Source organism: Halorientalis sp. (assembly GCF_028275115.1).
Lineage (GTDB): Archaea > Halobacteriota > Halobacteria > Halobacteriales > Haloarculaceae > Halorientalis.
Map to the genome: position 1 here is coordinate 1 of NZ_JAQCNH010000041.1, position 56,479 is coordinate 56,479.

Below are 56,479 nucleotides of genomic sequence, written 5' to 3' on the forward strand. Positions count from 1 at the left end.
CCTGGCGGCGGACACCTACACGCACGGTATCTCCACCACCAACGATACCGAAACGGCACAGATCACGCTGAACCCGGAGACGGTGCAGAACGGCACGGTCGCCGGGACCGTGACGAACGCGAGCGGCGACGCGCTGCCTGGGACGACAGTTTTGGCCGGCGGTGAGACGACGACTACGGCGGCCGACGGCAGCTACTCGCTGTCACTCGAGCCTGGCAGCTACCAGGTGACGGCCAACGCCGACGGCTTCCAGTCCGTGAGCAAGTCGGCGACGGTGACGGAAAGCAACACTACGACGGTGGACTTCTCGCTGACCGCCGAGAACGACGATGGCGGTGACGGTATCGTTGACCTCGACGGTCCGACAGAGTTCACGGGTTACGTACTCGGTGATGAGAGTTACCTGCACACCGGGACTGAGGACAACGACCGGCCGCTCACGTACTCACGCTGCCGTGACGGGCAGCCCGACCCGGCCGAACAGGACCCGGGCTTCCTGCCGACAAATGACTGTATCACCGTCCGGGGGACGGCCTACCCCTCGAACAACTCCTGGGTCGGTGACCTGAACATCACGCCCGTGACAGGAATTATCAACGACACCCAGGAAGAGAACTTCGAGAACATCTACTTCAATGCCGACTTCTCGACGGTCGACGGGGCCCAGGGAACGTTTGACACCCAGACCGGTGAAACGTCGTTGGAGACCACCGTTGCGATCGACGTCTCCATCTGGCCAGTCGGTCCCACCATCTTCGGCTTCAATTCGCCAGCACAGAACCCCTACTCTAGCCGGACCAACCTGCTGACCGAGGACACCTGCGAGATTCCGAACACGCAGATCGTGGCGTCCACCGAAAAGAGCTACACGACCGCCTCACCGTTCCCTAGTACCGACACTGTCTCCGGTGAGCGACTGAACCGGAGTCTCTCCGGGAAGGTCGTGACGGACGACTTCTCGGTCGAAAGTGCCACGAGCTGCGGGAGCTACTTCGGCGTAAACCTGACCGAACAGGTCAACATCGAACAGGGCATTCCCGCACCCAGTGGTGAGAACGAACTGGCTTACGACATCGAACTCAATCTGCAGAACGGCAGCTAACGGCATCGGTCTCCAGCCGACGATATTTTTTGACCACTGGCCCGTCACTGACCGCAGACTACCAGACACGGCCCTGCCTCTTCTCTGACCTCGCGGGCGAGCACGGACGAGCATACACTCACCCACCGAAATGTTCGTTGTAACGATTCGAATCGATCTACGATCATCTTTCGTGCATTACGCCGCTGTCTGGCGATCGTCGTGATTGTTTCGACTGTCCGGATACTGTAAGCTGGTGACGGTTATATAAACAACCGGCTATGTCCGGGGAAACACTGAGGGAATATACAGTACGTGTGTTTCAATGACGTGGTAACAGGGGATGAGATGGCGTGAGCTCTCCCGCTACGCCGCTCGCACTCTCGTGGGGAGAAACTGTGGGCGGCCTTCCCGTGGTGTTGGGACCTGGCGTGTATCTTCGTGTCAGGGACGTATAGGGGGAAATGTGACGAACTGTCGTATGCCACGCGTGCTGCGCGCACGAACGAGAGTGAGAAATCAATGTACGATAAAAGCATACTCGCAAAGAGTACGGGTGCATCGCTTGGGGTGGTCGCAATTGTCGGCCTGCTTTTCCTCAGCACTGGCACCGCATTCGCGACGCCGGTCGCAGGTATCGGTGGATTCACAATCGAAGCCAACGAAATTACTGGTGACAACCTGATCCTGTACCCCGGTACTTCAGAGGCAGAGAACTCAACTGGCATCAATCCGGACGCCCAGAACGAACCGGGCGCGCCGGACTACCGTGACCAGTATCCGGTCGGTATCGTCGAACTGACGAACACCGAAATTAGGGGGCTGGAGCTAACGAAGGTGTTCGAGCTCGGGGAGTACTCGAAGGTGACCGATGCCTCGCCCGCAATCATCCCCGGGAACGCTCGGATCAAGATTCTCTCAAGCGGCCCGCCTGTGACGACCAATTCCATCCTCATCAAGACCCCGCAGATCGCCGCGACCAACGCGACGTTCTCGGGACTCCAGATCAAGGAGAACCAGGTCGAGGACCCAGGTGACATTACCAGCTGGCTCGAACTCCGCACCCAGGAAAACGCCAACAGCCCGATTCCGGACGACGGCGCACCGGTCCAGTACGACACCAACTACAACTACACCGGTGGCTCTAGTCCCGGTCTGCTCCTGGAGCGGCCGTTCATCCGTGCGACCTACCTCGCCACGGACTCGATTACGATTCCGAACCTCCGCCTCGAGGTCCAGTACGACCCCGACGGAGACGAGAACTACGAGTTCGCCAGCTAACGACAGCCAACTAATCAACTACTCTTTTATGATACAGCAGTCCCGAAATTTTAGTGCGATACCACGAAAGAGATAGAAACAATGTCTGTTCGAACAAAACTCTGGCACACAGTCCCAGGTCCGATCCGTCGCCGTATCGGCGACCGCCTTACTCGGTTCAAGCAGTGGCGGCAGGGCCGGCCGTTCATGGGCGCGCTTCTGCTGATGATTGGTGGCCTAATCATCGGCTGGGTCCCGATTCAGTTCGCGACCGAACTCGCGATTATCGGTGGCTCGTTCACAGTCATCGGGCTCGTCTTCGCGGTTATGGTATTCCTGGCCGGTGCCTTCGTGATGGCTCGGCCGGAGATGTCGACGATATTCGGCGTCATTGGGATCGCACTCTCGATTCTCTCGCTCATCGGTGCACTGGGCGGGATGTTCGTCGGGATGCTCGTCGGAATCGCCGGTGGCAACCTCTGTATTGCCTGGCGCCACCCCGACCCGGACCACGGGTCCACTGCCAGCACCGGTACCGGCACCTCGGACGCGGGTGCCAGCGAGGACGTCCAGTTCAGTTGGCAGGGCGACCAGTAAACGTGTCCGGCCCGCCAGTGCTGTTGCTCTGACAGTCCTGCCGGCGGCGATATTCATTGCCGGCGGTATATCAATGCCCGTCAATATCCGGGGTAAGGTTCAGATTGGACTCTCGTATTGGACATATCAACGCGCGTTTGAGCGGGCGAGGGGGTTGGGGACTGCCCGTGGGACGGCACACAACGAGCGACTGTTCACTATGTACAATCGGAAACGCATCGCGCGGGGGGCTGGGACCGCCATCGCGACATGGGCACTGATCGGACTACTGGTAATGTCGACCGGCGTCGCGTACGCGCTGCCGCTGGCCGGTGTGGGCGGATTCAATGTCACTGCGTCTGAAATCACTGCGGACGACTTGGTGTTGTACCCCGGTGTCGGGAACACCGACTCGGAGGACAACTTCCCACAGACGGTGGTTCAGCTATCGAACACGGACATCCAGCAGTTCGCACTGACCAAGGACCTCGACCTGGGGTCGGTTCCGATGTTTCCGCTCCCGGGAACATTGCGGATAAAGTTCCTGTCGCCGGGTGGGACCGACGGCGGGAACGTGCTGGTGAAATCCACCGCCCTCGGTGCTGACCAGGCGACGTTCAACGGCTTCCTAACCAACGATACGAACGCGTCCGACGCACGCGGTCGCTGGAGCATCAGGTCGGACGGCCCAGTCACGCTCCAGGGGACCGACCGTAGTGGAGTCCGAATCCGGGCACACTACCTGGCGACCGACCGTATCTCTATCACGAATCTCCGATTCTTCGCCTGTTACGATGCCGACGACGACGGCACGTTCGAGTGGGGGCCGTGCAGCGCCGACACGAGTTCCGGCGGCGGGAGCGGCAACGCGGCCCCGACAGCCGACGCTGACGCCAACTCGACGACGGTCGGTGTCGGTGACACAGTCTCGTTCAACGGGTCCGGGTCGAACGACTCGGACGGGTCGATCGTGGCCTACGAGTGGTCGTTCGGTGACGGGACGTCCGCTACGGGGCAGCAGGCCGAGCACGTCTACGACGAACCGGGTGCCTACACCGCACGGCTGACAGTGACCGACGACGACGGCGCGACGACGATCGAACCGGTGACGGTCGTCGTCGAGAGCAACGAACCGCCGATGCCCAGTCCGACCGCCTCCTCGACCACGGTCGAGTCGGGACAGCCTATCACCTTCGACGGATCGGGATCGAGCGACCTGGACGGGTCGATCACGCTCTACCAGTGGGACTTCGGCGACGGGACGACCGCGGCGGGCCAGCAGGTCACACACACCTACACCGAGTCTGGCAGCTACGCCGCGACGCTGACGGTGACCGACGACGACGGCGCGACGGCCTCGAGTTCAGTGAGCATCACCGTCCAGAACAGCTCTACTCCCGACTCGCTGGTCGCCAACGCGTCTGGGAGTCCCAGCCAGGTGACGGTCGGCGAGTCCGTCACGCTCGACGGCTCGGGGTCCTCCGGCACTAACAGCACGATCACGTCCTACGAGTGGGACTTCACCAGTGATGGGACGGTCGACGCGACCGGTCAGCAGGTCACCACCGCGTACAGTAGCGGTGGCGAAAAGACGGCGACGCTGACGGTGACCGACGACGACGGCGACACGGCAACTGACACCGTCACCACGGCTGTCACGGTCGACACCAACGACGCGCCGACGGCGAACGTGTCAGCGAACCCTACGACCGTAGACGTCAACGAGGTAGTCGCGTTCGACGGGGCCGGGTCGAACGACTCGGACGGATCGATCGTGGACTACGAGTGGGACTTCGATAGCGACGGAACGGCCGAAGTCACCGGTCAGCCACGGGCTACGTACGCGTACAGTTCCCCCGGCAGCTACGTGGCGACGCTGACGGTGACCGACGACGACGGGGCGACCGCCAGCACGGACATCACGGTCACGGTCGGCGCCAACGACGCGCCGACGGCGAGCGCGTCGGCGAACGCTACGACCGTGGAAGTTGGTGAGCCGGTTTCGCTCGACGGGTCGGGGTCGGGCGACCCGGACGGATCGGTCGTGGCCTACGAGTGGGACGTCGACGGCGACGGGACGGACGACGCGACCGGTCAGCAGGTCGACACCAGCTTCGCCTCGGCTGGTGAGAAGACGGTGACGCTGACGGTGACCGACAACGATGGTGCGACCGCTACAACGACTGTCACGGTCACGGTCGACACCAACGACGCGCCGACGGCGAGCGCGTCGGCGAACGCTACGACCGTGGAAGTTGGTGAGCCGGTTTCGCTCGACGGGTCGACGTCGGGCGACTCGGACGGGTCCATCACGACTTACGAGTGGGACGTCGACGGTGACGGGACGGTCGACGCGACCGGCCAGCGGGTCGACACCAACTTCGCCTCGGCTGGTGAGAAGACGGTGACGCTGACGGTGACCGACGACGACGGGGCGACCGCTAGCACGAACGTCTCGCTCACAGTCGACACCAACGACGCGCCGACGGCGAGCGCGTCGGCCAGTCCCGACCCGGTCGACCCCGACGAGACCGTCAGCCTCGACGGGTCGGCGTCGAGCGACCCGGACGGGTCCATCACGACTTACGAGTGGGACGTCGACGGTGACGGGACGGTCGACGCAACCGGCCAGCAGGTCGACACCAGTTTCTCCTCGTCCGGCGACAAGATGGTGACGCTGACGGTGACCGACGACGACGGGGCGACCGCCAGCACGGACGTCACGGTGACCGTCAACGAGTGCTTCTTCGGGTTCTGCTTCTGAGTTCGCCGCCACACATCGTCGAAAGACAAAAGCGGATTCGGAGTGCAGTTGCGCTCGCATGGTAACGTCGTCGGGAGACGGGTCGTCGGTTCGGGACTGGCTGACTGACCCACGGGGTGAGTTCCGTCGCTGGCGACAGCCGCGACCGATGCTCGGGAGTGCACTGTTGCTCGTCGGGAGCGGGGTCATCGGCTGGGTTCCGATCCAGTTCGCCGCCGAGTTGCTGTTCGTCGGTGGCGCGTTCACGGTCGTCGGGCTGTTTTTCGCCTCACTCGTCGCGTTCTGTGGACTCGCCACCCTCACCAGGCCCGAATTCGCATCGGTCTTTGGCGTGTTCGGCATCGCCTTCGCCACGCTGTCGCTCGTCGGGGCGCTCGGTGGCTTCCTGGTCGGCATGGCAATCGCAACCGCCGGCGGCGTCCTCTGTTACGCCTGGGAACCGCCGACGGAGGCCGGTATCGAGGTGAAGACGGTGGCCGAGGCGTCGGAGTTCATTTGGGGTGGCACCTCGGAGTTCATCTGGGGCGGCACCTCGGGGTTCATCTGGGGGAAAACCTCCGAGTTCATCTGGCAGACCGACGACGAGAGCGACGGCGACAACGACGACGAGAAAGCGAACGGTCTCGGCCTCGGGTTCGACATCGGTGAGGCGGACGACGCGTCGGTTGCCGACGCCGCCGACGCAGACGACGACATTGAGACCGGCGACCTCGACGACCGGTTCAAGTTTTAGGAAACTGTTTTCACGCCGTCACTGCCAGAGCGCCTATGGGCGACGGTCGTACCAGTGATCGGTTCGCGACGGCGCGCGAGCGGCTGGTCGCGTTCGACGGCTGGCGTCGGCAGCGGCCCTTTTCCGGCGGGACGCTGTTGATCGTCGCCGGATTCCTGACGGCGTTCTTGCCCGCGGTCTACGACGAGTTCCTCCTCTTTGTCGCCGGTTCGTTCACCGGTTCGGCGATCCTGTTCGGTGGGTCGCTCGTCGTCTGTGGCCTGCTCGTGCTTGCCGTCCCGTCGCTGTCGTCGGTGCTCGGTGGGCTCGGGATTCTTCTGGCGACGCTGTCGCTGTTCGGTGCGCTCGGGGGGTTCGTTATCGGGTCCGTGCTAGGCGGCATCGGTGGCATTCTCGCGTTCGCTTGGACGGCTCCCGACGGGGGTGAATCCGAGGACGAGCCGTGAGCCGGCTCAGTCCGCTGCCTGTGGCTCGTCGATAGCGTACTCCCGAGTCACGTCGACGAGGGCTTTCCGGTACTCGCTCTCACCGGGGTCGTCTGCGAGCGAGCGGAACCGTTTTCTGAAGCGCTCGAAGTGGATACTCGGGGCGTCCTCTGCGGCCGCGTGCGCGAGGTCGTACAGCCGGTGGTCGGACGAGACGAGGTCGTGGCGCTCGACCAGTGCCAGGGCGAACGCGGCGTTGACGGCCGTGATCTCCGGGTCGGCTGCCGGGGTTAATCGGGTCCAACTCGTCGGGTCTGTCGGCCGGTCGGCTACTGCTGTCGCCAGACGCGACTCGAGAAAGGCCACGAGCTTATCCGCTGGCGCGACCGACAGCGTGAGGTCGTCCGCGTAGATGTCTTTCATGTGGTTGGCGATCTGGTAGCAGTGGGTGAGCTTCCGGCGCTCGACGCTGCGCCCGGAGAGGGCGAGGTAGAGCGCTTCCTTGGTCGACTGTGTGTGTGACGGGTGGCCCTGCTCGTTGCGGTGCATGTGGGCGAACTCGTGGAGTGCGAGCTCGCGGGCCATGGCGCTGCTGGCCGCCTGCCGGGAGATCGAGAGGTCGTGGCCCTCGGCGTCGTGGCTCGTCCAAGTGCGTTCGTCGGGGTCTTCACGAACGTAGACACAGACCGGACGGTCGAGGTCGTACTCGGTCTCGAAGAGGTCACGTGCGCTGAGAAACGGCTCTGTCAGCCCAGTACCCTGCACGCGAACGTCCATATAATCGAAAAGTACGGGGGCGACGCGTATCACCTTTGCGGGCGGTCGGGTGCCCGCCGGTGGTTTTCCGGCTGTGCCGCCTTCCCCCCGCGGGACGCCGCCGGTTTCGAGTGGAAGGGTTGCTCCGCGGGCAGTTTCCGGGACGTTCGGCCACCGGGGCAAACCACTTCACTTTTGACTCTGCTTCCGATACGATTGGGTATAATGGGCCGACGCAAGAAGATCGTACAGGAGTGCGAACGGCTGATGGACGAGCCGGAGAACATCCGGAACATCGCCATCGCCGCGCACGTCGACCACGGCAAGACGACACTGACGGACAATCTGCTGGCCGGTGCGGGGATGATCTCCGACGAGACGGCCGGCGAACAACTCGCGATGGACACTGAAGAGGACGAACAGGAACGCGGGATCACTATCGACGCGGCGAACGTCTCGATGACCCACGAGTACGGTGACACCAACCACCTGATCAACCTCATCGACACCCCCGGCCACGTCGACTTCGGTGGTGACGTGACCCGTGCGATGCGTGCCGTTGACGGCGCGTTGGTCGTCGTGGACGCCGTCGAAGGCGCGATGCCCCAGACCGAGACGGTCCTGCGGCAGGCACTCCGCGAGGGTGTCAAGCCCGCACTGTTCATCAACAAGGTCGACCGCCTCATCTCCGAACTCGAAGAGGGTCCTCAGGAGATGCAGGAGCGACTGACCGCGGTCATCCGCGACGTGAACGAACTCATCCGCGGCATGACCGAGGAGATGGAAGACATCGACGACTGGACCGTCTCCGTCGAAGACGGGACGGTCGGCTTCGGGTCCGCGCTCTACAAGTGGGGCGTCTCCACGCCGTCGATGGAGCGCACCGGCATGGATTTCGGCGATGTCATCGACCTCGAACAGGCCGACAAACGCCAGGAACTCCACGAGCGGACACCCCTGGCCGACGTCGTCCTCGACATGGTCTGTGAGCACTTCCCTAACCCCATCGACGCACAGCCGATGCGCATCCCGCGCGTCTGGCGTGGTGACTCCGAGTCAGAACTCGCCGACACGATGCGCCTCGTCGACGAAGACGGCGAGGTCGTCCTGATGGTCACCGACATCGGTGTCGACCCACACGCCGGCGAAATCGCCGCCGGCCGCGTCTTCTCGGGCACCATCGAGAAGGGCCAAGAGCTGTACGTCTCCGGTACCGCCGGCAGGAACCGCATCCAGAGCGTCGGTATCTACATGGGCGGTGAGCGCGAAGAGGTCGACCGTGTCCCCGCCGGGAATATCGCCGCCGTCACCGGCCTCAAAGACGCCATCGCCGGCTCGACGGTTTCGAGCATCGAGATGACGCCGTTCGAATCCATCGAACACATCTCCGAGCCGGTCATCACGAAGTCCGTCGAAGCCCAGCGCATGGACGACCTGCCCAAGCTCATCGAGACGCTCCAGCAGGTGTCCAAGGAGGACCCGACGATCCAGATCGAAATCAACGAGGACACCGGCGAGCACCTGATCTCCGGGCAGGGCGAACTCCACTTAGAGGTCATCACACAGCGCATCGAGCGCAACCAGGGTATCCCCGTCAACACCGGCGAACCGATCGTCGTCTTCCGTGAGGCACCGCAGGACCCCTCGCGTGAAGTCGAGGGCATCTCGCCGAACCGCCACAATCGGTTCTACATCTCCATTGAACCGCTCCCGGACGACGTCGTCGAGACGATCAAGATGGGCGACGCGTCGATGGATATGCCGGAACTCGAACGGCGCGAGGCGATGATGGAAGCCGGTCTCGACAAGGACACCGCGCAGGAAGTCGAGACCATGCACGGCACCAACATCCTCATCGACGACACGAAGGGGATTCAGCACCTCAACGAGACGATGGAACTCGTCGTAGAGGGGCTCGAAGAGGCCCTTGACGACGGGCCACTGGCCGCCGAACCCGTCGAGGGTGCGCTGATTCGCCTGCACGACGCGCGACTCCACGAAGACGCCATCCACCGCGGCCCAGCACAGGTAATCCCGGCCGTCCGGGAGGCCGTCCACAACGCCTTGGTCGACGCCGAAATCCGCCTGCTGGAGCCGATTCAAGAGGTCCGGATCGACGTGCCCAACGATCACATGGGCGCTGCCTCCGGCGAAATCCAGGGTCGTCGTGGCCGCGTCGACGACATGTATCAGGAAGGCGATCTGATGGTCGTCGAGGGCGTCGCGCCCGTCGAGGAGATGATCGGCTTCTCCAGCGACATCCGCTCCGCCACCGAGGGCCGTGCCTCTTGGAACACCGAGAACGCCGGCTTCCAAGTCATGGCCGACAACCTCCAGCCCGACCAGATCACAGAGATTCGCGAACGGAAAGGCATGAAGACGGAGTTGCCGGAAGCGCTCGACTACTTCTAGGCCCCCACTCTTTACTGCGGGGGGTTCGCGCCGCAAACCCCCCCGTCTGCTCACGGGCGGCGAAGCCGCCCGTTCGCATGGTACGAGGGAGCTTTGCTCCCTCACTATTGCAAAAACTTGGGGAAAATCTGCCGGACGCGCGCTTTGCGCGTCCGGTGAACCGCGCTCGCTGCGCTCGCGCGGATGCTGGATGCTCTCCTCTCTACCGCACTGCACCGCACAGCCCCGCGGCCGCACCCGCACCGCTCCGCAGTGTAGTTGACCAACTTTACCCCGTAGCGGCCCCTATACCGTGGTATGTCGCTGCTCCACCAGATTCTGGACATCCTCATTGGGGGACTGATCGCCGGTCTCTCACACTTCATGCTGAGTTTCGCCATCGCGGACCCGAACCTCCCGGTGACAATCGGCGTCATCCTCGCGAGCATGTACTACTTTTCCCGGAACCCGTGGGGCGGAAGTCGCGAGCAGGGACGTCAGTGGAACGAACGAATCGACGCGATGTATGATCGGGTGTTGCCGTGAACGTCCGCCGAGCGCGGAGCGCGAGGCGGTTCACTGCCGACGAGCGCCGATGGCGTCAGTCGGCAGGTGTTTTCTACATCATTCGATCATTTCGACACCAGTGATCTCGAAGCGTGCGCCGCCATGCCGACTCTCGGTCACGTCGATCGTCCAGCCGTGTGCCTGGGCGATCTCCCTGACGATTGCCAACCCGAACCCGCTCCCGTCGCGGGTCGTCGAATAGCCACTCTCGAAGACCACGTCGCGCTCGTCGGTGGGAACGCCCGGCCCGTCGTCGGCGACGTAGAATCCCACCGGCTCGTCGAGTGCACCGACCGTGATGATCACATCCCTGCTACCGTGTTCGACGGCGTTCCGAAGCAGGTTTTCGAGGAGTTGTCGACACCGTTCCCGGTCGGCCTGGATCGTGGCTTCCGTCTCGGTGACGAGCGTCGCCTCCGCCGTCTCGACGGCCTGCCAGCACGTCTCCGCGAGCGCCGGGAGCGCGACGGCCGCCATCTCGCCGACGGATTCCCCGTCTTGCGCGAGTGCGAGCAGATTCTCGATCAGCCGCTCCATCCGGTCAAGCGCACGTGCAGCGTGGTCGAGATGCTCGCTGTCACACTCGCGCTCGGCCAGTTCGACCCGGGTTTCGGCCACCTCCAGAGGGTTCCGAAGGTCGTGGGAGACGACGTTGGTGAACTCCTCCAGACGCTCGTTCTGGCGTTCGAGACGCTCCTTCTTCCGGGCGGACTCCGTGATGTTTTGCGAGACGGCGATGATCCGGTCGATTTCGCCGTCCTCGGTTCGCACGGGGGCTAGCTGTATCCGGTAGCGTTGGCCCTGATACGTCTGTTCGAGCGTGTAGGCGTCGCCCTCGAAGGCTCTCTCGTACTGCTGACAGAGCTCGTCGGCAATTTCGTCCGGAAACACGTCGTGAGGTTTCATTCCCTCGATCTGGTCCGAGCAGAGGCCGACGTCCTGTAGCTCCTTCCCCCGGGCGCGAACGTATTCGAGATCCGCGTTGATAAGATAGACCGCGCCGTCGGGGAAGTGCTCGGCTACCGTCTCGTACTGGCGTTTCAGTTCCTGCAGGTCCTGTTCTCGCTCTTTGGACTCGGTGACGTCCCGAGACGTGGCGAGGACCAGATCCTCGTCTTCCCGGGTCCGGACGGGAGTCAGACGGAGGCTGAGCACGTCCACCGATTCGGGGAGCAGTGGCTCGATCTCGACGCGAATCTCGTCGGACCGGGTATCGAGAATACGGTCGATACCGTCTTTGATCCGGTCAGTCTCGTCCGGTGAGAGCAAATCCGTCGTTTCAAAATACGAGATGTGACGGCCGATCCAGTTCGATTCGGACGTTTTGTCGATATCTGACACTCTGAATTTGACGTACTGGAGAGTATGATCGCCGTCGAAGACGTAGACACCCTCGCCCATGTTCCGGATGATGGTCTCCTGCCAGTCAGCTTCCTGCTGTGCGAGATGTCCGTCGACCGACGTCACGATACGGTTCGCGAGCAGTTCGTACTGTTCTGTGCCGCCTTTCTTCTGCAGGTAGTCGGTAACGCCCGCGGAGATGGCCTCGCTGGCTACCTCCTCACTCCCTTTGCCCGTGTAGAGAATGAACGGAAAGTCGGGGTACTCCTCCCGAACGGCTTCGAGAAATTCGATACCGTTCCGGCCTGGCATGTTGTAGTCGGACACGATGCAGTTGAACTCGTCGGCGGCGAGTCGCTCCAACCCCTCGCTTGCGCTCGTTGCGGGTTCGACTTCGAGTCGGTCGTCTTCCTTCTCCATGAAGACGCCGACCGCCGCTGCTAACTCCGGGTCATCGTCGACGTGGAGGACACGGATCGGATCCTCGTTCGTTCGCACATTGCCACCTCATCTCAGACAAGGGCATTAGCGTAATAAATTAGGGGGGCACACGGACGGCACGGGACTGCTCGCGAACGGGCAGCGCTCGAACCGCTACGCGCCGGCGACGAGGCGGACACGGGTACTCGCCACGAGTGCACCGAACACCGAGGGGTTCGACCCCACGTCTCTGCGGGTGTGTGCGTACGAACTGCGCGCTCTCGACAGTAAAAAGGTGGTTCTTATGTCGATCCGTGTGTCAGATGGTGGTATGACCAGTGACGGGACCGGAGACCGGTCGCGGCGGTATCTACCAGACGACGGACGTTGCGGAGCGGGGGTGACCGGAACATGAACGACGGCCACGCCGACGAGGTCCACGCCTACACGATCCGGCTGGAACTCGTCGACGAACCGGGCGAGTTGCTGCGGGCGCTTGGCCCCATCGCAAACAACGGCGGGAACCTGCTCTCGATCTTCCACGAACGGGGGAACCTGACACCGCGGGGGCACATCCCGGTCGAGGTCGACCTGGAGGCGACGCCCGAGCGGTTCGACGACATCGTCGAGGCCCTGCGGGAGGCCGGGGTCAACGTGATCCAGGCCGGTGCCGAACAGTACAGCGAGGAACTCACGGTGATACTCGTCGGCCAGCTCGTCCAGACGGATCTGTCCGATACGCTGTCGGCGATCCAGGACGGGACCGACGCCTCCGTGACCGACGTGTCGCTCTCCGCGCCCGACGGGACCGAGAACGGCGCGAGCGCCCGGCTCCGGCTGGCGACACAGAGTGGCGAGACCGACAGCGTCCTCTCGGCGGTTCGGTCGGTTGCGAGCGAGAAGGACCTCCGTGTCATCGAGCCGCTCACGGGGGGTGATGCGGCGTGAGACTCGCGGTCGTCGGCGCTGGCGACGTGGGTCGCTCGGTCGCGGACCTCGCGAGCGGGTACGGACACACCGTCACCGCTCTGGCGGACTCCAGGAGTGCGGCCGTCGATGCCGGTGGGATCGACGTGGCCGCCGCGCTGGAGCGCAAGCGCGAGGACGGTCAGGTCGGGACCGCCGCTCCCGAGGACGCGCTCGACGGCGAGTACGACGCCCTCGTTGAGGCGACGCCGACGACGCTGGGTGACGCACAGCCAGGCTTTGGTCACGTCCGGACGGCACTGGAACGGGACCGTCACGCCGTACTGGCCAACAAAGGCCCGGTCGCCGTGCGATACGACGAGGTCAGTGACTTGGAGGCAGAGAGTGCGGGCGCGGTCCGGTTCGAGGCGGCCGTTGGCGGGGCCATACCCGTGCTCTCGACGGTCGAGGACGTCGGGCCGGACAACATCGTCGCCGCGCGTGGCGTTCTCAACGGGACGGCGAATTTCGTGCTGACCCGGATGGCCGCCGAGGGGCTGGACTACGAACACGTCCTCGCGGAGGCCCAAGACATGGGTGTCGCAGAGGCCGACCCCTCCTTCGACGTGGAGGGGACCGACGCGGCGCTGAAGTGTGTGATCCTCGCCAACGTCCTCGCACAGGGTGAGCGCACCTACCGGCTGGAAGACGCCGCGGTCGACGGCATCACGGACGTGCCCGGGAGCGCGCTGGAACTGGCCCACGAGGACGGCCGAACGGTCCGCCTCATCGGCGAGGTCAGCAGCGAGGGCGTGTGCGTGGGCCCGCGCCTCGTCTCCCAGCACGGTGACCTCGCGGTCGGTGGAACGACCAATATCGTGCAACTGGAGACCGACCACGCGGGCCGACTCAACCTCAGTGGCCGGGGCGCTGGTGGGCCCGAGACCGCGACAGCCGTCCTCTCCGACGTGGGGCGACTGCCGGAGCTGTGAGCGGCCGACGGCCAGCCCACTCCAACGCGATTTCCATCCCTGTCGTGTGACGGTCTCCCAAAACGCAAGACGGCGGGGGGACGACGAACGCCACCTATCGAAATCGTTTTAACTGCTTCCACCGAATGTGTCCGATATAGCGCCTTTGCGCGTGAGATAATCAATGAGCGACGAACGTCACCAGAATCTGGCCATTATCGGCCACGTGGACCACGGAAAGAGTACGCTGGTCGGGCGCCTCCTCTACGAGACGGGGAGCGTACCCGAACACGTCATCGAACAGCACAAAGAAGAAGCAGAAGAGAAAGGCAAGGGCGGCTTCGAGTTCGCCTACGTCATGGACAACCTCGCCGAGGAGCGTGAACGCGGCGTCACCATCGACATCGCCCATCAAGAGTTCAGCACCGACGAGTACGAGTTCACCATCGTCGACTGTCCGGGTCACCGCGACTTCGTGAAGAACATGATCACGGGCGCGAGCCAGGCCGACAACGCCGTGCTCGTCTGTGCGGCGGACGACGGCGTCCAGCCACAGACACGCGAGCACGTCTTCCTGGCCCGCACGCTGGGCATCGACGAGCTCATCATCGGCATCAACAAGATGGACCTCGTCGACTACGAAGAAGGCCGATACCGAGAGACCGTCGACGAAGTCACGGAACTGCTCAAGCAGGTCCAGTTCAACCCTGACGACGCCAAGTTCATTCCGATCTCGGCGTTCGAGGGCGACAACGTCGCTGACGACTCCGACGAGACGCCATGGTACGACGGGCCGAACCTGCTCGAAGCACTCAACGACCTGCCCGAGCCCCAGCCGCCGACGGACGCCGACCTCCGCCTCCCGATTCAGGACGTCTACACGATTTCCGGGATCGGTACCGTGCCGGTCGGCCGCGTCGAGACGGGGACGCTGAACACCGGTAACAATGTCAGCTTCCAGCCCTCCGACGTGAGCGGCGAGGTCAAGACCATCGAGATGCACCACGAGGAAGTGCCCAGAGCCGAACCCGGCGACAACGTCGGGTTCAACGTCCGCGGCATCGGTAAAGACGACATCCGTCGTGGCGACGTCTGTGGTCCCGCCGACGACCCGCCGAGCGTCGCCGAGACGTTCCAGGCGCAGATCGTCGTGATGCAGCACCCGAGCGTGATCACCGCGGGTTACACCCCGGTCTTCCACGCCCACACGGCACAGGTCGCCTGTACCGTCGAGTCTATCGACAGGAAGATCGACCCCTCGACCGGCGAGACGGCCGAGGAAGAGCCGGACTTCATCCAGTCGGGCGACGCTGCAGTCGTCACGGTGCGCCCGCAGAAGCCACTCAGCATCGAGCCGTCCTCCGAAATCGAGGAACTCGGCTCCTTCGCTATCCGTGACATGGGCCAGACCATCGCAGCTGGCAAAGTCCTGAGCGTCCAGGAGCCCTAACGCATGCAGCAGGCTCGCGTCAGGCTCGCAGGTACGAGTCCCGAGGACCTAGACGACATCTGCGACGACGTCCGCGAAATCGCGTCGAAGACGGGCGTCAAACTCAGCGGCCCGGTGCCGCTCCCGACCAAGACCCTAGAAGTTCCCGCTCGGAAGTCCCCCGACGGTGAGGGGACCGCCACGTGGGAACACTGGGAGATGCGCGTCCACAAGCGGCTGATCGACATCGACGCCGACGAACGCGCACTGCGGCAACTGATGCGGATTCAGGTGCCCAACGACGTCTCAATCGAGATCGTCCTCGAGGACTGAACCGGCCCGCCCGGGTTCGTTCCGGTGGACCGGCCACCGTCTCACGCGCGACACACTCGCGCCTTCGAGGACCGGAACAGAAGCTATAACAGCGTCGCTATGCAATCATCAGATGCGGGCTCGTAGATCAGCGGTAGATCGCTTCCTTCGCAAGGAAGAGGCCCTGGGTTCAAATCCCAGCGAGTCCATCCCACTTTTTTACTCTCGGGTCGCGACGGGGTTGCGGCCACTCACACCAGTAACCGTAGATTTCTGGTTTGCTCACGAGAGTCTTGCTCTCGTGGGCCTCGCAAACTGTGGTGAGAAATTAGCGCCGCGCTCACTCCGCCCGCGCGGAGTGAATCGCGGCGCTTCGTGCCGCGGATGCCCGCGAACTCACAAGTCGATTCGGTCCCTGCGAGTCCAAGCCGGTCCAACATTTGACGAACTGTCCGTCTCGGCCCGGAAAGTAATATCTAGTACCACCGACGCTTCAGCAGTCTCCCTCATGTCACTATCTCGAATCACTGTTCGAGTGTATTCTGATCGGGGCTAAGCGGCGTTGAGCGCTCTCCACCCATACGCCCCTGCCGGTCACGATGCTGCCGTGACGGGCGCTCCGGTCGCCGACCGTCGGCCCGGTACGCTCGCACGGGTTGTGTCAGTGTACGACCCAACTCAGACGACCGAACGCATCGACGACGAGTCGACTGCCGGGCCCAACGATTTCGGCGTCGAGATCACGGCCCAGGACGGCGTTGGCCCATGCGTAACTAGACCCTGCACTCCCTCCACGGTGGCAAGCGGTCGCCGATGTTCGCGGAGTTCTGCGGGAAACAGCCCAGCGGAAACAACGACAGAGGAATCCCCGCCACGGGCTCTTGGACCGGACGGAGGGCCCACGACGTGGCGTGGACCGCGACCGACCCGTCCTGTGCGCACGTCCTGCGACTCGCGGCCTGCGGGTAATAACCGGGCGACATCGCGTTCACGGGGACGTTTCACGGACGAGTCTGACGTTCTTCCCGGCGCTGGTTCCTGCAGTGGGACTGAGAGTTCGTGATGTCCCGACTGTGACCACGCCGAGGCCTCACCCTCCGGCACCGACACTCTCTCGCCGAGGGAACCGACGGTTGCGGAATCGGGGGCGCCCCGGTCAGGACGTCCCGGAGAGTCCAGCCTCGGGCCGGGCGAACCTGGTGAGGCCGACGGCACGAACGCGCTACGGACGCTCGAAGGCAGGGCAGCGCACCGACACCGGCCGACGTTCGCGGTGGCTACGACTTACTCGCGTGACCGGTATGTGATTTGCAAACACTGGAGTTAATCTCCCAGGGATTCACAGTTGTAACCATGTCGTCCGACACTGACCAGGGGGAACAGACCGTCGACGGGACCAATCCATCGGAGGGAACGGCAGACGCGCCGCTCGCGCCGTATCCACCGAATCTCGACCCGCCGTGGTTGCATTTTAGGGGGCTGATGACGGATCTGATCGGGTTCGGCGAGCGAGCACTCGCGACGCGTGACGTCTGTCGCATGCGGATACTGGGCCGTGGCGACCAGTTCGTCGTGGGCCACCCCGACCACCTCAAACGTGCCCTGGTCACGGAGCGGGAGAAGTTCCGCAAATCGCAGGACTTCCGAATCGCCTTCGGGGAGGGGCTGTTGACGGTCGAAGGTGCGGAGTGGCAACGACAGCGCGAGGCGATGCAGCCGCTTTTCACTCGGGACAGCGTGCTGGGGTACGCGGACGGCATCGTCGAACAGGTCCAACGCCGGGTCGACCGCTGGACGGACGGACAACGGCTGGACCTCCAGCGGGAGTTCACCGACCTGGCGCTGGACGTCCTCTTCGCGACGGTGCTGGGCCGGGAACTCGACCTGGACGGTGACCGACGGTTGCGCGAGAGCGCCGAACACCTTCACGACTGGTTCCAGCCCACGTCGTATCTCCTGCCGGAGTGGATGCCGACACCTGCACGCCGCCGGTTCAAGTCGGCAAAGCGGACGCTCGAAGCCGAGGCCGAGCGCCTGCTCGACGAGCGAGCCGGCGACGCGCCGGCCGACCCCACGGACGCCGAGGACCTGCTGTCCCTGCTCGTGGGGCTGCGCGAGGCGGGGGCCGTGGACTCGGGTATGCTGACCGACGAGCGGCTGCGCGACCAGATGGTGACCATCGTCTTCGCCGGACACGACACGACGACGACGACGCTGACGTTCAGTTGCTGGGCGCTAGCGAACCACCCCGAGGTCCGCGAGCGGTTCCACGCAGAAATCGACGCCTTGGACGGCCCGCCGACAGTCGACGACCTGGACACTCTCCCGGTTACCGAGCGCATCGTCACCGAGACGTTGCGACTGTACCCGCCGGTGTACACCCTGCCCCGCCTGACGACCGAATCGGTCGTCTTCGACGGCTACCGGGTCCCGGAGGACGAACTGCTCGGGCTGGCGATCCGGCACGTCCACCGCGACCCACGGTTCTACGACGACCCCGAACAGTTCCGACCGTCGCGATGGGACGGCGACCTCCGCTCCGACCTCCACGACTTCGCGTACGCCCCGTTCGGTGGTGGACCGCGCATCTGTATCGGGCGACAGTTCGCGCTGCTAGAGGCGAAACTGACGCTGGCGACGCTCGGTCGGCAGTACGAGCTGGGGTGGTTAGGTGAGAACGACGCCAACGGGGAACCCCCGGTTTCACCGGAGATGACGCTGCGGATGGAACCGGGCCAGGAGTTCCTGGTGACCGAGCGCTGACCGGCGTCGGCTACTGCCGCTCGAAGCGGTGCATCACAATCTCGGAGTCGTCCTCCCACTCGAAGTTGTCGTGGGCGCGTTCGAGGATCTGTTTGTAGTGGTCGAGGTCGCGGGCGCCCTCCGCCTGGGCGTCCTCGTCGGTCATGTCGCCGAGCGTTCGCTCGTCGACGGCGACGATCTCGAAGGTCGTCTCGTCGATCCGGAAGGCGTCTCCCTCGTCGGCGTACTGCTGGCCGCGGTGGATCTGCGTCACTTCGCCGTCGAGGGCCTGTTCCTGCATCCGGTCGCTGGGCAACAGCGTGTCGGGTTCGAGTTCGGGCACACCTACTGTTAGGGCTCGCGCCTCAAAACGGTTCAGCTCGCGGCACCACGCACAGATCAGTCCACCAGCCCGTAGCCGCGCCGGAACAGCTCGACGTTGAGGGCGACGACGGCCAGAGTTAATACCGAGAGGACGACCAGCGACTCGTTGGGCGGCAGCTCGGCCGCCCCGAAGAAGCCGAACCGCACGCCGTTGACCATGTACACCATCGGATTCAACAGCGAGACGGTGTAAGCCAGCCCGTCCAGCGCGTCAAGCGAGTAGAAGACGCCGCCGAAAAAGACCAGCGGGCGGAGGATGAACTGGTTCAGGACGGTGAGATAGTCGAAGTCCCGTGCCCACAGTCCGCCGACGACGCCGAAACTCGCAAACAACAGGCAGATAACGAGCATGAACGCACCCAGATAGAGCGGGCGTGAAACCGGGACACTGGTAAACAGCAGGCCGATCAGCCCGATGATGACCCCGACGATGAGTCCGCGGAGCGCCGACGAGAGGATGTACGCCAGCACCATCGAAGAGTAGGGCAGCGGCGAGGTCAACACTTCGTGAATGTACTCGTTCCAGCGGCCGTGGAAGATCGAGAACGAGGAGTTCTCGAAGGCGTTCGAGATGGCACCCAGCACGATGAGGCCGGGGAGAATGAACGCGATGTACTCGATCTCTCGGCCGCCCAGCGCGAACGAGTCGATCCGGCCTCCGAGGATGACGCCGAACACCGAGAAGTAGAGCACGTTCGTGATCGCCGGCGGGAGGAACGTGTTCCGGGGGCGGCGGAGGAACCGCAACACCTCACGGTGGAACAGCGTCCGGAAGCCAGTCGGGAACAGGCGGCCGAGGCCGGCGGTCGACTCGCCTGCAGTCACCCCGCCATCGCTCGCCACGCTGCTGTCGTCGCCGCTCATGCTTCGACCGCGCTCTCGGTGCGCGTCACGTCGACGAACACCTCTTCGAGCGACGCACGCTCGATGTCGACCTCGGTGACGGTGTAGCCGGCCGCCTCGAGTTGGCGGAGCAGGTCGGGGACGACCGAACTCCCGCGGGCGGCGGTGACGACCAACTCGCCGTCGTCGACTCGCGCGTCGTGGATGTCGGGCAGGTCTAAGTCGGGCGCGGTCGCTGGCGTCGAGCGCGTCGAGACACTGATCCGGTCGGTGCCCCGGTCCATCAGTTCGTCGGGACTCGCCTCCTCGACTTTCCGGCCTTCGTCCACGATGGCCACCCGGTCACAGAGGCGTTCGGCCTCCTCGATGTAGTGGGTGGTCAACAGGATGGTGGTCCCGGTGTCGTTCATGCGGTTGATGACGCCCCAGAGGTCCCGGCGCAACTGCACGTCGACGCCGGCGGTCGGCTCGTCGAGGATCAGCAGGTCGGGGTCGGACACCAGCGCCCGTGCGAGCATGAACCGCCGCTTCATACCGCCGGAGAGCCAGTCGAAGCGCGTGTCGCGTTTCTCGTAGATGCCGACAGTCTTGAGCGCCTCCTCGGCCCGGCGAGTGGCCTCGCCAGAGGCGATGCCGTGATAGCCGGCCTTGTGCTCCAGTACCTCCTGGATTGGAAAGAAGCGGTCCACGTTGTACTCCTGTGGGGCGAGGCCGATGGCGTCGCGAGCCTGCTGGTACTCGTCGCCCACGTCGTGGCCGAACACGGCCGCCTCGCCGTCGGTCCGGTGGGCCAACCCGACGAGGATGTTGATGAACGTAGTCTTGCCCGCGCCGTTCGGTCCGAGCAGGCCAAAAAACTCTCCGGCCTCGACCGAGATGTCGAGACCGTCCAGCGCCCGCACGTCGTCGTACTCTTTCACGAGATTACGGGCTCGGATGGCGAGTGTCATTATCCAGTGTCAGCAGTCCTGTTCGGGTAAGCCCCACGTTTTCGGCCTGGTTTGAGCTCCGCGCGTTCGCCCGGAAACCGCAGGCAACTGGCCGGACAGGCGGTTCCCGCGGTCGGAACATTGATATGAATTGGCTGATATCGACAGACCAAGGAACCGAACCGAGTCAGCACCGGCCACACCGCCAAGCCGTCGCGTTGCTGGCAACCAGGGGGGAACAGCACCACACCGCTACGGCGCACAGTGTGCGCTCGCGGACGCGACGACGGAGTGTCTCCGTCGACGACCAGGACATGGTCGGGGGGGCTCGTTCGGTCCGGACGGATCGAACAATGTACGATACCAAACGGCTAGCCAGCGGCGTTGGCGTGTTGCTCACGTTGTGGGCGCTCGTCGGCCTGTTGATACTGAGCACCGGGGTGGGCGTTTCAGTGCCGCTGAGCAGCTCTGGGGGATTCAACGTATCGGCCGACTACCTGACAGCGTCCGAGGCGACCGTCGTGCCGGCGGAGACGGAGATCGTCACGCCATCGGTGCTGTTCGAGGTGGAGCGAAGCTACATCCGCAATCTGAACCTGCAGAAGACGCTCAACGTCAGCGACGTCCCGGGACTCACGGGACGGTTACAGGTACAGGTCCGGAGCGAAGAAGCGACGGCACGTGGTGTCGCGTTCAAAACCGACCGAATTACCGCCCAGACTGCGACTTGGCGGGGGTTCGTCCTCGACGAGCGAACGGGACCGGAAATCTTCGACCGGTTCAAGGCCTACGCCGGGCCGGAACCGAACCAGGCGCCCAACACGAACGACCCACTCCAGATCGAGGGCAGCGATCCGGGTGCGGTCAGACCGAGTGACGGCGACCAGGCGTTCGAGTTGCGCGGGGCGAAGATTACGACCTCGACGCTCTCTGCGGACCAACTCCAGCTCTCGGACCTCTCCCTGAGAGTGCGGTACGACTTCGACAGTGATGGTGAGTTCGAATATGGCGCGTGAAGAGACGACCGACGGCGACCTGTCGTCCGACCACGTCGCCGGACTCCAGGCCCGGTTCGACCGGTGGACCGCGACCAGACCGGCGCTCGGTGCGACGCTGCTGACAGTTGGCAGCGCCGTCCTCGCCTGGCGTGTCCTCGCACAGCTGTCGTCGGTGCCGCTGGCTCGCATCACGCCAGTCGGGTTCGCCGGCACGGTCGCGCCGTTCGTCGCCGTCGTCCTCGGACTGTCCGTCCTCGCCAGACCGGAGACGGCCCGGACTGCCGGTGGCGTCGGCTTCGGCCTGGTCGGGTTCACGTTCGCCGGCCTCCTGCTCTCGGGCGTCCCGTTCGCCCACCCAGAACTGGTCTTCACCGGGTTCGTGATCGGCGGGGTCGGTGCGGTGGTCTGTCTCGCCCGGGACCACCAGCGCACCGTTCGTATCGAGCGTGGACCGATGTTCCGTGCCGGTCGCGCCGCGCTGGTCTGCGGGCTCGTCGTTGCACTCGTCTTTACCGCCGCCCCGGCTGTCTCCGGCGAACCGTTCCCTGCACAGTCGGACACGATAGACGGATTCGTCGTCAGCCAGTCGTCGCTCAACGCCGGCACGTACAGCTACCAGACCGACTGCGACACCGACCCCGGCTTCGCAATCGGCGGCGAAGACTGTCTCGATATCACCGTCGACAGCACGAGCCAGGAGAACATCAACCGGGCCGCCCGACAGCAGCTCGACAGTACGAAGGTCGCGGACGTGGAACTCGACGAGTTCCTCATCTACGAGAACCTCTTTACGGACCTGCGTGGCGGCCGGAACGTTTTCTTCGAGCTGTCTGCCTCGCAGGCCGTCGCCTCGAGTGAGACGGACGACGGCCGCGCTATCGACGTGTACGTTTCGGAGTTCCGGTCGGAGAAACTGACCGCCCGGCTGGACCTGATCAAGTTCCCCGGCACGCCCGGGATTCCGGCCGACAACATCGCTTACTGGACGTGTACGCCGCAGAACGACAGCGGCTTCGGGACGATCAACGACATCCGGCTCGGGCTGGACACCAACCCGCGGCTGACCAGCGGCCGCGACGTGTCGCTGCTGGCCCACCAGCTCGGTAGCTCGGAGACGGTGCTGACGGAGTTCAAGCTCAAGATCGGCGCCGAACTGGGGAACAACAGCGGTGTTCGCGAACCGATCCCGGCCGACGGCGGGCCGGCGGAGGCACAGACTGCGCCCGACAACTGCCTGTGACGCCCGATAGCTCGGAATTCGATGGCTCCGACGGCGTTTTGACCGCTACGGACGACGATGCGGACGTGGAGACGATCACGTTCGCCGAGTGGCGCCGCGCCCGGCCGTTCGGCGGCGCACTCCTGCTCGTGGTCGGCGGGTTGCTCGTCGCCTGGCCGTCGGTTCAGGTCGTCCTGAGTACACGACCGTTCGACGGATATCCGATCTCCACTCTCGGGACCGTCGTCGGCGCGGGCATCGTCTTCGTCGGTGTGGCGGTACTGTTGCGGCCCGAACGGGCACGGGTACTCGGGATAGCGGGGCTCGTGCTCGCGTCGGTGTCTTTCCTCGTCGCGTTCGGTGGCTACCTCGTCGGGATGGTCGTCGCGAGCGCCGGCGGCGTCCTCTGTTTCGCCTGGCGACCGACAGCGGAGTACGAACGGCTGGTTCTGGACGAAGAGAGCGGAGAAGACGAACAGTAGTCAGCGGCCGAGTTTCTCGCGGCTGATCTTGACGCCCCGGGGCGTGATGATGATCTGGTCCTCGTCTTTCTGGACGATGTCGCCACCGACGCCGCGGGCGACCTGCTGGAGTTCGTCGGTTATCTGCTCCATCGTGCGGTCCTGGGTCGTATGCCGCGTGATGTCGGCGATGACGATGTCTCCAGCGTACACCGCGTCCTTGATGTCGATGACGTCCTGTTTCTCGCTGATCTTCGCGATGTGCATCTGCGTGTCAGCCTGTGCCTCCGGCGCCTGGACGCCGTCGAGTTCGACGTAATCGTCGGTGCGACGCGTCGACCCCGACTCACCCAGGAGTTTGTTCATGAAACCCATACCCGCCAAACCGACTGGCAAAAGCATAGGTTTTTCGTCAGACACACGTACGCAGACTAGTATTTCCGGAACGCAGGCTGTCAGGCGCAGGAAATGGCCGACCGGTGTCCGTCGCCCGTCAGACCGAAAACTCGTACAGGTCGTCGCCGACGTAGTGGATACTGTCGACCACTTTGCCTTCGTCGCCGACCATATCGCCGCCGTCGGTGCGGGCTCGGCCCACTGCGAGGACTTTCCCGTGACTCTCCTCGGCGATGGCGACCAACTCACCGGCTTCGATGTCCGAGTCTGCCGCGACGATCCCCGGACGCATCACGTCGGCGCCGTCGCTGACGAACGAGATGGCCCCGGCGTCGACCGTGACGACGCTGTGCTCGGGCGGGTACTCGTTGGCACCGCGGACGGTCAGAAACGGCTCCTGCTGTCCGTGTTCGGCTTCGATGTAGACGACTGCGGGCTCACCATCGACCAGCACGAGGTCGTAATCAGTCCCCTCGAGTTCGACCTTCTCGTGGGTGTCGGCGTCCATGCTGACGCCGAGTTTCGCCTCTAGTGCCGACTCCAAGTCGTCTACCGCGTCGGCACGGAGGTGATGCCGTGATTTCACCTGCATATCCGGCACGTCGCCCGCTCGGCGCATAAATCGCCCGCTCCTCGTTCCCCCGTTATCATGAGTGATATTGAGTAGCAAAGCCTTTTATTTGTCTTCGGGATAGATAAAATCGGATGGCACACTGGTCGCAACCGAGCGATGTCGGACGAGTGTCGAGCCTCGAATCGGACAGCCCACCGGCCAGCCCTCGTGCTACCGAGGTGAGCCACAGATGAGTGTCGTCGAGAACGCCGCTGCGGCGGACGATGTCCAGTTCGATCAACTACCGGAGTTCGATTTGGAGTGTATGTACGACGATTGGGACGAGCCAACGGAAGTGACGATCTTTTCGACCGCGGACGGAGACAGTCTCTACACGGCCTGGCTCACAGCCAATCGGGACTACGCCGTCTCACTCGCCGACGTACGGTGAACGGTTCGCGGTTGCTTCTCCGACTCGAAAAGTGATAAGTACTCACCAGCCAAACGGAGGCGCATGTGGGGTTCCCGGCGGAACCGGAACGACGCGCAGGTCACCTGCATCGCCTGTGGTGACTCGGTCGCCCGGAGCGACGCACGCGAGTACGACAAACACGGCGACCGCTGGAGCCGTGAGGACAAGGAGTTCGAGTTCTTCTGCAAACACTGTTACCGGGACCTCTGTCACCAGCCACGCAAAGGGCTGGAGTCGCTGCTCGTCGAGAGCCACGCGGGTGACTGCAACCGCGAGGAGTTTATCGCGAGTTTCTACGAACTGCTGGCAGACCACGGTGACTCCCCCGAAGGACGGGAGTCGTAGCGTCGGGCGCCGACACCACTAACTATCGGGTCCACTTACCGAACTGCATGAGCGACCAAGCAGAGGCCGGGACTGCGGCTGGTCAGGGCCCCGTCGACATCGACGAGGAACTCGCCCGCCACCTCGCCAACAAGCGCGAGGACCTATTCGAGAAGTTCGATATCCGGGACGACTTCCCGCCGGCCGTCCGCCAGGAGGCCGAGGACCTGACCGACGACGTACAGAGCGAGGTCGAGGCGGAACTCGACGACCGCCAGGACCTCCGCGAGATGACAACCTGGACGACCGACCCCGTCGACGCCCAGGACTTCGACGACGCCATCTCCATCGACGTGCGCGACGACGAGATCGTCCTCTGGGTCCACATCGCCGACGTGACCCACTACGTCAACCCCGACACAGAAATGTGGTCGGAGGCGCTCAAACGAGCGAACACCGTCTACCTCCCGGCCTACACCATCCACATGCTCCCGCCGGTGCTGGCCGAGACCGTCTGTTCACTGGTAGCACACGAGGACCGCCTGGCCCACACCGTCGAGATGCACCTCGACCCCGACACGCTGTCCTACGAGACCATCGACATCTACAAGTCCGTCATCCGCAGTGACGCTCGGCTCACGTACGCCCAGGCCGAGTCCCTGCTGGACGACCCCGAGAGCGCCGACGACCTGCTCGAGGACCCCGAAGTCGACCTAGCGGCCAAGTGTGAGCAGGTCTGGAACCTCGCCGACCAGCTCCACGAACAGCGCAAAGAGGACGGCTCGCTCGTCCTCAACCCGCGCCGGGACCGGGCCCACACCATCATCGAGGAGTGTATGCTCAAGGCAAACAAGGCCGTCACGCACACTCTCCAGTGGGACCGGGGCCTGGAAGCGATGTTCCGCGTCCACCCCCAGCCCACGCCCGACCAGTGGAACGAGGCCCTCCAGGAGATTCAGGAACTAAACGGGGTCTCCGTGTCGGCCAGCCACGAGGACCCGCGGAAAGCCGTCAACGAAACCCTGGAAGCGGCCCCCGAACGCCAGCTCAACCAGATTCAGCGGGCCGTAATGAAAGTCATGCCCCGCGCGAAGTACATGAGCGACCCCTTCGGCGGCCACCACGCCCTGAATTTCGAGATCTACGGCCACTTCACCAGCCCGATCCGCCGACTCTCGGACCTGGTGAACCACTGGATCGTCTACACCGACGAGGTGGTGGCGGACCTCGGAGACCTCTGTTCGCACGCCTCCGACAAGCAGAAAGACGCGGAACAGTGCGAACGCGAGTACCGCCAGTTCCTCGAAGAGGTCGGGCTCGACCCCGCCGCGGTCAACAACCGTGGACTGGAAGTCGTCGACGAGGACGCCTGACCGAACCGCCCGGCCGCTAGTGCGACCACGACTGCGAGCGACAGAACAGGCTGACGGCGGCCCGGCTCGACGCCCGTCACGTCGACCGCGAACCCCGACGGCCCCTTCCGAGCCACACCGAGCGAGAACGAACGGACCGTCCGCCGGTCCTGAAAGATAAATTGTACATAATCTGATGCGAGCAGTCACACGCCGGTGCCATCAAGAACGTGAACCGCGAACTGGCCGACCGGGCGGAGATCGGTGCCGACGACCACGTCCTGGACTGTGGCTGTGGCGTCGGTGGGAGCAGCGTCTGGCTGGCAGCCGAGCGGGACCCAACGGTCACGGGCGTCGACCTCGTCCCGTTACAGCTCCAGGAGGCACGTGAGTTGGCCGCCGAGCGCGGCGTCGCCGACCGCGCCGCGTTCGCACGGGGGGACTTCACCGACCTGCCGCTGCCAGCCGACTCGGTCGACGTGGTCTGGGGGCATCGAGGCGGTTCACTGGGCCAGTCGGCTTCTCCGGTCGTTGGGCCGCGTCGCGAGCGCGGACGGCCTGCGTAACGAAACCCAGGCGGACAACCGGCGCGCTACCAGCACGAGACGCTCGCCGACGGGTTGTGACAGTACGGCATCGTCTCGGCAAAGCGATAGAACCGCTCAGACGTTGTCGGGAGCTTCTGCGTCGTCCTCGACGGAGCGTTTCATCGAGTCACGCCGGCTCTTCGCGTCCCGTCCGGTACACTCCTCCAAGAAGTCGTTTTTTGCGTCGACAGCGTCGGCTGCGGCGTCGGCTTTCCCTTCCGCGATGACGTCCTCGGCGGGCCGTTCCACGAAGTCGACGCCTAGCTTGTCTTTTTTCCCGTCGTACGCCACGGTTCCGGCGGTGATACGGTCGAAAACCGGGTTCTCCGGGTCGCCGACGACGTACAGGTCGCTCCCCTTGTACTCCTTGATCTCCGACACCTCACCGAAAAAGTCCTCAATCTTCGCCTTCATGTCCGGTACTCGTTCTTCGAGGTGTTCGCCCCGGCGCATCTTGTACTCCCGCATGGAGAGACGTTTGGATAGGGTTCGGTTTACTCTTTTCGCGTCGCGTCTTCGGTCCGATGTTCGAGGGTCCCCCGACGACAGGATGGACAGAAGTCGCCAGCCCGCAGCGACGACTCCTCGACCAACGTCGTGAACTCACACTCCGTACAGTAGAACTCACCCTCCGGAACGGTGACCGCCGCGGTCCCCGCCTGCTCCGCGTCGCCGTCGATCCGCTGTGTCAGGCTGTCGCCCGGTTCCCACTCCGAACTGTCGCCCTCGTCCTCCTCGGGCCAGTCGACTTCCGGCGCCGTTCCGGACTTCTCCTCGTAGCTGTACTCGTCGGGCCACTCGTCGCCATCGAGTTTCCCTGCTGGCACCGTCTCGCTCCCGTCGGCCGTCTCCGTGGCGGCCCGTTCGATCGCCTCCGGGTCGGGCTCGGACCGATCTTCGGGCGTGGTCTCGTCCGCCGGCCACGCCCCGGGCTCGCGCTCCGGTTCCCCGTCGTCGAGGATGACTGCGCCGTCGTCCTCGGCCGTCTCCGGGTCGTCGACGCTCGTCTCGCCCACGGTAGCGACGTCCGGTGCCGGTTCCGAGCCGTCGGACCCCTCGTCGGCCGCCGTCTCGGGGCCGTCGCTGCTGGCGTCGAGCAGTTCCACGTCGTCCTCGGCCGCGCTCACGTTCGGACTGGATGCCGGCCCACTACCGGTGTCTGCACCGGCCGTCTCCGCGGTGTCCGGTTCCGGCGCCGACTCGGACACAGCGTCGTCCGATGCCGCCAGCGAGGTCACCTCCTTGTTCTCGGAGATGACCCGGCGCTCGCCACACCGGCCGCAGGCTTCGACCTCCTTCACCGTGATGACGACCTCGCTACCCTGTTCCTCGCGCTCCTCCTCCACTTCCGTCCCACTGAACTTGTGCCCGAGTAACGAACACTTGATACTCATTGACAGGATACTGGTCGCCCGCCGATATTAAGCCTACTGCCTGGGAGTCTGACGCCTGTCACGCTAGCGAATCTCGGTCTCGCCGACTTGGTCGGTGGGTGGTGCCCCGCTCGCGCGTCTGTGCCGGGTCTCGAAGTCTTAAGACCCACCCGGACAAACGGTGCTATATGCGAGCCAAGCGGGAGTACCGCGACCGTGACGAAACCCAGGTCGCAGTACTCGACGCCCTCGCGGACCGCCGCGACGACGGGATGACGGTGTTCGAAATCCGGTCTCGGGTGGACGCGGACATCGACGAACTGGAGACGGCCCTCTCGGACCTCAAGACCGACGGCCTGATCGAGGCCACCGAAGACGACCAACGCACTGTCATCCTCCCGGAGGACCACGCCATCGGGCAGTACGACCCCGACGAGGAATCCTCCGTGCTTGACCGGATCCGCTCCTGGTTCGGGCGCTGACGAACCCGGCAATTTAACGCCACCGGGTGTCCATTATCTCACAATGACTGTTCTCGAGGCCGTTCACGAGGACCATGGTGCGCTGTTCAAGGCTCACGGGGGTCGTCGCGTCGTCGATCATTACGGTCGCCCCGAGCGCACTCACACTGCCGTCCGCCGCGTGGTCGGATTCTGTGAGTTCGGGCACGGCGTCGTCACCGTCACTGGCGACGACCGCGTCGAATTCGTCGACAACGCCGTCTCCAACCGCATTCCCACGACCGACGGGCAGGGTGCCTACGCCCTCCTGCTGGACCCCCAGGGTAAAATCACGACCGACATGTACGTGTTCAACGCCAGCGAGCGCCTACTCGTGTTCACGCCACCGGCTCGCGCCGCTCCTATCGCCGAGGACTGGGCCGGGAAGACCTTCATCCAAGACGTCGAGATCGATGTCGCGACCGACGAGTTCGCCACCTTCGGCGTCCACGGCCCCAAAGCCACCGAGAAGATCGCGAGCGTTCTCACCGGCGCGGCCTCACCTGGTGCCCACCTCTCGTTCGTCCGTGGGTCGATGGGCGACTACGGCGTCACCGTCATCCGCGACGACGGCCTCGCAGGCGAGGAGGGATACACCGTTGTCTGCACAACCGACGCCGCCCGCGACGTGTTTGATACCCTGGAGAACCGCGGCACGAATGCCGCCCCATTTGGCTACCGCACCTGGGAGTCGCTCACGCTGGAGGCCGGGACGCCGCTTTTCGAGACCGAACTTGACGGCGAGGTCCCCAACGTCGTCGGCGTCCGCAACGCTCTGGACTTCGAGAAAGGCTGTTACGTCGGCCAGGAAGTCGTCTCCCGCGTCGAGAACCGCGGCCGACCGAGCCGTCGGCTCGTCGGTCTGACCGTCGACGCCGTCCCCGCGGCCGGTGCGGCGGTTTTCTCCGGCGATAGCGCGGTTGGCGAAGTCACCCGCGCCGTCGACAGCCCAACCCGCCAGGAACCCATCGCCCTTGCGCTGGTCGACTACGACACGAGCGGCGACCTCACCGTCCGAATCGATGGAGAGGAGCGGGACGCCTCGGCGGTCGAGTTGCCGTTCGTAGAGGGGTCCGACGAATCCGCCCGTCGTCCGGCATACCCCGACGCCGAACCCTGACCGCTCCTACCCGAACAGCTTTCTGAGCTGCTCGGTCGAAAAGAGCGTGGTCGGCCGGTCCATGTGGACGGCAATCTCGCCCGAGAGTGCCCGTATTCCCGCACGCTGGACCGGCTCTGGCATCGAGTAGCCGGTCCGAACGAGCTTCCCGAGGCGGATCTCCGTGCGTAAGTCCGCCCGCCAGGCGTCCTCGTAGTCCCCGAGCGTTCCCGGGTCGGTGGGGTCGACCTCCCGGGCGGCGTGGTCGGCGGCCGTCATCCCGTAGAGAATACCGCCGCCGGTGAACGGCTTGGTCTGTGCGGCCGCATCGCCCAGTAAGAAACTCCGACGGCCCGTCACCCTGGGTGGCGGACCGATGGGGATGAGTCCGGAACACCGCCGGTCTGTGTCGACGTCGTACGCGTCGGTGAACTCCTCGAAGCGCGCTCGCACGTCGTCGCCAGGTGGCACGGCCAGCCCGTACTCAACCCCGGCCTCGCCGCGGGGGATCTGCCAGGCGAAAAAGTCGGGGACCGTGAGGTGGACGTCGACGAAATCGTCGTGGTCGGGCTCGTCCGTGAATCCGAGGACACCGTGGAGCAACTCCTCGGGTTCGGGGAGGGCCAGTTCCGAGCGCACGCGGGACTTCGGGCCGTCCGCGCCCGCCACCATGCGCGCCTCGTAGCTGTCGGTTCCGTCCGGTCCGCGTGCCCGAATCCGCACGGCGTTTCGGCCCTCGGTCACGTTGACGACCGTGTGCTCTTCCCGGAGGTCGGCGCCGGCCTCCCGCGCGGCAGCGGCTAGCGTCCGGTCCAGCCCGACCCGGTCGATGACGTTCGAGATGACTTCGTCCTTGTAGAAGGGGTGAGCCTCGCTGTCGGGGCCGCCCGTGTGAAAGCGTGCGCCGTACACCTCGTTCTGGAGGAGGTCCTCCCGGGCACCCGGCGGGGTGTACGCCCAGACGTCCGTGCTGACGTGGCCGGAACAGGCCAGCGGCTCGCCGACCCGTCCCTGCTCGAAGACGAGCACGTCGGCGCCGTCCGCAGCAGCCTGGCGCGCGAACCGCGAACCGGCTGGCCCGGCCCCCACTACCACGAAATCGTACATATCTACGCTCTGTCCCCGGACGCTCATATACCTTCTCGGTCGTCTCCGAACGTTTATATTCCGAAACGGAGCCACCCGTCTCCGTGCGCTGACTCTCGCCGTGGCACGGACTGCCGTCGTGCGACCGACCGTGTCACGACCCGCAGCGGTCGCCTGTTTGCCACCTACCGTCGGTAGCTGCCGTACCGACGTTGCCGAACGCAAAGCGGGTCCCGCATTCGTACTCGCGGTCCAGCTCGACGGTCCAGCCGTGAGATTCAGCCATCGTCCGGACGATGGAGAGCCCGAGGCCGGTGCCGTCGCCGCTGGTGGTGTAGCCGTGCTCGAAGACGTCGTCTACGTGTTCTCTGGGGACACCGGGACCGTCGTCTGCGACGTAGAACCCGTCGGGCGTCGACCCTGCCTCCACAGTCACGTCGACAGAGCCGTGTTCGACAGCGTTGCGGAAGCAGTTCTCGAAGATGGTCAGGAGCTTGCTCCGGTCGGCGCGGAACTGACGGTCGTCGGCGACGGTCAGCGTGGCGTCGCTGGTGTCGACGTTCGCCTGTGCGTCGCGGGTCGCGGTCTTGAGGCTGACGGTCTCGGTCGTCTCGACGGTCTTGCCCTCGCGGGCGATGGTAAGGATGTCGTCGATAATGTCCTGCATCCGGTCGGTGGCGGACTCGACGCTCCCGATTTCGTCTTTCAGTTGCTCCCGCACTGCGGCGTCGACATCGAGGTCGTCGATGCGGGCCTCGACCAGTTCGAGGCGGCCCGTCGTCACGTTGATGCGGTTCCGAAGGTCGTGGGAAATCGTGGAGGCCACCTGATCGAGACGCTTGTTCTGCTTCTCGAGTTGCCAGCGGGACCGTTCGGGTTCGGTAATGTCTCGCAGGAGGACCGAGCACCAGCCGGTCCGCTCGTCGCTGCTCTTCGAGACGGCGGACACCGTAACCGAGTAATAGCGGTCCTGCCCGTCGTAGGTCAGCGAGAGTTGCTGGGTCGTGCCCTCGCCGTCGGGTGGGATGACAACGGCCCCGGACAGCGTCGGACAGACCCGCTGGAACGCCGCCGGCACCTCGCTGGCGATTCCAGGCCAGACGTGCGTGGTCGCCTCGTTGAAATCGACGACGCGCTGCCGGTCGTCGACGACGAGGACCGGGTCTCTGAGATTCTCGATGACAGTGTTGCGTGCCACCGGTTTCACATCGAGTGAACCGCCTCGGGGTCAAGTGGATCGAGACGCGAAGCGTCTCGTCATCACGGAAATCAAAGATTTCCGTTCGACGCCGAGGTACTCGCCCTACTCCGCCTGTAGAACGGCAACAGCCCGAACACCGCGTGACTGAACCGAACCGGGAACACGGACGTGTACTGACTCAGCGAATCAAGCGTCATGATCGACAGCGCGCCGACGACGAACGCCCCGACAGTCAGGATCGCACTGAGCGCTGCGACTATCCACCCGAACCGCCTGAACAGCCGATCGACGGGGAGTAAAAAAGAACACAGACAGTGCCCAGAGCAGTCCGGTCCCGAGCATAAACAGGAACCACTGCGCCCCGTCGCGGTCCCACTGCCGCGTGTACGCCCAGTAACCGACGACGGCCTGGGTCACCGCCGTCACTACCAGCAAACCGAGCTAAACCCACCACAGTCCAACCCAGGTCTCGGACATTGCCGGCTCTTAGGAACTGGGACGCTTCAAACGTGCCTCCGATTTTCAGACCCGAGAGACGGCCGCTCGCGTGTTCGGAGACGCGCCGTTCAGCCGCGTTCTGCTCGCGGGTCGGTCCTCCCCGCTCGCGTGTTCGGAGACGCGCCGTTCAGCCGCGTCTCCTAGTCGTCCCCAGTCCCAGTCGCTTCCGCGTCGCCGTCCGCGGCCACCGGCTCCCGGTCGCTGCGGGGCCCCTCCAGTTCCACCGCGGGCAACAGGTCGCGCAGGTACCGCCCGGTGTGGGACGCTTCGGTGCGGGCGACCTGTTCGGGTGTGCCGGTCGCGACGACTTCTCCACCCTTCTCGCCGCCCTCGGGCCCGAGATCGACGATGTGGTCGGCGTTTTTTACGAGGTCGAGTTCGTGTTCGATTACGACCACCGTGTTGCCGTCGTCGGTCAACCTGTGGAGCACGTCTATCAACCGCCGCTCGTCCTCGGGATGGAGCCCGGTCGTGGGCTCGTCCAGCAGGTACAGCGTCTCGCCGCTGTCTTTTTTGCCCAGTTCCTCCGCGAGTTTCACCCGCTGGGCCTCCCCGCCCGACAGCGTCGTCGAGGGCTGGCCCAGTCGCATGTAGCCGAGGCCCACGTCCTTCAGGAGCTTCAGCCGCCGACGAATCTGGCGGTGACTCTCGAAGAACTCGAACGCCTCTGCGACGCTCATCGAAAGGACGTCCGCGATAGTCTCGCCCTTGTAGGTCACGTCGAGCGTCTCGTCGTTGTAGCGCGCGCCGCCACACTCCTCGCAGGGCACCTGCACGTCCGAGAGAAAGTTCATGTCGATTTTGACGGTCCCCTGACCGCCACACTCCTCACACCGGCCGCCCTTGACGTTGAATGAGAACCGCCCCTTCTCGTAGCCGCGCTGTTTGGCCAGTTTGGTGTCGGCGAACAGGTTCCGGATGTGATCGAAGACGTTGGTGTACGTGGCCGGGTTCGAGCGCGGAGTGCGGCCGATCGGCGACTGGTCAATCAGCCGGACGGTCTCGACTCTGTCCAGTCCCTCGATGTCGTCGTGGTCACCTGGGTCGACCGACGTGTTGTCGTTCATTCGCCGGGCCAACCCCTTGTAGAGGACGTCGTGCATCAGTGTGGACTTGCCTGACCCGGAGACGCCCGTGATCGCGGTGAACGAACCGAGTGGCAGGTCCACGTCCACGTCGTCGAGGTTGTGCTGGCGCGCGCCGCGAATCGTAACGTGGCCGTCGGGGTCGCGTCGGTCCGCGGGCACGTCGATGAATCGGTCGCCCGCGAGGTAGTCGCCAGTGATCGATTCCTCGGCGGCTTTGAGTTCGTCGATGGAACCGTTGACAACGACCTCGCCGCCCCGCTTGCCCGGGCCAGGCCCCATGTCGACGATCTGGTCGGCCCGCCGCATCGTCTCTGTGTCGTGTTCGACGACGAGCAGTGTGTTGCCCAGGTCCCGCAGTTCTTCGAGCGTGTTCAGCAGGCGGTCGTTGTCCCGCTGGTGGAGGCCGATAGACGGCTCGTCCAGCACGTACAGCACACCGACGAGGCCGGACCCAATCTGGGTCGCCAGTCGGATTCGCTGGCTCTCCCCGCCCGACAGCGTCGAGGCCTCCCGGTCCAGGGTCAGATACTCCAGTCCGACCTCACACATGAATCCGAGGCGGGCGCGGATCTCCTTGAGAATCTCCGCAGCGATCTTCGTGTCCCGTTCGTCCAACCCGTCCTCCATCCCCTCGAAATGCTCGAGGGCGTCACCGATGGACATACGATTGACCTCGGTGATGGACGTTCCGCCGGCGGGTCCCTCCGACGACGCGCCGCCCGTCTCGCTCGCAGAACTGCCGTCCACGAGGACGGCCCGCGATTCGGCCTTGAGCCGGGTTCCATCGCAGGCCGGACAGGTGGTGACGGCCATGTACTCCTCGATGTGTTCACGAGCGCGGTCGCTGTCTGTCTCGACGTGGCGACGTTCCAGATTGTTGATAACACCCTCGAACCGCTCGGTCTTCTCTCGAGTCCCGTTTTTCGTCGTCCACTCGAAGTGCACGAGTCTATCGGTCCCGTAGAGGAACTGTCGCCGGATTTCCGGCTCCAGCTCCTCGAAGGGCGTATCGAGGTCGATGCCGAAGTGTTCGGCAACGTTGTCGAGCTGTCGAGAGTAGTAGGTCCGGTTGTAGCTCCAGGGCTCGAAGACGTGCTTGAGCGGCTTCGACGGGTCTTGGATCACCAGGTCCTCGCTGACCTCCTTGGTCGACCCGATTCCCTCACACTCCGGGCAGGCTCCGTGGGGTGAGTTGAACGAGAACGAACGGGTCTCGATTTCGGAGATGTCGATGCCGCAGTGGGTACACGCGAGGTCCTCGGAGAACTCGACGACGAGGCGGTCGGTGGCGCCCTCGTCGTCCGCGTCTGCGAGGTCCCCCGTCGAGCGAGCGCTCGCACCGCCGAGCTCGGCGTCCGCTGGCGGGTCCGGCAGGATCACCTTGAGAACACCCGCACCCTCGTCGAGAGCGGTTTCGACCGAGTCGGTGATCCGTGACCGGGCCTCGTCGCTAATCTTCACACGGTCGACCACCACGTCGACGGTGTGGTCGTAGTTTTCGTCCAGACCGGGTCTGTCCATCGTCAGGTCGTAGGACTCGCCGTCGACCTCGACCCGGGCGTACCCCTCGGCGACGAGGTCGTCGAACAGGTCCTCGAAAGCGCCTTTCTGGTCGCGAACGACGGGCGCGGCGATCTTCGCGCGGTTGCCCGCCGGGAGTTCCAGAATCCGGGAGACCATGTTCTGGGCACTCTGCTCGCCGACTTCCCGGCCACACTCGGGGCAGTGTGGCGTGCCGACGCGGGCGTAGAGGAGACGCAGATAATCGTGGAGTTCGGTGACGGTCCCTACTGTCGACCGCGGGTTGTTGGCGGCGTTTTTCTGGTCGATGCTGATCGCAGGCGAGAGCCCCTCGACGTTTTCGACCTGTGGCTTGTCCATCTGGCCCAGGAAGTTGCGGGCGTACGCGCTGAGTGACTCGATATATCGCCGCTGCCCCTCGGCGTAAATAGTCTCGAACGCGAGTGAGGACTTTCCTGACCCCGACAGTCCCGTCACGACCGTCAACTCCTCTCGCGGGACCGTCACGTCGACGTCCTTGAGGTTGTGTTCCTCGGCCCCGCGGACCTCGATGTGCTCTCTGGTCATCTGTACCAACCCTGGGTCTGATTCAGTGAAACCCTGTCGGTTCCCACCAGTGACTCCCGGGCCACCCAATACGACGGCTCGTTACCTAAAATTTAGGCGCTAATGCCTCGTCCTCAAGGAGCAACGCAGGGAGCGAAGCGACCGAGTAGCGCAGTAGGGCGGGGATACAGCGTCCCCAGAAATCGGTGATTTCTGGTGTGCGAACGAATCGCGGAGCGATTCGTCCACGCCGTCATCGTCTCACATACACTCCGCAACGACCGGCCCACAGGCCAACCGGCACGTTTGTCAGTCCTGACAAAGTATATACATCGTACATGGAACAGTTCACAATCAACGGCCACGAAGTTGTGGACGGCGACGTGAAAGCCACCGGCAACGGCGCTCACGTCTACGTCCCGAAACGCTGGCGTGATGCGGACGTGAAAGTCGTCCGTACTTCTGACCCCGACGACGAATAAATGAACTACAATTACAGGTATCGGCTAAATCCGTCTGACAACCTCCGCGAGCGATTAGCGTGGACTGTCGATACCTGTAGGCAGGCCTACAACCATTTCCTCCACCGCCTCAACCGCCACGACGACACTTTATCGTACTCCGAGCAGAAGCGCCTGCCGGACCTGAAAGACTGGTGGACTGACCTGCGAGACGTTCACTCGAAGGTGTTGCAGAAAGTCGTCCAGCGGTTGTACGACAACCTCTCGACACTCAAAGGCCGGAAGCAGAACGGCTACAGCGTCGGGGAGTTGAAGTGGAAAGCACCGGGAGAGTACCAATCGTTCACCTACAGTCAGTCCGGTTTCAAACTCAAAAACACGAGTGGTCGGACTCGACTCTGGCTCTCGAAGATTGGTGACATTCCCATCACGTTCCACCGCGACCTGCCCGACGACGCCACCATCAAGACCGTCACGGTCAAACGCGAACCCACTGGCAACTGGTACGCCATCCTCGGCGTCGAAACGCCCAACGACCCACCCGAGAAGCCCGACGAAGTGACTGACGCAGTTGGTATCGACGTTGGTATCCTGAAATACGTCCACGATAGCGACGGGACCGCTGTCGAGTCGCCGGACTTCTCCGACGAACGCGAGCGGTTGGAACGCGCTCAACGTAATCTCTCGCGGAAGGAACACGGCTCGAACAACTGGGAGGAACAACGCAAGACGGTCGCTCGACGCCACGCCGACCTGAAGCGCAAGCGACGTGACTTCCTGCACAAACTTTCGGCGTACTACGCCCGTGAGTACGACCTTGTGGCAATCGAGGACTTGGACGCGAAGGGACTGGTCGAACTTCCGGGCAACTCTCGGAACCGCGCCGGGGCCTCATGGGGGACGTTCCTGCGAATGCTCGAATACAAGTGCGAGCGGGAAGGCACGCACTTCGTCGCGGTCGAGCCGGCAGGAACGACTAAAGAGTGTGTGGCGTGCGGTGTCGAGACAGACAAACCGCTGTGGGTCCGCGAACACTCGTGCCCGTCGTGTGGGTTCACCGCCGACCGGGACTGGAACGCGGCATGGAACATTCTTTCTCGCGCTCTCGAACAGGTAGGGACGGGCTGTCCCGAATCAACGCCTGTGGAGACTGCGCTCCCTACGGACACCGATTCGGTGTCTGCAAAGCGCGTCGTGGAAGCAGGAAGCCCCACCCTCAAGAAGCGAACCGCGTCAGCGGTGAGCGAGTAGGGTGGGGAGGAAGTCACCACACCGCCTGACAGCCAACTGTGGCGACCCCGAACGAGTACGACGGCGAGGGGGCGGCTGCTTCCCCGCGAGCACGAGGCCACTATCGACGGCGCGACCGACGTTCCGAGAGCACACATCGTCGCCGCCACGATTGTCATCGACGTGGTCCAGGGAAACCGACTCTCCAACCCCATTATCACTCGTAGAAATCAGAACCTGCCGGCAGCACCTCTCTCCCACGAAGTATCATCGGTGAAAACTCACTCTCGACTCACGTATCACCGCTTTCCGTGCGCGAACGGTGGCCCTGATTTATAATGCCAGCTATCATCTCTCGGCCACAATGCCAGCCACAGTCTACGCAGTTGCCGGCGGCAAAGGCGGTGTCGGCAAGACGACCACGGCGGCGAACCTCGCGGCGACGTTGCGAGCGACGGGTCGAGAGGTCGTCCTCGTGGACGCCGACCTGGCGATGTCGAACCTCCAGGGTATCGTCGGCATCGACCACGATCCGACGATTCACGACGTCCTCGCCGGGAACGCCGATCTCGAAGACGCCGTCGTTGGCGAGTCGTCCGACGCCCTCGACGCAGCCGGTCGACTCGACGTCCTGCCGGGAGCCAGCGAACTCGACGCCTTCGCCGCCGCGGACCCCAGCGCGATCACGGAGGTCGTCGACGTCCTCGCTGACCGGTACGATGCCATCGTCCTCGACACCGCCAGCGGTGTCTCCCGGGAGAGTGCCATCCCGATCGAGGCGGCCGACGAGACCATCGTGATGACGACACCCGACCAGGCCGCCGTGTTCGACGCGAAAAAAACCGCGGAGTTCGCCCGCGGCCTCGACTGCTCCGTCGCCGGCATCGTCGTCTCCCGGACCTGTCAGGGGCTGTCCGACGAGGAAATCGTCGAGACCGTCGGTGCCGATCACCTCGCTACGGTCCCCGACTTGGACATGCCCGGTGTCGACCCGCTGCTGCCCTACCGTACCCTGGTCGTCCGGTTGCTCATCGGGCACGACGTGGCGACCGACCCCTCCGCGGTGCTCGATATCGAGCCCGGACAGACCCCTCGGATCACCAAGACGCTCAAACCGACGCCCGAGACGTCGGCTGCGAGCGTCGAGGTGAGCGCACCAGTGTCGTCCGGTGGGAGTCGGGACGAGGCGGCGGGGACGACGGCTACCGACGGGAACGGCGGGACGGTCGCCGCCGAGGAACTGACTGACGAGACCGAGGACGAAGAGAAGGGAAGCCGCTTGGGCCGGTTCGTCGACGCGCTCGGTCGGTGACCGCGCCTACGTCCTGTGGACCACGCTGATTGCCACCTGTCCAGACAGACTCCCGCAGACACCACACAGCAGGCCGTAGCCGAGAACGTACAGCATCGTGCCTGCGCGGGACGGTTGGTAGAGGACATTGTCGACGTTCAGGGTGAACACAAAGGTACCGGCCAGTGCGATCAGCACGTACCCAGTTCCCATGGCTGCCCCGGTCGCCACCGCGGCCGTCGTGCTCCGCCGCACGGGGACCCGAACGAAGGTGAACAGGGCGCTCGCGACGGTGAGCACGACCGCCGGGAGGAACCGGTAGAGCAGTGGGTCCCCGACCAGCGGCAGATAGTCCATCGTCATCGGAACGCTGTCCGGTAGCGCTGTCGTCACGCCGGTCACGACGACGTTGTGTGCGTTGTAAAACAGGAACCCGACCCGGATCGGCAGGTCTCCCTCTGGCAGTGACAGGGGTGCAGCGACGACCGTCGCGAACAGTCCAACGTACCCGAGTAGAAACGCCCCGAAACCGGCACTGAACGCGGGAAACCAGGGGAACGTCTCGAGCCAGAACTCCACTCGCACGTCTAGTGGCAGTTCCTCCCGCTCGACGCCAGCCTCTCCGACCGGTGCCGTGACTCGCTCTTCGTCCGTGGCTCTCGGTTCTCTGACTGTCACATTGTCTCACATACTCGTAGTCGGAAAAAAACGTTCCGGCGTCACACCTGTTCGGGTAACCACCCACCCGACACCTCGATGTTCGCGCCGCTGAGGTAGTCACTGTCCGGATCGAGGAACAGGAGCGTAGGCCGAATCAGGTCCGAGAAGGCGGCCGGCCGGCCCCGAGGGAGGTCGTCGGGGAACTCCTCCGAGTTCTCGACGACGTACGGCGAGACCGCGTTGACAGTGATTCCGTCGTCGACGGTGTCTCCGGCCAACATCCGCGTGAACATCGCAACGCCCGTCTTCGCGACGAAGTACGGGAAGTTTTTCGGGCTGACCAGTGCTCGGTCGGCACCCGCGTACCCAATGTTGACGATCCGTCCGTGCCCGGCCGCCCGCATTCCCGGAAGCGCCCGTTTCGAGCAGAGGTAGGTCCCGTCGAGATTCGTCTCCAGCACGGCCTTCCACGTCGCGAACGACATCTCTTCCCAGTGGACCGGCGCGAACGCGCCCACGTTGTTCACAAGCACGTCTACCGTTCCGAGGTCCGCCTCGACTGTCGAAAAAAGCGCGTCCACCTCGTCGGGGTCCGTCACATCGGCCTCGACGGATACCGCGTCGACGCCCGCCTCGCGGGCGCGCTCGACCACCTCGGTCGCGGCCGCGTCGCTCGTCCGGTAGTGAACGGCCACGTCGGCACCGCAGGCCGCGATGGAGAGCAGAAGCTCCCGGCCGACGCCTCTCGCACTCCCTGTCACCAGGGCCGTCTGCCCCGAGAGGTCGGGTGTGTGCATACCCCTGCTAGTGACGCCGGGCGCTTAATCCGCCCGGCCTCGATCAGTCCTCGGCAGTCGAGTCCGTGTCGGCGGGCGGTTCCGTCGTCTCGTCTTCGGTGTCACCCGATTCGCCCGCGTCTGTCGGGTCCGCGCCGTCGTCGGTGGCCGAGTCGCCGTTCGCGCTGGCCGTCGCGCCGCCGTTTGCCGCGGCGTCGGCTTCCGAGACCGAGTCGGTGTCCAGTAGCGACTCAGTGACCGACGCGTCCCCGCTGGACGCGACCACGTCGGGGTTTGGCGTCCCGGTTGCGGGCTCCGGGCCGAGCGTCGGCGAGGGACCGCCGCCGCCCGTGGTCGCCGTCGCGCCGGCGTCGTAACCGACGAGGCGGTCCCACAGCACCAGCGCCGCCGGGAGAACGAAGATCGACGTGAGGAACGCGTAGACGATGCTCACGGCGGTCAGGATGCCGAACTGACCGATAGCGGGGAACAGCGCCAGGCCCAGCACGCCGATCCCGAAGACCGTGGTGAGCATGCTGCCGAGCAGCGCCCCGCCGGTGCCTCGGACCGTTCGGTCCAGCGCCGTCACGAGGTCGTACTCCCGGCGTTCGTCGGCAAAGCGGTGGGTCACGTGGACGGAGTAGTCGATTCCCAGTCCGATAGTGATCGCCAGCATCGTCGCCGTGATGGCGTTGAACGGGATTCCCGCGAACCGCATCGTCGCCGCGACCAGTGTGACCGTCGTGATGATCGGAACCACGTTCGCGATGCCAAGCGTCGCCCGGCCCTCGATGACGTAGTAGACCAGCAGCAGGAACAGCGTCGCGCCGAGTAAGGCGAGCGCCAGGCTCTCGATAGCCGAGGTGAAAATCACGTCCGAAACCGCCTGGAAGACGACCGTCTCGCCGGTCGCGACGGTGTGGAACCGGAAGCTGCCGGCCATCTCGCGGGCATCGGCGGTGATCTCGCTCTGTTCAGCACCGGACTCGACCGTGTAGACGACGCGACTGGCCCGACGGTCCTCGGTCATGTAGTCGAGCGCCTGCCCGCGGGCCGGCGAGGACAGCAACGCGTCGTAGACATCGCCGAGGTTCCGGTCGGGAACGCCGTTCCCGTCGACGTCGTTACGGGCGACCAGAGCGGCGAACGACTCGTTCTGCTCGGCGCGGTTCTGAATCACCGTGACGATGCTCGTCGAGTCGGCGCGGCGCTCGTCGTCCGTGATGACGGTGTCGGGCGGGTCCGAACTGGCCCGGTGGATGTCTTCCAGAGCCGTCGGCCTCTCTAACCGCCCCTCGACGTACATCGTCACCGAGTCCGACTGTGTGGAGTCGAACGTGTCTTCGAGGAAGTTCGTCGTCTCTGTGACGGTGTACTCGTTGGGCTTGAACGGTTCGGGTAACTCCATCACCCAGTCGGGGTTGTCCTCTGGCGGGAGGAAGTCCTCCTGTGCGAAGGAGGTGTTGACGCCGGTCGCGTAGTAGCCTGCACCGACGGTCCCGAGCAGGACGAGAACCAGGAAGATGGCGGGCGCGCGGTTGGCGACGACGACCCCGACGCGGAGAACGCTTCCCAGCGCGGAGTCTTCCGACCCCACCGGAGTCTGGCTGAACGTCGGGATCGGGATCCTGTCGCGCCTCCGGTCGAGCCACACCTTCGCCGCCGGGAGGAAGATTCCGAAGATCAGAAAGGTAAAGACGATTCCGATGCTCGCGACGACCCCGAAGTCCCGAATCGGCGGCAGGTCGCTGACGAGGTTGGCGGCGAAGCCGATGACGGTCGTTCCGGTGACGATGAAGAAGGCCACGAGCAACTGGTCGGTCGTGACCCGCATCGACTCCTCGATGGAGTAGTCTTGGACTCGCTCCTCGCGGTACCGGTTGATGGCGTGAATGCCGAAGTCGATCCCGACCGCCAGTAACAGCGGCGGCACGGCGATCAGCATCTGGCTGAACGGGATGCCGGCCAGGCCCATGAACCCGAAGGTCCAGACGATGCCCATCACCAGTGCGACCACGCCCAGCAGCAGGTCGAGCAGGTCCCGGTACGCGATGATCAGGAAAAACGTGATGAAGATCACCGCGGCCGGCACGACGATCAACAGCGAGTCGATAATAACGTTCGAGAACTCGCCGGCCAGCACGCCCGAGCCGAACACCTGAATGTTACCGCCAGTGGTCGAAACCGCGAAGATCGATTGCTCTTGGATCGGCGTCAGTGGGCTTGACCCGCCCTGTCCCGACCCCGACGACAGCCCCGCGGGCACCTCGTGGCTCACCGTGCCGATAGTGGCTGTCGCGGTCGCGGACCCGCGGTTGAAATCGTTACTCAGGAGGCTCGTAAACTGCGGGCTTCGCCCGGCCGCCTGCGCGACCGCGCGGTCGATTTCGCCGGCGGTCGCATCCTCGACGACATCGATTTGTGCCGAAAGCGTCGTCGCAGACGGGTCGAGCTGTGTGGCGACGATACGGGCCGCACTCGCCGTCGAGGTCACGCGCAGGGAGTCACGCTGTTCGAGACGGTCCTGTGCACGGAGCATCGCCAGCAGCGACTCCTTGTCGAGGACGTTCCGGTTTTGCTGAATCAGCGACGTGCTCCCCGTGTCGGCAGCGAACGACGGAGAGAACTTCTCGTTGACCTGGGTGAACGCCTCCTCGGCCGGGAGCCCGGTCGTGAACTGCGAGGTTCCGGCGGAGGTACTAACGCTGCCCAGCCCCACCGTGAACAGGGCAGTCACGACGAGGAAGACGACGATAATCCGGCCGGGCCGTTCGACGATAGTCTCGTCGACCCGGTCGATGACGCGCTGGTAGTCCATGTTAGCGGAAGCGCATGTAACCGCCGATGGCGACGACGACGACGACACCGACGCCGATCAGCGGGAGCGGGAAGCCACCGCCGCCGCTGCTCTCTTCGACGTCGATGGGGAGGCGGTAGCGGTCCGAGAGCAGCGTGTCGCCGTCCGCGTCGTCGTACTCGAAGTCAACCGACAGCGGGTACTGTTTGGGCAACGCGTCGCTGGCTCCGACGCTGAAACCGATCGTCGTCGACTCGCCGGGCCCGAGTTCGTCGATGTACGCCTCGGAGTCTGAGACGCTGATCGGGCTGTCTGCGAACATCTTCGCCGAGATAGCCGACAGTGTCTCGTTGGCCGTGTTGGTGACCTCGACACCGATGGTGGTCGAGCCGCCGTCCTCCACCGAACCGTTGACGATGCTGACGGCGAACGCGTCCGAGCCGGGTGCCACGTCCACCCGGGCCGGGAGGTCGTCGCTCGTGCGCGAGTCGCCCTCGGTGTCGCGGTAGTCGGCGACGAAGACGAACTGCTTGGGGCCGCTCGCCGCGGCGTCGTTGACCTCTATCTCCATGTCGAAGTCGGCCGCCTGCCCCGGTTCGAGCGTGCCGACGGAGTACTCCCGGTCGGTGGGGTTGAGATTCTGTAACTGGCCGGTGAGTCGGACGACCACGTCACGGGCCACCAAGTCACCGCCGTTCCGGACGGTGCCCGAAATGGTGCCGTCCTCGCCGACCCGGAGCGAGGGCTCGACGTTCGACAGCTCGAAATTCGTCTCCGGCAGCGGGGTCACGCCCAGCGAGCGGCTCTTGGACTGCCGGGTGACACCGTCGCTGTCGTCGTAGCTAGCGGTCACGCGGAAGGCGTAGCGCTGTTGTTCGGCGTTGTCCGACGCCGTGACGCGGTACTCGATGGTCTTTCGCTCGCCAGGCTCCCACTCACCGGCGTACCGGGTCCCGGAACTCGACTGACCGAACGTGAGGTCGCTGTTCAGCGACTCCAACTCGACACTCGCGTCGCTGGCCGTCTCGGTGCCCGTGTTCTCCATGATGACACCGACCGTCCCGGTCGATCCGATCTGCACGTCGGACTCGGTGTCGACGATCTCGAAACGAGCGCTGTCCTCGACCCGGAGCGTCACCTGGAACGTGTCCGTCTCGCTCTGTTCGTTGTAACTTCGCAGACCCGCGTCGGACTGGGTAATCTTCGAGTAGTACTCGTACTCGACTTCCGCCGTTAGGGTGTAAATCCCGGGCTCTGCGTTCTCGGCTACGCTGATGTCGAACGGCACCTGAGTCGAGGACTCGCCGGACAACTGTCCGACGGTCCGCTGGTTGGTTTCGATTGTCACCGGTGCCGACCCGGAGCGCAGGTCGACCGTCATTCCGCGGGCCTTGGTGACCTGTGACTCCAGCCCACTGGCGGACCCGTAGTCGACTTCGCCCTGGTTGTTGACCTGCAGATTCAGCGTTCTGTCCTCGCCCTGCGTGACACGGCTGTCGTCGAGAGACGCCGATAGCTCCGGGTTACCAGACACGACGAACCCGCCGAGCGCCGGCATCGGGACTAAAAACAATGCAACGACTGCAAGAGCTGCGAGTTGTGATCCTCTCATGCTTGATTGAACGTTCAGTCAGTACGCTTGTCTGATTGAATGTTTATTCAACACAAGTATCTTTTCATTCGTTTCCCGGCATCGGGAGCCGAAAAACTATTAATCGGTGATTGAATATTCAATCAACAATGCCGGAGCGGAGGGACCTGTTCGAGGCGAACCCGGACGACACACGCGAGGCCATTATGAAGGCCACGTACGACGCGCTTTCGAGGCACGGATACGCCGATCTGACGATCCAGCGCATCGGCGACGAGTTCGACAAGAGCAAGTCGCTGTTGTATCACCACTACGACAGCAAGGACGCGTTGCTGGTCGACTTCCTGAGTTTCATGCTCGAACGGATGGAAGGCACCATCCCGCTCGAGCAGGCCGACGCTGCGGACGAGCGCCTGCGCATCGGGTTCGACCACGTAATCTCCGAAATCATCGACGGCGACCGCCAGGATTTCAACCGCGCGATGACGGAGCTGCGCGCCCAGTCGGCGCACGACGACGCATTCTGCGAGCAGTTCTCGAAAAACGACCGGTACTTCGAACAGCGAGTCCGGGTCATCCTCGAAGCGGGCATCGACCAGGGTCTCTTCCACGACGTCGACACGGAGCAGGTCGCCTCGATGCTCGTCACGATAATCCAGGGCGCGACGTTTCAGGCGACGACCTCGACGGAACCGGACCTCGAAGCGGTTCGCGCGGAGCTCGATGCCTACATCGAGTCTCGTCTCCTCGTCGACGACGCCTGACCCGCCGTAATCGTGCGTCGTCGGTCACTCCTGGAACTCCCGTCCGGCGCGTTCTTTCCAACTCCGCTCCTGTGCCCGCTCCTCGGCGTGGCGCTGCCCGTCCGCAACCGCCTCGCGAGCCTCCGTTTCGAAGCCCTCGATCTCCGCGAGAAAGTCCTCCTGGAAGCTCTCCAGCACGTCGTACGACCAGCGGTCGTCGTCGATGACACCCTGTGGGAGGTACTGGTCTCGCACTGCGTCGGCCAGGTCGTCGTAGCCACACTCGCGCAACAGCGGCTCAGCCGCCGCGAGGTGGTCCATCGCGTGACCCGTGCTGTGGTGAAACTCCACCAGATGCCCGTGCGCCCGGTGGAGACACTCCAACCCGAGTTCGATTCTGTGTAACGCTGCCCGTTCGTCCTCGGTCAGGTCCGCCGGTGCCGTCGATCCGTCCGATGCCATGTCTCATGTTACCACATACCGCGTATTGAAACTATCGCGCCGAGCGGCTACCACAACCCATAGGTGTCGGTACCCCCAGATGCCGGCTATGCGCCGCCGTCAGTTCCTCGCGGCGACGGCCGGGGCTGCACTGGTCCCGACCGCCGCCGGTCGTCCCCGTTCACAGTCTTCCTCGTTCGAACCACTCGGGACACTCGACATCACGGGTCTCGCAGAGACCGTCCTCGGTGACGGCGGCACCACGGCCTTCGCCGCCGTCTCCGACGGGTTCGTGACCGTCGACGTCGCTGACCCGACCGCACCCGCACTGCTGACCGAGCGCCGTGACATCCTCACGGACCGCGACGGCGGGCCGCTGCGGGAGATCTGGGACGTGAAACTCGATGGCGACCGCCTCGCCGTCGTCGGCCCGGCAAACCCGCAGGCCAGCGCCCTCCAGGCCGTCGTCTTCTACGACGTGAGCGACCCTGCTGACCCCGAGCAGTTGGGTGTCCACGAGACGCCGTATCCAATCCACAACTGCGACCTCGAGGACGGTGTGGCCTACCTCACTGCCAACGGGGCCGCGAGCGTCGGCCTGGTGACGGTTTCGGCCGGCACAGCCCCCGAACGACTGGGTAGTTGGGCACTCACCGACCACGACCAGCGGTGGGCCGACGTGCGATACTCGCTCGCGAACCTCCACGACGTGTTCGTGCAGGACGGTCTGGCACACCTGGCCCACTGGGACGCTGGCACGTGGATCGTCGACGTCGAGGACCCGACCGACCCGTCGTTCGTCTCCCGGGTTCGCGGTCGTCCGGTCGAAGACCTCCGCGAGTTCGGACGCAGAGCCGCACGGCGCGACGGACTCCGGCAGCCAGGCAACGACCACTACGTCGCCGTCGACGACGCCGGTGACCTGCTCGGAATCGGGATTGAGGCGTGGAACGACCCCGGTCCCGGCGGGGTCGTCCTCTACGACGTCTCCGACACGACCCGTCCGAAGCGGCTTACCCGGATCGACCCGCCGCCAACCACGGACGCCAGCTACCGGAACGGCGTCTGGACGACCGCCCACAACTTCGAGTTCTCCGGGGACCGCCTGTACACTTCCTGGTATCAGGGTGGCGTGAAAGTTTTCGACGTGAGCGACCCCGCGAACCCCGCCGAGATCGCCGCCTGGCGCGACACCGACGACGCCTGTTTCTGGACCGCCCGACCGGCGGGTGAGTTCCTCGTCGCGGCCAGCGTCGACCAGCCACCCGGAATCGACGTCACCGAACGGCTGTACACCTTCCCCGATCCCGGATCGGGGCTGACCCCCGACGACGCCACCGAGACACCGACCGACGGCACGACCGCCGCCAGTGGCCCCGGGTTCGGCGTTCTCGCGGGCCTCGCCGGACTCGGACTGGGTGCGTGGCGCATGGCCCGAGGCCGGACGAAGTGAGGCCTCGGCCTTTTTTCCATGTTTCTGTACCGAGTGGTCGCCGGAGGCGATCCGAGGCGAAAACGGTGGGATTAGAGCGCGTTCTCGACAGCACTCGCCACGCTCCGGGCTCTCTCGGCTAACCTCCCGGACACGTCGCCGTCCTCGACGGCAGCGTCGAGTTCGTCGTCGTCGACGCGTTCGACCCGACCGTCGCCGTGTTTCACCACGTCAACGTGGAGGTCGACGTACCGGACGGTGTCGGGGAAGACCTCGACGGGAGTGCAGACGTTGACGTACGTCCCTTTCCGGCGGTCCTCGGCGTCCCGGTAGACCGTCGCGTACCACCACCGACCCTCCTTGAACTTCGTGACGGCTACGTCGCCGGCCTCGATTGGCTCGCCGATTGCGTCGAGCGTCCCTCCCGGCGAGAGCTCTCGCGAAACCGTGACAGTCCCGTCGGGGTCGTGCCCGGCCACGTCGCCCCGTCCGAGGCTGATGTACCGGCCGTCGGGCTTACCGTGGCCGATCTCGACCGAGTCACCCTCGCGTGGTCCGAACTGCCGAGTCACCACGCCGAACGGAAACGCCTCCTCGTCGTCGCCGGTTTCCAAGCCACAGACCGCCTCCGCGAAGTCGACGGCCGTGCTCGCGCGGTCGTCGCCAGCCTTGATGCGGTGGTGCCCGGCCATCGTCGGGACCACCTCGCGTCGGCGCTCGTCCAGCGCGAAGCGTGACTCGCGCCCGAACCACACCCACCGCGTCACCGTCCCGTCCCAACGCCGCCCCAGCGACCCCTCACCGGGGTCGGGCGCGCCATCGAGCGCGTCGTCCAGCGACGCGGCGCGCTCGTTCTGGGCCGTTAGAGCGTCGGCCAGTGCGTCGAACTCGGCGTCCTCGGAGCGCGGGCCCCACCGAACGCCCCAACCGTCCCGGGGGTCCGCCGAGACCAGGTCGACGATGTCGGCTGGCCCGCCGCCGCGAGTGGTCGACTCGCCCCGGACCAGTTCGGCCAGCGCACCCGTGAATCCGAGCTCCGTGGACAGCACCGGCCGGTTCGAGTCCCAGGGTGGTGCCGGCTCGCGCACCTGGACGCGAACCCGGTCGTCCGTCTCGACGCGACCGTCGGCGCGGTCGTACGGCAAGAACCCTTCCACTCCGTCGTCAAGGCGGACGACCGCACCGCTGCCCAGCGTCTCGGTTACCCGACCGTCGAACACCGCATCCCGTGGTGCCGGGTCGAGCCAGCACAGCGTGTCTCGCCCGACACCGGCGAGCATATCGGCCAGTGTTTCGACGACCTCCGGAGTGCCGGCGACGCCGACGCCCTGCCGGTCGCGCGTCGTCTCGACCCTGGCGTCGGCGTGGATCGTGGGAAACGACCCCTCGAAGCGGTTAGCGATCGCGTCGGACGCCTGCACCGTCGACAGGTCCGCGCGGTCCTCGATGGCCGCGGTCAGGGCCGTGCTGTAGATGCCGCGAACGCGGACGTTCATAGCGAGTCCGGGTCGGTCGTGAACCGCACCCGGTCGTGGACGGTCGGACCGAGGGTCAACTCCACGGTCTCCTCTGTGAGGACGCGGCCGCCCTCGACGTAGACACCCCAGCCGTCGAACTTGAGATACCCCCGGAGGTCGTCGGCGTGCGTGTAGAGGTCGACGTACGCCACGTCGTGCTTGGCTACGTCGCCGGCGCTGTGTGCGAGGTCCATGTCCGAGTGGACGGTGTCGAGCCCGTCGAAGAAGTCCTCGATAGCGTTGGCGTCTTCGGCCGTCGATTCGACGACGCGCTCCGAGGCCGTGCCGATTTCGTCGGTCGAGAGACCAACCTCTCGAAGCGCCCGCTGTGTTCGCTGGTCGAAGTGCATGGTCGGCCGTTGGCGGGCCGGGACCCTAAAGAATCAGGTTCAGGACCTGCACGAAGACGCCGAAGAAGGCGCCGAAAGCGACGACTGTTCTCGGGTCGATCCGAATCGCGTTGTTGTCTTCGGCGTCGAAATACCGGACCAGTCCGGCACTCGACATCAGGCCCCCGCCGTCGTTACTACTCATACCCGACTGTGACCGGTGTCCGGTTGTAAGTGTTTCGCCTCGACTCTAATAAGAACACCCGGGAACGAACGGGCAGTTAAATCGGTTCTGATACGGAAGAGAACGCTGACAGGGTGATACACGTTATACTGTGTCACTGGGGGAAGCGATGACGAACGAGACCACTCACGAGACCGAACAGAATAGGGACCGGGGACTGAACCGACGAAGCGTGCTGAAAGCCACGTCGGCGGCAGCGGTCGGGACGGTTGGCCTCGGCGCGGCGACCGGAACGGCCACGGCAGAGGAGGCCGAAGAGGAACTTCTCGGGAACTGTCTGGGTGACGTGCCACAGGCACCCGACGACGCGCCCGTCGTCGACCTGACGGGCGACGGACCGACCACCCGGGGCGCGGTGCCATCGGGCGAAAACGAGGTGCTATTTTACATCCACGGCTGGCTCGAAGACGCCACGGGCGGCGGCGAGAACCAAGGACAGGCGCTCGCGGCGGCGCTTGAGGGCCAGGGATACGGCGTCTCCGTCGTCTCCGTTCTCTGGGAGTCGAACACGCTCAATTGGTGGGGTGCCAAGGACGCCGCCGATGCGACCGGGACGGACTTCGCCGGCTGGCTCGACAGCTACATGACAGACAATCCGGACACGACGGCCCGGGTCGTCGGCCACTCGCTCGGTGGCCGCGCCGCCTACTCGATGCTCGACGCCCTCGAGGGCACGGTCGCGTCGGTGTCGGCCGTCGGGGCCGCGAACGACCCCGACACCGTCTGTGAAGACGGTCGGTACGGCGACGGTATCGCCAGTTCGGCCGACGCGGTGTACAACTTCTACTCGGGCAACGACGACATCGTCTGTGGCGCCTACAAACTCCTCGAGATGACCGAAGCCGTCGGCGGCGTCGGTGCAGAGTGTGACGGCGGCTGGTTCGACGAGGGGTCGACTCCGGACACCTACACGGACGTAGACGTGAGCGAATCCGTGCTGAACCACTGCGACTACTTCCGGCCCGACGTGGGCTGTGTCCCGCAGATGGTCGACCGCATCGACGGCGGCGGGACCGATCCGGCAGGTGACGACGGCGACGACGGCGACGGCTGGTGGTGACCGACCCACCGCTCTGATTCCACCCACCGCCGAGCCACCGGCTACCGCCATTACCCTGCACACGCAGAGCGGCAGCCCCGCGCCGACCTCCGTGTATATTTCTGTGTTTCATCGATGAAATTTAGTACGAGGGTCGAGTACCGCCATTCCGTGTGGGGGGACTCACACAGAGGGGGATACAGATGGGACACACTTCGAAGGACGAACAGGGTACTGACGCGGAATCGACGCGGAACGGAATCGACCGGCGGCGCGTGCTGCAGGGTGTGGCTGCGGGCACGGTCACCGTCGCCGGACTCTCGGTGACGAGCGGATCGGCGGTCGCACAGGGGGAGGACCGGCTGGACGGCAACTGTCCGGCGATTCCCTTCGGCGCGCCTGAGGACTTCCCGACGGTCGACCTGACGGGTGACTCGCCGACGGCGAGCAACGTCCCGGCGGGCCAGGAGGAAGTCGTGTTCTTCCTGCACGGCTGGCTGGAGGCGTTCACCGGTGGTGCGGTGAACCAGTCGGTAGCGCTGCAGGAAGCGCTCGCACAGAACGGCAAGGACGTGCCGGTCGTGGCGGCCAAGTGGCCGGCGAACTCGCCCAACTGGTTCGGCCAGAAAGACGTGTCCGAACAGGCGGGTGCGGACCTCGGCAGCTACCTCACAGATTACACCGACGCCAATCCGGACACGACGATCAGAGTCGTCGGCCACTCGCTGGGCGGCCGGGGTGTCTACGACATGCTGGACTCGGCGCAGTACGACACCACCGTCCAGTCCGTCTCGGCGCTCGGTGCCGCGGTCAATCCGGTTACCGTCTGTGACGACGGCCGGTTCGGTGCCGCCATCGCCGACGGTGCCGAGGAAGTGTACAACTACCACTCCGAAGGCGACGACATCGTCTGCACGATATACGACATTCCCGAGGGCCCGTCCGGCGTGGGCTGTAGCGGGTCGGACTGTCCCACGGGCTTTTTCGGACTCGACGACGGTCAGCCCGACAACTACACCGACGTCGACGTCACGGGTACCGTCGAGAACCACTGTGACTACTTCCGGCCCGACGTGGGCTGTGTCGACTTGGTCGTGAACGACTGGAGCGACCCTGACGACGACGGTGGTTTCTTCGGCGGCCTGTTCTGAGCGCCGTCCCGGTTGCCGGCCCAGCCGGTGGGCCGGCCCGTGCTCGTTATTTCAGCTCCGCGACCGTGTCGCGAAACTCGTTCATCGCCCGGTCCGAAACGGTCGCGTCGACGAGTTCGCTCTCGATGCGCCGGAGGTGTTTGCCGACGGCGCTGGCGGAACAATCGAGATCGGTCGCGATATCGTCGTACGTCGCCTCGCGAGGCGACTCGTAGTAGCCTTTCCCCACGGCGACCAGCAACACCTCGCGCTGGCGGTCGGTCAGACCGGCGAACCGCCGGTCGGTCCCCGGGTCGTAGTCGCCGATGCGTTCGATGGTCACGTCGACCTCCTCGCGCGTGGCTGCGATTTGCTCCTGGAGTTGGTCTTTCGCCCCGATCACCGACAACCGGAGGCTCGAGGCCGACGGGTCGACGAACTCGGCCGGGAAGTCGAGATGTGTCGCGTACGAGTCGTGGAGTTCCAGGAGGTTCCGAATGAGGTCGCTCGGGTGGTAGTGGACCTGTAACATCACGCAATCGCCTGCGTCGGCTACCTGGTGGTCGATCACTTTCTCGCTCGTACGTGCGAGACTCTCGTCGATCTGGTCGCGGGTCGCTTCCGCCTGGTACAGCATCACTGCCGTTCCGTCGGTCAGCAGGTCGAGTTCCTGTATCGACCGGATGACGACCCCACACTCCCGAAATATCACCTCACTCGGATCGAAATAGCCTCGCTCCGGCGTTAGCGCGTAGGTGACGTGTCTCACAGTTCACGTAGCGCGAACCGCCTCAATAGTGATTGCCCTCGTTTCGAGGCTCAATACGTCACGTCGACCCCGGCGTCGGCCACAGTATAGAAGAGTTCACGCCAGAAGAGGAAAATTAGGCACACACCGAATTCGGAGACTCGACCTGTCGGTGCGGACGAACTCGAGCGAATACCTCGGTGTGTCGCGTGTGAGCGGTGCAGGTCGAAGGGGGCCCGGGTCGTGTCACTCGGGCGGGAGTGGACCTGGAGTCGGCGCGTCTCGTCGGTGCCGCCGATGTCGTCGCCAACCACCTTCTCACCGGCCAGTGCCATGCTCTCCTCGATGGCTTTGACGCTGCCGGTCACCTCGTAGAGCGTCACGAAGAATAATATTCATATTTTGACAGCTCGGAGAATCACCCCGTGTTCTCTGAAACCCTCCTCCCCAGGGTCGAAATAGCTGGATTCGGTGTAATGAGGCAAGACGCGTATCGCATGTCCGCCACTTTCTTAATCCAGTAAATAACTGTTCTGTCGTGCCGACTCTGCGGTGTGTAAATATCCAGTTCCTGGCGCTCCCGTCGTATGAATGCCCGTGCCGCTGTGGCTCGTAACTGCGGCAGTAGAAACCCTTTTGCCGAACCGTGGGTTACAACCGGCGTACATCTATGACAGTTACGCTCAAGGACTTTTACGCGGACTGGTGTGGTCCGTGTAAGACCCAGGACCCGATCTTGGAGGAGTTGGAGACGGAGTGGGAGACAGTCGAATTCGAGAAGGTCAACGTCGACGAGGAACAGGACGTGGCGAACGAGTACCAGGTCCGCTCGCTGCCGACCCTCATCGTCGAGAACGACGACGGTATCGTCGACCGGTTCGTCGGCGTCACGCAGGCCGACGACATCGAGGACGCCCTCGAAAAAGCCAGCGCGTAGCGCGGCCCTACTCTTCGGAGCCCCGACTACAGGACCTGTCGCTGACAGGTACCGCAGAGGTTCTCTTCTTTCACGTCGACCTCCCGAACTGTCGGCGAGAAGTTCATGACACAGCGTTTGTTGTCGCAATGTTCCAGGCCGAGCGTGTGGCCGATCTCGTGGACGACTTCCTTGCGGACACGGTCTGAGAAGATATCTTCGGCCGAGCGGTTCGAGAAGCCGCCGTCGGAGGATGTCTGGAGCCGGTACGTGGAGATGACGCTGCCGTTCCCGTCGAGGTACGCGAGCCCGAAGACGTAGTTACGCCGCCGATAGAACAGATCTTTGGGCGTGATCGCGATGTTTTTCTCACCGGCGCCGACGTGGCTGGCCAGTTCGATGAACTCCTCGGCACGGAACTGGTCCCGATTTGCGTCGTAGGACCCGTCAGGCACCGGCTGGGCGTCGTGGACCGTGACCTCACAGTCGTAGACGGTCCGCAACCCGGCGGAGGCCTCCCGCTTGACTGGAGCGGGCACCTCGCCGACCGGCACGATGTCGACGTGCATGCCAACTCATATGTCCGGGCTACCCATAAACATCCCGCCATGACCGACGCTCGTTACGCCGCCCTCCTCAACAGGTTAGCCACCCACGACACCCTGGTCGAGGTGGGGGTCGGCAACCGCCCCGCCGTCGCCGCTGCCCTCGCCGACCGGGGCCAGACCGTGACTGTAACAGACGTTCACGACCGCGAGGTCCCTGCAGGCGTCCAGTTCGTCCGCGACGACGTGACCGACCCCGACAGTTCCGTGTACGCCGACGCCGACGCAGTCTATGCCCTGAACCTCCCGCCGGAACTCCACCGCCCGACCCGTGCCGTCACCCGCCGTGTGGACGCCGACCTCCTGTTCACCACTCTCGGTGGCGACCCCCCAGTAATTCCGGTCGACCGGGAGACGCTGCCCGGCGAGACGCTGTTCGTCGCCGACGACGCCCGACCTGGCTGACATTGCGGTGTGTAGCACTCGCCGCCCTTCGCGGCTCGACAGGTCAGAAGCGGTTTTCAACTCGGGCCGCTATTGACCGTCTATGCAGGTAGATGCGGTCGTGCTCGATATCGATGGAGTCCTCGTCGATGTCGCCGACTCCTACCGCCGGGCCATCGTCGAGTCTATCGAACACGTCTACGGGGACACGGTCGACCGGGCGACCGTCCAACAGTTCAAGAACGCCGGGGGATTCAACAACGACTGGGAGCTCACCGACGCGGCGGCGCTGTACGTGCTGGCCAGCCAGTACGGACTGGACCGCGATGTGGACGCGTTCACCGACATGATCGCCGCCACCGGCGGCGGTCTCGACGCCGCCGAGACCGTCGTCGTCAACGCCGTCGGCCCGGCCGAACGCGAGCGAATCTACGAGGCCTGGGAGACGGACCGTCTGCGCGAGGTCTTCCAGCAGCTGTACCTCGGTAGCGACCTGTACCGTGAACTGGAAGGTGGCGAACCGGACCTCGACACGGCGGGGCTCATCAACGACGAACCGAAACTCGTCGACCCCGAGGTACTGGCGCGTTTCCAGCGTCACTTCCACGTGGGCGTCCTCACCGGACGCCCTGCCGCCGAGGCCGACATCGCGCTGGACCGTGTCGGCCTTGAGGTGCCCGACGACCATCGGTTCACTATGGACGACTGGGCGGAAGGCAAACCCCACCCCCGCGCGCTCACGACGCTGGCCGAACGGTTCGAGGCCGACGCCGTCGCCTTCGCCGGCGACACCCTCGACGACGTTCGCACCGCTGTCAACGCGGCCGAGGCAGACCCAGACCGCACGTACCACGGCGTCGGCGTCCTCACCGGTGGCCTCACCGGCGAGTCCGGGCGGCGGAAGTACGAACGGGCCGGCGCGGACCTGGTCGTCGACTCCATCAACGACCTGCCAGGGAAACTAGCGAACTGACGCGGCAACGTCGGCCGCTCGCGCAACCCTTTTTGGGGCTTCGCCGTACCTACGAGTATGCAAATCGCACTGCTGGGCGGTACCGGCGACATCGGTGAAGGGCTGGCGCTTCGGTTCGCCTGCGACACCGACCACGACGTGTTGATTGGCTCCCGCGACGCGAGTCGCGCCGAAAGCAACGCCCGGGAGTACGGGGTCGAACTCGACAAGCGTGGTGTTGAGGCGGACGTGACGGGTCACGACAACGCCGACGCCGCCGCGGCCGCCGACGTGGCCGTTCTCGCGGTGCCGGCCTACCATCTCGCCGACACCGTCGCGGCCATCGAGGGCGGACTGGACGACGACACCGTCCTCGTCACCCCTGCCGTCGGGATGAAACGCGACGAGGACGGCTTCCACTACAATCGCCCCGGTGCGGGCAGCGTCACGGCTATTGCCGCCGAGGCAGCCCCCGAAGACGTGCCTGTTGTTGGCGCGTACCACAACCTGCCTGCGGCCCGCCTCGCCGACCTAGACGCCGATCTCGACGTCGATACGGCCATCGTCGGCGACGACGGCGACGCCGTCGACACGGTCACGCGCCTGAGCGAGGAGATCGAGGGCCTCCGCGCCGTCGACGCCGGCCCACTCTCCAACGCCGCCGAGATCGAGGCGATTACGCCGCTGCTCATCAACGTCGCGAAGAACAACGACGGGATGCACGACTTGGGTGTCCGGTTCGAGTGACCGGAGTCGACCGACACGGGGACGAGCGACCGACCGCCCGCGCGACCGCTCGCTGTCGATAATTTCATGAACGAGGGGCGGAAACGAACGTCCATCGAGCGATGGCCGGTCCGTGCCCCGCGTGCGGGCGAGGAGTCGACGCACGCCTGAACTGTCCGGATTGTGGCGACGAGTACTGTCCGGAGTGTCTGCTGCCGGACGAGCACGGCTGTCCCGGGTACCGGAGCGAGGAGCCGTCGGGCGCGGACGGCGGCCCTTCGACCGACGACAGCGGTACGGACGGGACGGGGTCGGCCGGAGCTGACACCACCGATTCCGCTCTCGGGTGTCCGGCCTGCGGTG

General features: G+C 64.7%; 57 protein-coding genes and 1 tRNA gene (1 of these 58 cut by a window edge). 35 read left to right on the forward strand and 23 right to left on the reverse strand.

Annotated elements, in window-relative coordinates:
- The 6 genes from Q0964_RS06800 to Q0964_RS06825 all read left to right on the forward strand — a co-directional run.
- Positions 1–1,102: carboxypeptidase-like regulatory domain-containing protein (locus Q0964_RS06800; protein WP_299265130.1), on the forward strand; the 1,102-nt coding region annotated here is incomplete at its 5' end.
- Positions 1,103–1,603: 501 nt separating this feature from the next.
- Positions 1,604–2,362, forward strand: a complete 759-nt coding sequence (locus Q0964_RS06805; RefSeq protein WP_299265134.1) for a hypothetical protein — start codon at positions 1,604–1,606, stop codon at positions 2,360–2,362.
- A gap of 81 nt (positions 2,363–2,443) precedes the next feature.
- Positions 2,444–2,938: a DUF6114 domain-containing protein gene (locus Q0964_RS06810; protein WP_299265136.1), complete on the forward strand. Its 495-nt coding sequence runs from the start codon at positions 2,444–2,446 to the stop codon at positions 2,936–2,938.
- Positions 2,939–3,137: 199 nt separating this feature from the next.
- Complete coding sequence (locus tag Q0964_RS06815) at positions 3,138–5,681, forward strand: PKD domain-containing protein (protein ID WP_299265138.1); 2,544 nt, start codon at positions 3,138–3,140, stop codon at positions 5,679–5,681.
- Between the two features lie 58 nt (positions 5,682–5,739).
- Positions 5,740–6,414 carry a DUF6114 domain-containing protein gene (locus tag Q0964_RS06820; RefSeq protein WP_299265141.1) on the forward strand — a complete coding sequence of 225 codons (675 nt, stop codon included), beginning with the start codon at positions 5,740–5,742 and terminating at the stop codon, positions 6,412–6,414.
- A gap of 35 nt (positions 6,415–6,449) precedes the next feature.
- Positions 6,450–6,860: a DUF6114 domain-containing protein gene (locus Q0964_RS06825; RefSeq protein WP_299265144.1), complete on the forward strand. Its 411-nt coding sequence runs from the start codon at positions 6,450–6,452 to the stop codon at positions 6,858–6,860.
- A gap of 6 nt (positions 6,861–6,866) precedes the next feature.
- Here the strand turns inward: Q0964_RS06825 and Q0964_RS06830 are convergent, their stop codons facing one another.
- Positions 6,867–7,616, reverse strand: a complete 750-nt coding sequence (locus tag Q0964_RS06830; RefSeq protein WP_299265146.1) for a DUF5781 family protein — start codon at positions 7,614–7,616, stop codon at positions 6,867–6,869.
- 204 nt (positions 7,617–7,820) lie between these two features.
- On the opposite strand from Q0964_RS06830, the gene Q0964_RS06835 reads away from it, so the two are divergent.
- Positions 7,821–10,007 (forward strand): elongation factor EF-2, encoded by a 2,187-nt coding sequence (locus Q0964_RS06835; RefSeq protein WP_299265149.1) that lies wholly within the window; start codon positions 7,821–7,823, stop codon positions 10,005–10,007.
- A 297-nt stretch (positions 10,008–10,304) separates the two neighbouring features.
- Positions 10,305–10,532: a hypothetical protein gene (locus tag Q0964_RS06840; RefSeq protein WP_299265152.1), complete on the forward strand. Its 228-nt coding sequence runs from the start codon at positions 10,305–10,307 to the stop codon at positions 10,530–10,532.
- Positions 10,533–10,610: 78 nt separating this feature from the next.
- On the opposite strand, the gene Q0964_RS06845 is transcribed toward Q0964_RS06840, so the two are convergent.
- The gene (locus Q0964_RS06845) at positions 10,611–12,392 is read right to left on the reverse strand and encodes a hybrid sensor histidine kinase/response regulator (protein WP_299265154.1); all 1,782 of its coding nucleotides are present in this window, start codon (positions 12,390–12,392) and stop codon (positions 10,611–10,613) included.
- A gap of 333 nt (positions 12,393–12,725) precedes the next feature.
- Between Q0964_RS06845 and Q0964_RS06850 the strand changes: the two genes are divergently transcribed.
- From Q0964_RS06850 to Q0964_RS06875, 6 genes are all read left to right on the forward strand, one after another.
- Entirely contained in the window at positions 12,726–13,262 is a 537-nt protein-coding gene (locus tag Q0964_RS06850; protein WP_299265157.1) for an amino acid-binding protein, read from the forward strand.
- On the forward strand, positions 13,259–14,212 hold the full coding sequence (locus Q0964_RS06855) for a homoserine dehydrogenase (RefSeq protein ID WP_299265160.1): 954 nt from the start codon (positions 13,259–13,261) through the stop codon (positions 14,210–14,212). Before Q0964_RS06850 ends, Q0964_RS06855 begins: the two co-directional genes overlap by 4 nt.
- Before the next feature lie 163 nt (positions 14,213–14,375).
- Positions 14,376–15,641 carry a translation elongation factor EF-1 subunit alpha gene (gene tuf, locus Q0964_RS06860; RefSeq protein WP_299265162.1) on the forward strand — a complete coding sequence of 422 codons (1,266 nt, stop codon included), beginning with the start codon at positions 14,376–14,378 and terminating at the stop codon, positions 15,639–15,641.
- Between the two features lie 3 nt (positions 15,642–15,644).
- A complete protein-coding gene (gene rpsJ / locus Q0964_RS06865; RefSeq protein WP_092661954.1) occupies positions 15,645–15,953 on the forward strand; it encodes a 30S ribosomal protein S10 in 309 nt (102 codons plus the stop codon).
- Between the two features lie 116 nt (positions 15,954–16,069).
- Positions 16,070–16,141: transfer RNA gene (locus tag Q0964_RS06870), tRNA-Ala, on the forward strand.
- Positions 16,142–17,285: 1,144 nt separating this feature from the next.
- Complete coding sequence (locus Q0964_RS06875) at positions 17,286–18,695, forward strand: cytochrome P450 (protein ID WP_299265165.1); 1,410 nt, start codon at positions 17,286–17,288, stop codon at positions 18,693–18,695.
- A 10-nt stretch (positions 18,696–18,705) separates the two neighbouring features.
- Here Q0964_RS06875 and Q0964_RS06880 read toward each other — a convergent pair whose 3' ends face one another.
- From Q0964_RS06880 to Q0964_RS06890, 3 genes are read right to left on the reverse strand one after another with little or no spacing between them, the layout of a single operon-like run.
- Complete coding sequence (locus tag Q0964_RS06880; RefSeq protein ID WP_299265167.1) at positions 18,706–19,017, reverse strand: ASCH domain-containing protein; 312 nt, start codon at positions 19,015–19,017, stop codon at positions 18,706–18,708.
- A 56-nt stretch (positions 19,018–19,073) separates the two neighbouring features.
- Complete coding sequence (locus tag Q0964_RS06885; protein WP_299265169.1) at positions 19,074–19,922, reverse strand: ABC transporter permease; 849 nt, start codon at positions 19,920–19,922, stop codon at positions 19,074–19,076.
- A complete protein-coding gene (locus tag Q0964_RS06890; protein ID WP_299265172.1) occupies positions 19,919–20,851 on the reverse strand; it encodes an ABC transporter ATP-binding protein in 933 nt (310 codons plus the stop codon). Before Q0964_RS06890 ends, Q0964_RS06885 begins: the two co-directional genes overlap by 4 nt.
- Before the next feature lie 332 nt (positions 20,852–21,183).
- Here Q0964_RS06890 and Q0964_RS06895 point away from each other — a divergent pair, with 332 nt between their 5' ends.
- Genes Q0964_RS06895 through Q0964_RS06905 form a run of 3 tightly spaced genes read left to right on the forward strand, consistent with a single transcriptional unit; the run spans position 21,184 to position 23,529 of the window.
- Positions 21,184–21,846, forward strand: a complete 663-nt coding sequence (locus Q0964_RS06895; RefSeq protein WP_299265173.1) for a hypothetical protein — start codon at positions 21,184–21,186, stop codon at positions 21,844–21,846.
- Positions 21,836–23,068, forward strand: coding sequence for a hypothetical protein (locus Q0964_RS06900; protein ID WP_299265176.1), 1,233 nt, complete (start codon positions 21,836–21,838; stop codon positions 23,066–23,068). Before Q0964_RS06895 ends, Q0964_RS06900 begins: the two co-directional genes overlap by 11 nt.
- On the forward strand, positions 23,065–23,529 hold the full coding sequence (locus tag Q0964_RS06905; RefSeq protein WP_299265179.1) for a DUF6114 domain-containing protein: 465 nt from the start codon (positions 23,065–23,067) through the stop codon (positions 23,527–23,529). Before Q0964_RS06900 ends, Q0964_RS06905 begins: the two co-directional genes overlap by 4 nt.
- On the opposite strand, the gene Q0964_RS06910 is transcribed toward Q0964_RS06905, so the two are convergent.
- A complete protein-coding gene (locus Q0964_RS06910; RefSeq protein WP_299265182.1) occupies positions 23,530–23,883 on the reverse strand; it encodes a cell division protein SepF in 354 nt (117 codons plus the stop codon).
- Positions 23,884–24,001: 118 nt separating this feature from the next.
- Positions 24,002–24,496 (reverse strand): RNA-binding protein, encoded by a 495-nt coding sequence (locus Q0964_RS06915; RefSeq protein WP_299265185.1) that lies wholly within the window; start codon positions 24,494–24,496, stop codon positions 24,002–24,004.
- A 211-nt stretch (positions 24,497–24,707) separates the two neighbouring features.
- On the opposite strand from Q0964_RS06915, the gene Q0964_RS06920 reads away from it, so the two are divergent.
- The 4 genes from Q0964_RS06920 to Q0964_RS06935 all read left to right on the forward strand — a co-directional run bounded on the left by Q0964_RS06920 (position 24,708) and on the right by Q0964_RS06935 (position 27,171).
- Positions 24,708–24,908: a DUF7511 domain-containing protein gene (locus Q0964_RS06920; protein ID WP_299265187.1), complete on the forward strand. Its 201-nt coding sequence runs from the start codon at positions 24,708–24,710 to the stop codon at positions 24,906–24,908.
- A gap of 63 nt (positions 24,909–24,971) precedes the next feature.
- A complete protein-coding gene (locus Q0964_RS06925) occupies positions 24,972–25,274 on the forward strand; it encodes a DUF7562 family protein (protein ID WP_299265190.1) in 303 nt (100 codons plus the stop codon).
- A 47-nt stretch (positions 25,275–25,321) separates the two neighbouring features.
- The gene (locus Q0964_RS06930) at positions 25,322–26,626 is read left to right on the forward strand and encodes an RNB domain-containing ribonuclease (protein ID WP_299265193.1); all 1,305 of its coding nucleotides are present in this window, start codon (positions 25,322–25,324) and stop codon (positions 26,624–26,626) included.
- Positions 26,627–26,835: 209 nt separating this feature from the next.
- Complete coding sequence (locus Q0964_RS06935; protein WP_299265196.1) at positions 26,836–27,171, forward strand: SAM-dependent methyltransferase; 336 nt, start codon at positions 26,836–26,838, stop codon at positions 27,169–27,171.
- Positions 27,172–27,267: 96 nt separating this feature from the next.
- On the opposite strand, the gene Q0964_RS06940 is transcribed toward Q0964_RS06935, so the two are convergent.
- Together Q0964_RS06940 and Q0964_RS06945 are read right to left on the reverse strand one after the other, a co-directional pair.
- Entirely contained in the window at positions 27,268–27,660 is a 393-nt protein-coding gene (locus tag Q0964_RS06940; protein ID WP_299265199.1) for a DUF5611 family protein, read from the reverse strand.
- Positions 27,661–27,686: 26 nt separating this feature from the next.
- Positions 27,687–28,586, reverse strand: a complete 900-nt coding sequence (locus tag Q0964_RS06945; RefSeq protein WP_299265202.1) for a DUF7093 family protein — start codon at positions 28,584–28,586, stop codon at positions 27,687–27,689.
- A 167-nt stretch (positions 28,587–28,753) separates the two neighbouring features.
- On the opposite strand from Q0964_RS06945, the gene Q0964_RS06950 reads away from it, so the two are divergent.
- Positions 28,754–29,047 (forward strand): DUF6432 family protein, encoded by a 294-nt coding sequence (locus Q0964_RS06950; RefSeq protein WP_299265205.1) that lies wholly within the window; start codon positions 28,754–28,756, stop codon positions 29,045–29,047.
- A 43-nt stretch (positions 29,048–29,090) separates the two neighbouring features.
- Positions 29,091–30,185, forward strand: a complete 1,095-nt coding sequence (gene ygfZ, locus Q0964_RS06955) for a CAF17-like 4Fe-4S cluster assembly/insertion protein YgfZ (RefSeq protein ID WP_299265208.1) — start codon at positions 29,091–29,093, stop codon at positions 30,183–30,185.
- Between the two features lie 6 nt (positions 30,186–30,191).
- Here ygfZ and Q0964_RS06960 read toward each other — a convergent pair whose 3' ends face one another.
- From Q0964_RS06960 to uvrA, 3 genes are all read right to left on the reverse strand, one after another.
- Complete coding sequence (locus Q0964_RS06960) at positions 30,192–31,271, reverse strand: geranylgeranyl reductase family protein (RefSeq protein WP_299265211.1); 1,080 nt, start codon at positions 31,269–31,271, stop codon at positions 30,192–30,194.
- Between the two features lie 133 nt (positions 31,272–31,404).
- Positions 31,405–32,448: a PAS domain-containing sensor histidine kinase gene (locus Q0964_RS06965; RefSeq protein WP_299265214.1), complete on the reverse strand. Its 1,044-nt coding sequence runs from the start codon at positions 32,446–32,448 to the stop codon at positions 31,405–31,407.
- Between the two features lie 641 nt (positions 32,449–33,089).
- Positions 33,090–36,125 (reverse strand): excinuclease ABC subunit UvrA, encoded by a 3,036-nt coding sequence (gene uvrA, locus Q0964_RS06970; protein ID WP_299265217.1) that lies wholly within the window; start codon positions 36,123–36,125, stop codon positions 33,090–33,092.
- A 317-nt stretch (positions 36,126–36,442) separates the two neighbouring features.
- Between uvrA and Q0964_RS06975 the strand changes: the two genes are divergently transcribed.
- The 3 genes from Q0964_RS06975 (at position 36,443) to Q0964_RS06985 (ending at position 39,107) form a co-directional block, all read left to right on the forward strand.
- Entirely contained in the window at positions 36,443–36,586 is a 144-nt protein-coding gene (locus Q0964_RS06975; protein WP_299265220.1) for a DUF2080 family transposase-associated protein, read from the forward strand.
- Positions 36,587–37,816 carry an RNA-guided endonuclease InsQ/TnpB family protein gene (locus Q0964_RS06980; protein ID WP_299265223.1) on the forward strand — a complete coding sequence of 410 codons (1,230 nt, stop codon included), beginning with the start codon at positions 36,587–36,589 and terminating at the stop codon, positions 37,814–37,816.
- 343 nt (positions 37,817–38,159) lie between these two features.
- Complete coding sequence (locus Q0964_RS06985; protein ID WP_299265226.1) at positions 38,160–39,107, forward strand: MinD/ParA family ATP-binding protein; 948 nt, start codon at positions 38,160–38,162, stop codon at positions 39,105–39,107.
- Between the two features lie 6 nt (positions 39,108–39,113).
- Here Q0964_RS06985 and Q0964_RS06990 read toward each other — a convergent pair whose 3' ends face one another.
- From Q0964_RS06990 to Q0964_RS07005, 4 genes are read right to left on the reverse strand one after another with little or no spacing between them, the layout of a single operon-like run.
- Positions 39,114–39,764: a DUF7978 family protein gene (locus Q0964_RS06990; RefSeq protein ID WP_299265229.1), complete on the reverse strand. Its 651-nt coding sequence runs from the start codon at positions 39,762–39,764 to the stop codon at positions 39,114–39,116.
- Between the two features lie 41 nt (positions 39,765–39,805).
- Positions 39,806–40,543, reverse strand: a complete 738-nt coding sequence (locus Q0964_RS06995; RefSeq protein WP_299265232.1) for an SDR family NAD(P)-dependent oxidoreductase — start codon at positions 40,541–40,543, stop codon at positions 39,806–39,808.
- A gap of 43 nt (positions 40,544–40,586) precedes the next feature.
- Positions 40,587–43,340, reverse strand: a complete 2,754-nt coding sequence (locus Q0964_RS07000; RefSeq protein ID WP_299265235.1) for an efflux RND transporter permease subunit — start codon at positions 43,338–43,340, stop codon at positions 40,587–40,589.
- Position 43,341: 1 nt separating this feature from the next.
- Positions 43,342–44,853 carry a COG1361 S-layer family protein gene (locus tag Q0964_RS07005; protein ID WP_299265238.1) on the reverse strand — a complete coding sequence of 504 codons (1,512 nt, stop codon included), beginning with the start codon at positions 44,851–44,853 and terminating at the stop codon, positions 43,342–43,344.
- Between the two features lie 206 nt (positions 44,854–45,059).
- On the opposite strand from Q0964_RS07005, the gene Q0964_RS07010 reads away from it, so the two are divergent.
- On the forward strand, positions 45,060–45,674 hold the full coding sequence (locus Q0964_RS07010; protein ID WP_299265241.1) for a TetR/AcrR family transcriptional regulator: 615 nt from the start codon (positions 45,060–45,062) through the stop codon (positions 45,672–45,674).
- 24 nt (positions 45,675–45,698) lie between these two features.
- On the opposite strand, the gene Q0964_RS07015 is transcribed toward Q0964_RS07010, so the two are convergent.
- A complete protein-coding gene (locus Q0964_RS07015; RefSeq protein WP_299265243.1) occupies positions 45,699–46,115 on the reverse strand; it encodes a hypothetical protein in 417 nt (138 codons plus the stop codon).
- Between the two features lie 88 nt (positions 46,116–46,203).
- Between Q0964_RS07015 and Q0964_RS07020 the strand changes: the two genes are divergently transcribed.
- On the forward strand, positions 46,204–47,547 hold the full coding sequence (locus tag Q0964_RS07020; RefSeq protein ID WP_299265246.1) for an LVIVD repeat-containing protein: 1,344 nt from the start codon (positions 46,204–46,206) through the stop codon (positions 47,545–47,547).
- 71 nt (positions 47,548–47,618) lie between these two features.
- Here the strand turns inward: Q0964_RS07020 and Q0964_RS07025 are convergent, their stop codons facing one another.
- Genes Q0964_RS07025 through Q0964_RS07035 form a run of 3 tightly spaced genes read right to left on the reverse strand, consistent with a single transcriptional unit; the run spans position 47,619 to position 49,577 of the window.
- Positions 47,619–49,022 carry a ribonuclease FAU-1 family protein gene (locus Q0964_RS07025; protein WP_299265249.1) on the reverse strand — a complete coding sequence of 468 codons (1,404 nt, stop codon included), beginning with the start codon at positions 49,020–49,022 and terminating at the stop codon, positions 47,619–47,621.
- Entirely contained in the window at positions 49,019–49,393 is a 375-nt protein-coding gene (locus tag Q0964_RS07030; protein WP_299265252.1) for a DUF7532 family protein, read from the reverse strand. Before Q0964_RS07030 ends, Q0964_RS07025 begins: the two co-directional genes overlap by 4 nt.
- 25 nt (positions 49,394–49,418) lie before the next feature.
- The gene (locus Q0964_RS07035) at positions 49,419–49,577 is read right to left on the reverse strand and encodes a preprotein translocase subunit Sec61beta (protein WP_299265255.1); all 159 of its coding nucleotides are present in this window, start codon (positions 49,575–49,577) and stop codon (positions 49,419–49,421) included.
- 148 nt (positions 49,578–49,725) lie between these two features.
- On the opposite strand from Q0964_RS07035, the gene Q0964_RS07040 reads away from it, so the two are divergent.
- Together Q0964_RS07040 and Q0964_RS07045 are read left to right on the forward strand one after the other, a co-directional pair.
- A complete protein-coding gene (locus tag Q0964_RS07040) occupies positions 49,726–50,676 on the forward strand; it encodes a lipase family protein (RefSeq protein ID WP_299265258.1) in 951 nt (316 codons plus the stop codon).
- Between the two features lie 182 nt (positions 50,677–50,858).
- Positions 50,859–51,806: an alpha/beta hydrolase gene (locus Q0964_RS07045; RefSeq protein WP_299265259.1), complete on the forward strand. Its 948-nt coding sequence runs from the start codon at positions 50,859–50,861 to the stop codon at positions 51,804–51,806.
- Positions 51,807–51,852: 46 nt separating this feature from the next.
- Here the strand turns inward: Q0964_RS07045 and Q0964_RS07050 are convergent, their stop codons facing one another.
- Positions 51,853–52,554, reverse strand: coding sequence for a helix-turn-helix domain-containing protein (locus tag Q0964_RS07050; RefSeq protein ID WP_299265262.1), 702 nt, complete (start codon positions 52,552–52,554; stop codon positions 51,853–51,855).
- Positions 52,555–52,604: 50 nt separating this feature from the next.
- On the reverse strand, positions 52,605–52,916 hold the full coding sequence (locus Q0964_RS07055; protein ID WP_299265265.1) for a hypothetical protein: 312 nt from the start codon (positions 52,914–52,916) through the stop codon (positions 52,605–52,607).
- 287 nt (positions 52,917–53,203) lie between these two features.
- On the opposite strand from Q0964_RS07055, the gene Q0964_RS07060 reads away from it, so the two are divergent.
- On the forward strand, positions 53,204–53,470 hold the full coding sequence (locus Q0964_RS07060; RefSeq protein ID WP_299265269.1) for a thioredoxin domain-containing protein: 267 nt from the start codon (positions 53,204–53,206) through the stop codon (positions 53,468–53,470).
- A gap of 26 nt (positions 53,471–53,496) precedes the next feature.
- Here the strand turns inward: Q0964_RS07060 and Q0964_RS07065 are convergent, their stop codons facing one another.
- Positions 53,497–54,018, reverse strand: coding sequence for an archaemetzincin family Zn-dependent metalloprotease (locus Q0964_RS07065; protein WP_299265272.1), 522 nt, complete (start codon positions 54,016–54,018; stop codon positions 53,497–53,499).
- Positions 54,019–54,057: 39 nt separating this feature from the next.
- Between Q0964_RS07065 and Q0964_RS07070 the strand changes: the two genes are divergently transcribed.
- The 4 genes from Q0964_RS07070 to Q0964_RS07085 all read left to right on the forward strand — a co-directional run.
- On the forward strand, positions 54,058–54,459 hold the full coding sequence (locus Q0964_RS07070; RefSeq protein ID WP_299265274.1) for a UPF0146 family protein: 402 nt from the start codon (positions 54,058–54,060) through the stop codon (positions 54,457–54,459).
- Positions 54,460–54,541: 82 nt separating this feature from the next.
- Positions 54,542–55,411 carry a TIGR01548 family HAD-type hydrolase gene (locus tag Q0964_RS07075; protein WP_299265276.1) on the forward strand — a complete coding sequence of 290 codons (870 nt, stop codon included), beginning with the start codon at positions 54,542–54,544 and terminating at the stop codon, positions 55,409–55,411.
- A 57-nt stretch (positions 55,412–55,468) separates the two neighbouring features.
- Entirely contained in the window at positions 55,469–56,137 is a 669-nt protein-coding gene (npdG, locus tag Q0964_RS07080; protein ID WP_299265278.1) for an NADPH-dependent F420 reductase, read from the forward strand.
- A 101-nt stretch (positions 56,138–56,238) separates the two neighbouring features.
- On the forward strand, positions 56,239–56,479 hold the 5' portion of the coding sequence (locus Q0964_RS07085) for a hypothetical protein (protein WP_299265281.1). The gene runs 110 nt beyond the window's last position; only the first 241 of its 351 coding nucleotides appear in the window; it begins with the start codon at positions 56,239–56,241; the stop codon falls past the right edge of the window.

Excerpts from the sequence above, each read along its gene's own strand:
- Q0964_RS06805 (WP_299265134.1), top strand. The coding sequence starts at position 1,604 with ATGTACGATAAAAGCATACTCGCAAAGAGTACGGGTGCATCGCTTGGG.
- Q0964_RS06810 (WP_299265136.1), top strand. The coding sequence starts at position 2,444 with ATGTCTGTTCGAACAAAACTCTGGCACACAGTCCCAGGTCCGATCCGT.
- Q0964_RS06815 (WP_299265138.1), top strand. The coding sequence starts at position 3,138 with ATGTACAATCGGAAACGCATCGCGCGGGGGGCTGGGACCGCCATCGCG.
- Q0964_RS06820 (WP_299265141.1), top strand. The coding sequence starts at position 5,740 with ATGGTAACGTCGTCGGGAGACGGGTCGTCGGTTCGGGACTGGCTGACT.
- Q0964_RS06825 (WP_299265144.1), top strand. The coding sequence starts at position 6,450 with ATGGGCGACGGTCGTACCAGTGATCGGTTCGCGACGGCGCGCGAGCGG.
- Q0964_RS06830 (WP_299265146.1), bottom strand. The coding sequence starts at position 7,616 with ATGGACGTTCGCGTGCAGGGTACTGGGCTGACAGAGCCGTTTCTCAGC.
- Q0964_RS06835 (WP_299265149.1), top strand. The coding sequence starts at position 7,821 with ATGGGCCGACGCAAGAAGATCGTACAGGAGTGCGAACGGCTGATGGAC.
- Q0964_RS06840 (WP_299265152.1), top strand. The coding sequence starts at position 10,305 with ATGTCGCTGCTCCACCAGATTCTGGACATCCTCATTGGGGGACTGATC.
- Q0964_RS06850 (WP_299265157.1), top strand. The coding sequence starts at position 12,726 with ATGAACGACGGCCACGCCGACGAGGTCCACGCCTACACGATCCGGCTG.
- tuf (WP_299265162.1), top strand. The coding sequence starts at position 14,376 with ATGAGCGACGAACGTCACCAGAATCTGGCCATTATCGGCCACGTGGAC.
- rpsJ (WP_092661954.1), top strand. The coding sequence starts at position 15,645 with ATGCAGCAGGCTCGCGTCAGGCTCGCAGGTACGAGTCCCGAGGACCTA.
- Q0964_RS06875 (WP_299265165.1), top strand. The coding sequence starts at position 17,286 with ATGTCGTCCGACACTGACCAGGGGGAACAGACCGTCGACGGGACCAAT.
- Q0964_RS06885 (WP_299265169.1), bottom strand. The coding sequence starts at position 19,922 with ATGAGCGGCGACGACAGCAGCGTGGCGAGCGATGGCGGGGTGACTGCA.
- Q0964_RS06890 (WP_299265172.1), bottom strand. The coding sequence starts at position 20,851 with ATGACACTCGCCATCCGAGCCCGTAATCTCGTGAAAGAGTACGACGAC.
- Q0964_RS06895 (WP_299265173.1), top strand. The coding sequence starts at position 21,184 with ATGTACGATACCAAACGGCTAGCCAGCGGCGTTGGCGTGTTGCTCACG.
- Q0964_RS06900 (WP_299265176.1), top strand. The coding sequence starts at position 21,836 with ATGGCGCGTGAAGAGACGACCGACGGCGACCTGTCGTCCGACCACGTC.
- Q0964_RS06910 (WP_299265182.1), bottom strand. The coding sequence starts at position 23,883 with ATGGGTTTCATGAACAAACTCCTGGGTGAGTCGGGGTCGACGCGTCGC.
- Q0964_RS06915 (WP_299265185.1), bottom strand. The coding sequence starts at position 24,496 with ATGCAGGTGAAATCACGGCATCACCTCCGTGCCGACGCGGTAGACGAC.
- Q0964_RS06920 (WP_299265187.1), top strand. The coding sequence starts at position 24,708 with ATGAGTGTCGTCGAGAACGCCGCTGCGGCGGACGATGTCCAGTTCGAT.
- Q0964_RS06925 (WP_299265190.1), top strand. The coding sequence starts at position 24,972 with ATGTGGGGTTCCCGGCGGAACCGGAACGACGCGCAGGTCACCTGCATC.
- Q0964_RS06930 (WP_299265193.1), top strand. The coding sequence starts at position 25,322 with ATGAGCGACCAAGCAGAGGCCGGGACTGCGGCTGGTCAGGGCCCCGTC.
- Q0964_RS06940 (WP_299265199.1), bottom strand. The coding sequence starts at position 27,660 with ATGCGGGAGTACAAGATGCGCCGGGGCGAACACCTCGAAGAACGAGTA.
- Q0964_RS06945 (WP_299265202.1), bottom strand. The coding sequence starts at position 28,586 with ATGAGTATCAAGTGTTCGTTACTCGGGCACAAGTTCAGTGGGACGGAA.
- Q0964_RS06950 (WP_299265205.1), top strand. The coding sequence starts at position 28,754 with ATGCGAGCCAAGCGGGAGTACCGCGACCGTGACGAAACCCAGGTCGCA.
- ygfZ (WP_299265208.1), top strand. The coding sequence starts at position 29,091 with ATGACTGTTCTCGAGGCCGTTCACGAGGACCATGGTGCGCTGTTCAAG.
- Q0964_RS06960 (WP_299265211.1), bottom strand. The coding sequence starts at position 31,271 with ATGTACGATTTCGTGGTAGTGGGGGCCGGGCCAGCCGGTTCGCGGTTC.
- uvrA (WP_299265217.1), bottom strand. The coding sequence starts at position 36,125 with ATGACCAGAGAGCACATCGAGGTCCGCGGGGCCGAGGAACACAACCTC.
- Q0964_RS06975 (WP_299265220.1), top strand. The coding sequence starts at position 36,443 with ATGGAACAGTTCACAATCAACGGCCACGAAGTTGTGGACGGCGACGTG.
- Q0964_RS06980 (WP_299265223.1), top strand. The coding sequence starts at position 36,587 with ATGAACTACAATTACAGGTATCGGCTAAATCCGTCTGACAACCTCCGC.
- Q0964_RS06985 (WP_299265226.1), top strand. The coding sequence starts at position 38,160 with ATGCCAGCCACAGTCTACGCAGTTGCCGGCGGCAAAGGCGGTGTCGGC.
- Q0964_RS06995 (WP_299265232.1), bottom strand. The coding sequence starts at position 40,543 with ATGCACACACCCGACCTCTCGGGGCAGACGGCCCTGGTGACAGGGAGT.
- Q0964_RS07000 (WP_299265235.1), bottom strand. The coding sequence starts at position 43,340 with ATGGACTACCAGCGCGTCATCGACCGGGTCGACGAGACTATCGTCGAA.
- Q0964_RS07010 (WP_299265241.1), top strand. The coding sequence starts at position 45,060 with ATGCCGGAGCGGAGGGACCTGTTCGAGGCGAACCCGGACGACACACGC.
- Q0964_RS07015 (WP_299265243.1), bottom strand. The coding sequence starts at position 46,115 with ATGGCATCGGACGGATCGACGGCACCGGCGGACCTGACCGAGGACGAA.
- Q0964_RS07020 (WP_299265246.1), top strand. The coding sequence starts at position 46,204 with ATGCGCCGCCGTCAGTTCCTCGCGGCGACGGCCGGGGCTGCACTGGTC.
- Q0964_RS07025 (WP_299265249.1), bottom strand. The coding sequence starts at position 49,022 with ATGAACGTCCGCGTTCGCGGCATCTACAGCACGGCCCTGACCGCGGCC.
- Q0964_RS07030 (WP_299265252.1), bottom strand. The coding sequence starts at position 49,393 with ATGCACTTCGACCAGCGAACACAGCGGGCGCTTCGAGAGGTTGGTCTC.
- Q0964_RS07035 (WP_299265255.1), bottom strand. The coding sequence starts at position 49,577 with ATGAGTAGTAACGACGGCGGGGGCCTGATGTCGAGTGCCGGACTGGTC.
- Q0964_RS07040 (WP_299265258.1), top strand. The coding sequence starts at position 49,726 with ATGACGAACGAGACCACTCACGAGACCGAACAGAATAGGGACCGGGGA.
- Q0964_RS07045 (WP_299265259.1), top strand. The coding sequence starts at position 50,859 with ATGGGACACACTTCGAAGGACGAACAGGGTACTGACGCGGAATCGACG.
- Q0964_RS07060 (WP_299265269.1), top strand. The coding sequence starts at position 53,204 with ATGACAGTTACGCTCAAGGACTTTTACGCGGACTGGTGTGGTCCGTGT.
- Q0964_RS07065 (WP_299265272.1), bottom strand. The coding sequence starts at position 54,018 with ATGCACGTCGACATCGTGCCGGTCGGCGAGGTGCCCGCTCCAGTCAAG.
- Q0964_RS07070 (WP_299265274.1), top strand. The coding sequence starts at position 54,058 with ATGACCGACGCTCGTTACGCCGCCCTCCTCAACAGGTTAGCCACCCAC.
- Q0964_RS07075 (WP_299265276.1), top strand. The coding sequence starts at position 54,542 with ATGCAGGTAGATGCGGTCGTGCTCGATATCGATGGAGTCCTCGTCGAT.
- npdG (WP_299265278.1), top strand. The coding sequence starts at position 55,469 with ATGCAAATCGCACTGCTGGGCGGTACCGGCGACATCGGTGAAGGGCTG.